At 65.8% G+C, this 57,295-nt stretch carries 50 protein-coding genes (1 of these 50 cut by a window edge); 19 read left to right on the top strand and 31 right to left on the bottom strand.

The features are described 5' to 3' along the window. Together ACFYOW_RS44175 and ACFYOW_RS44170 are read left to right on the top strand one after the other, a co-directional pair. On the top strand, positions 1-1,476 hold the 3' portion of the coding sequence (locus ACFYOW_RS44175) for an FAD-binding protein (protein ID WP_387297192.1). It extends 96 nt beyond the left edge of the window; 1,476 of the gene's 1,572 nt are visible here — the last part of the coding sequence; the start codon falls outside the window, past its left edge; its stop codon occupies positions 1,474-1,476. A 438-nt stretch (positions 1,477-1,914) separates the two neighbouring features. Beyond that, positions 1,915-3,111: an NADP-dependent malic enzyme gene (locus ACFYOW_RS44170; RefSeq protein WP_387297191.1), complete on the top strand. Its 1,197-nt coding sequence runs from the start codon at positions 1,915-1,917 to the stop codon at positions 3,109-3,111. 66 nt (positions 3,112-3,177) lie between these two features. Here the strand turns inward: ACFYOW_RS44170 and ACFYOW_RS44165 are convergent, their stop codons facing one another. Next, complete coding sequence (locus ACFYOW_RS44165) at positions 3,178-3,594, bottom strand: CBS domain-containing protein (protein WP_387297246.1); 417 nt, start codon at positions 3,592-3,594, stop codon at positions 3,178-3,180. Positions 3,595-3,745: 151 nt separating this feature from the next. Next, positions 3,746-4,381: a maleylpyruvate isomerase family mycothiol-dependent enzyme gene (locus tag ACFYOW_RS44160; protein ID WP_387297189.1), complete on the bottom strand. Its 636-nt coding sequence runs from the start codon at positions 4,379-4,381 to the stop codon at positions 3,746-3,748. A 90-nt stretch (positions 4,382-4,471) separates the two neighbouring features. Between ACFYOW_RS44160 and ACFYOW_RS44155 the strand changes: the two genes are divergently transcribed. Next, positions 4,472-4,909, top strand: coding sequence for a MarR family winged helix-turn-helix transcriptional regulator (locus ACFYOW_RS44155; RefSeq protein ID WP_387297187.1), 438 nt, complete (start codon positions 4,472-4,474; stop codon positions 4,907-4,909). A gap of 3 nt (positions 4,910-4,912) precedes the next feature. On the opposite strand, the gene ACFYOW_RS44150 is transcribed toward ACFYOW_RS44155, so the two are convergent. Genes ACFYOW_RS44150 through ACFYOW_RS44135 form a run of 4 tightly spaced genes read right to left on the bottom strand, consistent with a single transcriptional unit; the run spans position 4,913 to position 8,374 of the window. After that, positions 4,913-5,629 carry an ABC transporter permease gene (locus ACFYOW_RS44150; RefSeq protein ID WP_387297185.1) on the bottom strand — a complete coding sequence of 239 codons (717 nt, stop codon included), beginning with the start codon at positions 5,627-5,629 and terminating at the stop codon, positions 4,913-4,915. Next, on the bottom strand, positions 5,626-6,288 hold the full coding sequence (locus ACFYOW_RS44145) for an ABC transporter permease (RefSeq protein WP_387297183.1): 663 nt from the start codon (positions 6,286-6,288) through the stop codon (positions 5,626-5,628). Before ACFYOW_RS44145 ends, ACFYOW_RS44150 begins: the two co-directional genes overlap by 4 nt. Then, positions 6,285-7,433 carry an ABC transporter ATP-binding protein gene (locus ACFYOW_RS44140; RefSeq protein ID WP_387297181.1) on the bottom strand — a complete coding sequence of 383 codons (1,149 nt, stop codon included), beginning with the start codon at positions 7,431-7,433 and terminating at the stop codon, positions 6,285-6,287. Before ACFYOW_RS44140 ends, ACFYOW_RS44145 begins: the two co-directional genes overlap by 4 nt. An 8-nt stretch (positions 7,434-7,441) precedes the next feature. Then, positions 7,442-8,374, bottom strand: a complete 933-nt coding sequence (locus ACFYOW_RS44135) for an ABC transporter substrate-binding protein (RefSeq protein WP_387297244.1) — start codon at positions 8,372-8,374, stop codon at positions 7,442-7,444. A gap of 147 nt (positions 8,375-8,521) precedes the next feature. Between ACFYOW_RS44135 and ACFYOW_RS44130 the strand changes: the two genes are divergently transcribed. The 3 genes from ACFYOW_RS44130 (at position 8,522) to ACFYOW_RS44120 (ending at position 11,933) form a co-directional block, all read left to right on the top strand. Continuing rightward, on the top strand, positions 8,522-9,484 hold the full coding sequence (locus ACFYOW_RS44130; RefSeq protein WP_387297179.1) for a glycine betaine ABC transporter substrate-binding protein: 963 nt from the start codon (positions 8,522-8,524) through the stop codon (positions 9,482-9,484). Positions 9,485-9,701: 217 nt separating this feature from the next. Next, positions 9,702-10,394 (top strand): PadR family transcriptional regulator, encoded by a 693-nt coding sequence (locus ACFYOW_RS44125; RefSeq protein WP_387297177.1) that lies wholly within the window; start codon positions 9,702-9,704, stop codon positions 10,392-10,394. A gap of 57 nt (positions 10,395-10,451) precedes the next feature. Next, positions 10,452-11,933, top strand: coding sequence for a DHA2 family efflux MFS transporter permease subunit (locus ACFYOW_RS44120; RefSeq protein WP_387297175.1), 1,482 nt, complete (start codon positions 10,452-10,454; stop codon positions 11,931-11,933). 43 nt (positions 11,934-11,976) lie between these two features. Here the strand turns inward: ACFYOW_RS44120 and ACFYOW_RS44115 are convergent, their stop codons facing one another. The 3 genes from ACFYOW_RS44115 to ACFYOW_RS44105 form a co-directional block, all read right to left on the bottom strand. After that, positions 11,977-12,603, bottom strand: coding sequence for a Uma2 family endonuclease (locus tag ACFYOW_RS44115; protein WP_387297173.1), 627 nt, complete (start codon positions 12,601-12,603; stop codon positions 11,977-11,979). Between the two features lie 108 nt (positions 12,604-12,711). Further along, positions 12,712-14,493 (bottom strand): molybdopterin-dependent oxidoreductase, encoded by a 1,782-nt coding sequence (locus ACFYOW_RS44110; RefSeq protein WP_387297171.1) that lies wholly within the window; start codon positions 14,491-14,493, stop codon positions 12,712-12,714. Between the two features lie 57 nt (positions 14,494-14,550). Then, on the bottom strand, positions 14,551-15,108 hold the full coding sequence (locus ACFYOW_RS44105; RefSeq protein WP_387297169.1) for a CGNR zinc finger domain-containing protein: 558 nt from the start codon (positions 15,106-15,108) through the stop codon (positions 14,551-14,553). An 88-nt stretch (positions 15,109-15,196) separates the two neighbouring features. On the opposite strand from ACFYOW_RS44105, the gene ACFYOW_RS44100 reads away from it, so the two are divergent. Continuing rightward, positions 15,197-16,066 carry an alpha/beta fold hydrolase gene (locus tag ACFYOW_RS44100; protein WP_387297167.1) on the top strand — a complete coding sequence of 290 codons (870 nt, stop codon included), beginning with the start codon at positions 15,197-15,199 and terminating at the stop codon, positions 16,064-16,066. A gap of 55 nt (positions 16,067-16,121) precedes the next feature. On the opposite strand, the gene ACFYOW_RS44095 is transcribed toward ACFYOW_RS44100, so the two are convergent. The 4 genes from ACFYOW_RS44095 to ACFYOW_RS44080 form a co-directional block, all read right to left on the bottom strand. Further along, positions 16,122-17,912: an AMP-dependent synthetase/ligase gene (locus ACFYOW_RS44095; RefSeq protein WP_387297165.1), complete on the bottom strand. Its 1,791-nt coding sequence runs from the start codon at positions 17,910-17,912 to the stop codon at positions 16,122-16,124. An 80-nt stretch (positions 17,913-17,992) separates the two neighbouring features. After that, the gene (locus tag ACFYOW_RS44090; RefSeq protein WP_387297163.1) at positions 17,993-18,919 is read right to left on the bottom strand and encodes an alpha/beta hydrolase; all 927 of its coding nucleotides are present in this window, start codon (positions 18,917-18,919) and stop codon (positions 17,993-17,995) included. 27 nt (positions 18,920-18,946) lie between these two features. Then, positions 18,947-19,804 carry an SDR family NAD(P)-dependent oxidoreductase gene (locus ACFYOW_RS44085; RefSeq protein WP_387297242.1) on the bottom strand — a complete coding sequence of 286 codons (858 nt, stop codon included), beginning with the start codon at positions 19,802-19,804 and terminating at the stop codon, positions 18,947-18,949. A 23-nt stretch (positions 19,805-19,827) separates the two neighbouring features. Continuing rightward, complete coding sequence (locus ACFYOW_RS44080) at positions 19,828-21,357, bottom strand: flavin-containing monooxygenase (protein ID WP_387297161.1); 1,530 nt, start codon at positions 21,355-21,357, stop codon at positions 19,828-19,830. Positions 21,358-21,425: 68 nt separating this feature from the next. Between ACFYOW_RS44080 and ACFYOW_RS44075 the strand changes: the two genes are divergently transcribed. Both ACFYOW_RS44075 and ACFYOW_RS44070 read left to right on the top strand, forming a co-directional pair. Beyond that, positions 21,426-22,061 (top strand): TetR/AcrR family transcriptional regulator, encoded by a 636-nt coding sequence (locus ACFYOW_RS44075; RefSeq protein WP_387297159.1) that lies wholly within the window; start codon positions 21,426-21,428, stop codon positions 22,059-22,061. Between the two features lie 30 nt (positions 22,062-22,091). Further along, entirely contained in the window at positions 22,092-23,729 is a 1,638-nt protein-coding gene (locus ACFYOW_RS44070) for an alkaline phosphatase D family protein (protein WP_387297157.1), read from the top strand. Between the two features lie 80 nt (positions 23,730-23,809). Here the strand turns inward: ACFYOW_RS44070 and ACFYOW_RS44065 are convergent, their stop codons facing one another. The 6 genes from ACFYOW_RS44065 to ACFYOW_RS44040 all read right to left on the bottom strand — a co-directional run bounded on the left by ACFYOW_RS44065 (position 23,810) and on the right by ACFYOW_RS44040 (position 35,449). Continuing rightward, on the bottom strand, positions 23,810-27,583 hold the full coding sequence (locus ACFYOW_RS44065; protein ID WP_387297155.1) for a multifunctional oxoglutarate decarboxylase/oxoglutarate dehydrogenase thiamine pyrophosphate-binding subunit/dihydrolipoyllysine-residue succinyltransferase subunit: 3,774 nt from the start codon (positions 27,581-27,583) through the stop codon (positions 23,810-23,812). A 97-nt stretch (positions 27,584-27,680) separates the two neighbouring features. Continuing rightward, complete coding sequence (locus tag ACFYOW_RS44060) at positions 27,681-31,436, bottom strand: ABC transporter ATP-binding protein (protein WP_387297240.1); 3,756 nt, start codon at positions 31,434-31,436, stop codon at positions 27,681-27,683. Between the two features lie 350 nt (positions 31,437-31,786). After that, complete coding sequence (locus ACFYOW_RS44055; protein ID WP_387297153.1) at positions 31,787-32,569, bottom strand: ABC transporter permease; 783 nt, start codon at positions 32,567-32,569, stop codon at positions 31,787-31,789. Continuing rightward, on the bottom strand, positions 32,566-33,540 hold the full coding sequence (locus ACFYOW_RS44050) for an ABC transporter ATP-binding protein (protein WP_387297151.1): 975 nt from the start codon (positions 33,538-33,540) through the stop codon (positions 32,566-32,568). Before ACFYOW_RS44050 ends, ACFYOW_RS44055 begins: the two co-directional genes overlap by 4 nt. Beyond that, positions 33,537-34,268, bottom strand: a complete 732-nt coding sequence (locus ACFYOW_RS44045) for a hypothetical protein (RefSeq protein WP_387297149.1) — start codon at positions 34,266-34,268, stop codon at positions 33,537-33,539. Before ACFYOW_RS44045 ends, ACFYOW_RS44050 begins: the two co-directional genes overlap by 4 nt. Before the next feature lie 155 nt (positions 34,269-34,423). Further along, positions 34,424-35,449: a glutathione S-transferase family protein gene (locus tag ACFYOW_RS44040; RefSeq protein ID WP_387297147.1), complete on the bottom strand. Its 1,026-nt coding sequence runs from the start codon at positions 35,447-35,449 to the stop codon at positions 34,424-34,426. Between the two features lie 38 nt (positions 35,450-35,487). Between ACFYOW_RS44040 and ACFYOW_RS44035 the strand changes: the two genes are divergently transcribed. Continuing rightward, positions 35,488-36,315 (top strand): enoyl-CoA hydratase/isomerase family protein, encoded by an 828-nt coding sequence (locus tag ACFYOW_RS44035; RefSeq protein WP_387297145.1) that lies wholly within the window; start codon positions 35,488-35,490, stop codon positions 36,313-36,315. A gap of 95 nt (positions 36,316-36,410) precedes the next feature. Further along, a complete protein-coding gene (locus ACFYOW_RS44030; RefSeq protein ID WP_387297143.1) occupies positions 36,411-37,679 on the top strand; it encodes a class I adenylate-forming enzyme family protein in 1,269 nt (422 codons plus the stop codon). 1 nt (position 37,680) lies between these two features. Here ACFYOW_RS44030 and ACFYOW_RS44025 read toward each other — a convergent pair whose 3' ends face one another. Next, positions 37,681-38,427: a tyrosine-protein phosphatase gene (locus tag ACFYOW_RS44025; RefSeq protein ID WP_387297141.1), complete on the bottom strand. Its 747-nt coding sequence runs from the start codon at positions 38,425-38,427 to the stop codon at positions 37,681-37,683. A gap of 419 nt (positions 38,428-38,846) precedes the next feature. On the opposite strand from ACFYOW_RS44025, the gene ACFYOW_RS44020 reads away from it, so the two are divergent. Together ACFYOW_RS44020 and ACFYOW_RS44015 are read left to right on the top strand one after the other, a co-directional pair. Continuing rightward, positions 38,847-39,326 (top strand): TetR family transcriptional regulator, encoded by a 480-nt coding sequence (locus ACFYOW_RS44020; protein WP_387297139.1) that lies wholly within the window; start codon positions 38,847-38,849, stop codon positions 39,324-39,326. 39 nt (positions 39,327-39,365) lie between these two features. Continuing rightward, positions 39,366-40,553: an amino acid deaminase/aldolase gene (locus ACFYOW_RS44015; protein ID WP_387297137.1), complete on the top strand. Its 1,188-nt coding sequence runs from the start codon at positions 39,366-39,368 to the stop codon at positions 40,551-40,553. Positions 40,554-40,673: 120 nt separating this feature from the next. Here the strand turns inward: ACFYOW_RS44015 and ACFYOW_RS44010 are convergent, their stop codons facing one another. Both ACFYOW_RS44010 and ACFYOW_RS44005 read right to left on the bottom strand, forming a co-directional pair. Next, entirely contained in the window at positions 40,674-44,066 is a 3,393-nt protein-coding gene (locus ACFYOW_RS44010) for an AAA domain-containing protein (RefSeq protein WP_387297238.1), read from the bottom strand. 87 nt (positions 44,067-44,153) lie between these two features. Beyond that, positions 44,154-45,947, bottom strand: coding sequence for a DEAD/DEAH box helicase (locus tag ACFYOW_RS44005; RefSeq protein WP_387297135.1), 1,794 nt, complete (start codon positions 45,945-45,947; stop codon positions 44,154-44,156). Positions 45,948-46,009: 62 nt separating this feature from the next. On the opposite strand from ACFYOW_RS44005, the gene ACFYOW_RS44000 reads away from it, so the two are divergent. Together ACFYOW_RS44000 and ACFYOW_RS43995 are read left to right on the top strand one after the other, a co-directional pair. Further along, a complete protein-coding gene (locus tag ACFYOW_RS44000) occupies positions 46,010-46,861 on the top strand; it encodes a carbon-nitrogen hydrolase family protein (RefSeq protein ID WP_387297133.1) in 852 nt (283 codons plus the stop codon). 11 nt (positions 46,862-46,872) lie between these two features. Then, positions 46,873-47,496: a phosphoribosyltransferase gene (locus ACFYOW_RS43995; RefSeq protein WP_387297131.1), complete on the top strand. Its 624-nt coding sequence runs from the start codon at positions 46,873-46,875 to the stop codon at positions 47,494-47,496. A 15-nt stretch (positions 47,497-47,511) separates the two neighbouring features. Here ACFYOW_RS43995 and ACFYOW_RS43990 read toward each other — a convergent pair whose 3' ends face one another. From ACFYOW_RS43990 to ACFYOW_RS43970, 5 genes are all read right to left on the bottom strand, one after another. Then, positions 47,512-48,153, bottom strand: coding sequence for a gamma carbonic anhydrase family protein (locus ACFYOW_RS43990; protein ID WP_387297129.1), 642 nt, complete (start codon positions 48,151-48,153; stop codon positions 47,512-47,514). A gap of 467 nt (positions 48,154-48,620) precedes the next feature. After that, entirely contained in the window at positions 48,621-49,475 is an 855-nt protein-coding gene (locus tag ACFYOW_RS43985) for a DUF1206 domain-containing protein (RefSeq protein ID WP_387297236.1), read from the bottom strand. Positions 49,476-49,494: 19 nt separating this feature from the next. Continuing rightward, a complete protein-coding gene (locus tag ACFYOW_RS43980; RefSeq protein ID WP_387297127.1) occupies positions 49,495-49,911 on the bottom strand; it encodes a DUF899 family protein in 417 nt (138 codons plus the stop codon). A gap of 151 nt (positions 49,912-50,062) precedes the next feature. Beyond that, positions 50,063-50,296, bottom strand: a complete 234-nt coding sequence (locus ACFYOW_RS43975) for a hypothetical protein (RefSeq protein WP_387297234.1) — start codon at positions 50,294-50,296, stop codon at positions 50,063-50,065. 182 nt (positions 50,297-50,478) lie between these two features. Then, the gene (locus tag ACFYOW_RS43970) at positions 50,479-50,709 is read right to left on the bottom strand and encodes a hypothetical protein (protein WP_387297125.1); all 231 of its coding nucleotides are present in this window, start codon (positions 50,707-50,709) and stop codon (positions 50,479-50,481) included. Between the two features lie 663 nt (positions 50,710-51,372). Between ACFYOW_RS43970 and ACFYOW_RS43965 the strand changes: the two genes are divergently transcribed. Together ACFYOW_RS43965 and ACFYOW_RS43960 are read left to right on the top strand one after the other, a co-directional pair. Continuing rightward, positions 51,373-51,546, top strand: a complete 174-nt coding sequence (locus tag ACFYOW_RS43965) for a CsbD family protein (RefSeq protein WP_387297123.1) — start codon at positions 51,373-51,375, stop codon at positions 51,544-51,546. A gap of 85 nt (positions 51,547-51,631) precedes the next feature. After that, positions 51,632-51,787, top strand: a complete 156-nt coding sequence (locus ACFYOW_RS43960; RefSeq protein WP_387297121.1) for a DUF6131 family protein — start codon at positions 51,632-51,634, stop codon at positions 51,785-51,787. A gap of 672 nt (positions 51,788-52,459) precedes the next feature. Here ACFYOW_RS43960 and ACFYOW_RS43955 read toward each other — a convergent pair. The 3 genes from ACFYOW_RS43955 to ACFYOW_RS43945 all read right to left on the bottom strand — a co-directional run bounded on the left by ACFYOW_RS43955 (position 52,460) and on the right by ACFYOW_RS43945 (position 54,077). Further along, positions 52,460-53,278 carry an RNA polymerase sigma factor SigF gene (locus ACFYOW_RS43955; protein WP_387297119.1) on the bottom strand — a complete coding sequence of 273 codons (819 nt, stop codon included), beginning with the start codon at positions 53,276-53,278 and terminating at the stop codon, positions 52,460-52,462. 199 nt (positions 53,279-53,477) lie between these two features. Continuing rightward, positions 53,478-53,681, bottom strand: a complete 204-nt coding sequence (locus ACFYOW_RS43950) for a hypothetical protein (RefSeq protein WP_387297117.1) — start codon at positions 53,679-53,681, stop codon at positions 53,478-53,480. 15 nt (positions 53,682-53,696) lie between these two features. Next, positions 53,697-54,077 carry a hypothetical protein gene (locus tag ACFYOW_RS43945; protein WP_387297115.1) on the bottom strand — a complete coding sequence of 127 codons (381 nt, stop codon included), beginning with the start codon at positions 54,075-54,077 and terminating at the stop codon, positions 53,697-53,699. A 167-nt stretch (positions 54,078-54,244) separates the two neighbouring features. Between ACFYOW_RS43945 and ACFYOW_RS43940 the strand changes: the two genes are divergently transcribed. Continuing rightward, complete coding sequence (locus tag ACFYOW_RS43940) at positions 54,245-54,559, top strand: hypothetical protein (RefSeq protein ID WP_387297113.1); 315 nt, start codon at positions 54,245-54,247, stop codon at positions 54,557-54,559. Between the two features lie 498 nt (positions 54,560-55,057). Beyond that, positions 55,058-55,324 carry a lipopolysaccharide assembly LapA domain-containing protein gene (locus ACFYOW_RS43935; protein ID WP_387297111.1) on the top strand — a complete coding sequence of 89 codons (267 nt, stop codon included), beginning with the start codon at positions 55,058-55,060 and terminating at the stop codon, positions 55,322-55,324. A 585-nt stretch (positions 55,325-55,909) separates the two neighbouring features. Here the strand turns inward: ACFYOW_RS43935 and ampC are convergent. Beyond that, positions 55,910-57,043, bottom strand: a complete 1,134-nt coding sequence (gene ampC / locus ACFYOW_RS43930) for a class C beta-lactamase (protein ID WP_387297232.1) — start codon at positions 57,041-57,043, stop codon at positions 55,910-55,912. Between the last annotated feature and the right edge of the window lie 252 nt (positions 57,044-57,295).

Raw genomic sequence — 57,295 nt, 5'->3', positions numbered from 1 at the left:
CTCGTCGACAAGAGCCGCTGCGGCGCGAGCGGGCCGACCGCCGCAGGGACGACCTCGCTGTGGAATATCCCGCCGGGGACCGCGCGAGACGAGGCGGTGCGGCGCGCATACGCGCACGGCGGCGGACTCGCCGAACCGGAATGGATGCTGCGCGTACTCGATGAAACGCACCGGCGGGTCGAACAGCTCGTGGCGTGGGGTTATCGGTTTCCTGGTGAGGGCAACGGCGCAACGCCATTGCGCGTATGCCTCGACGGCGCACGCTATCTGCGTCGGATGCGCCGCAGCCTGCTCGAAGCCGGAGTACGAATTCTCGATCACCATCCCGCCCTGCAACTGCTCGTCGATCGCGACGGTGCGGTCGCCGGTGCGGTTGGTGTGCAGCGGCACAACGGCTTTCGGACCTGGACCATCCGAGCCGGGGCGGTCGTCGTCGCCACCGGCGGCTGCGCCTTCCTCTCCGGCGGCGCAGGCACCGATGTGGATACCGGCGATGGACTGCTGCTGGCCGCCGAGGTGGGCGCGCAACTGTCGGGCATGGAATTCTCCAGCGCCTACGGTCTGGTACCGGATGCGCCCGCGCCCCGCGACACCGCCTTCGCTCCCGGGCTGGCACTGCATTTCGCGACGCTCTACGACGAATCCGGTGCGGAGATCACCGGACATCGCTCGGCGGCATTCACCGCGATCGCGGATGGCCGCCGGATCTACGCGGCCCTGGATGATGTGCCCTACCCGGTCCGGCGCTGGCTCTCCAGACAGGGGCTGGTCGACCACACCCGCCGGGTACCGCTGCGCGCGGTGCTGGAGGGGACGGTCCGCGGGACCGGCGGGTTGTGCATAGGCGGGACCGACTGCGCGACCACGGTGGCCGGCCTCTACGGTGCGGGCGATGTGATGACGCGCGAGCCGATCACCGGCGCGGTCAGCGGCTTCGGCGGTCAGGGCGGAGCATGGGCCATCGCCTCGGGTGTGTGGGCCGGAAAGGGGGCCGCGCGCTTCGCACGTGGGCGCGGCGTGACGGGTCCGGTACGTGAGGTGGCCGGTGCGGGACTGAATCCGGTGGCCCGCATCGATCCGCGCGCGGTGGTCGGGTTGGTGCAGGAGCACACGCTGCCACTGCGGCGCAGCTACTGGCGCAGCGCCGGAAGTCTGCGCGACAGTATCGGCGAACTCGACGCGATGTGGCCGGGCGCCGACTTCGATCTCGGCGGGTTCGGCGTGGACCGGTTGCGGGCCAGGCAGGCGGCGGCGCTGCTGGCGGTGGCACGCTGGACCAAATACAGTGCGCTCGCGCGCACGGAGAGTCGCGGGATGCACCGGCGCACCGATCATCCAGGCGCAGCGGCGGATTGGCGGGTGCGGCTGACCTCCGGCGGACTCGAGGCGGTGTGGGTGCGCCCCGGGGTTGCCGATATGATGCCCGAGCCCCCGGCGCGGCCGGAGCTCACCGCGGCCGATCCGCTCCGGTTGTGACAGCTCACCGGATACCGCTGCCGAACTGCGAGTTTCTGCTTACCCCCTGGTAATTCCCGCGACCTACCCTCGAAAGATGACGCTCGACCGGGACACGACACGCCGGTTTGGCAATGCGTCGTCCCGGCTGGCAGAATGTTGCGGATTCCCGCCTACGCCACCGCCGGGTTCGGGAACAACGGCGATCATCGCCTCGCGACGCACCGTCGCGACCCGAGGATCTCCCCGCACGTTTCGTACGGACACACCCGTCCGACCTTCGCTCTGCGGATCAGTGCCGCGCCACGTTTCGGTTGTAGATCGTCGCATTTCCGACGCTCTCGTCTCGACCCGAAATGTCCCGGTCAGCGCACTCGATGAGCGTGTGAAACAGCTAATACCCATGTACCCGGCGGTAACCGTCCCCCCGGCTTGTCCGACCCGATCAGGAGTGAAATCGTGTCATCTGTGACTGACGCAGCGAATGCCACCGCAAGCCTTTCCGAAATCACCGAGGAAGAAATTTTCGCGGGCCACCTAGGTGGCAAGCTGTCGGTCGAACTCGCCGCACCTTTGGACACCCAGCGCGACCTTTCCATCGCCTACACCCCGGGTGTGGCGAAGGTCAGCCTGGCCATCGCGGAAGACGAGGCGCTGTGCAAGCGCTACACCTGGACCGACCGGCTCGTCGTTGTGGTCAGTGACGGCACCGCGGTGCTCGGTCTCGGTGACATCGGCCCGCGCGGCTCGCTGCCCGTGATGGAGGGCAAGGCGGCGCTGTTCAAGAAGTTCGCCGGACTGAATTCGATCCCGATCGTCCTGGACACCAAGGACGTCGACGAGATCGTGGAGACCATCATCCGGCTGCGACCGAGCTTCGGCGCGGTGAACCTGGAGGACATCTCGGCGCCGCGTTGCTTCGAGATCGAGCAGCGGCTCATCGAGGCCCTTGACTGCCCCGTCATGCACGACGACCAGCACGGCACCGCCATCGTGGTGCTCGCCGCCCTCAATGGCGCGGCCAAGGTGCAGGGTCGTGCCATCGAGGGCATGAAGGTCGTGGTGTCCGGTGCGGGCGCCGCCGGTGTCGCATGCACGAACATCCTGCTCGCCGCGGGTGTCAAGGACGTGACCGTGCTCGATTCCAGGGGCATCGTGAACCGCGAGCGCGGCGACCTCAACGAGGTGAAGGCCGAGCTGGCGCAGCGCACCAACCCGCGCGGTCTCGCCGGTGGTGCGGCCGAGGCGCTGGACGGCGCCGATGTGTTCCTCGGACTCTCCGCGGGCACCATCGCCGAGGAACTGATCGCCTCGATGGCGCCGGAGTCGATCGTGTTCGCCATGTCGAACCCGAATCCGGAGATCCACCCCGATGTCGCGCACAAGTACGCCGCGATCGTGGCCACCGGGCGCAGCGACTTCCCGAACCAGATCAACAATGTCCTCGCGTTCCCCGGCGTCTTCAAGGGCGCGCTGGACGCGGGCGCGCGCCGCATCACCGAGGGCATGAAGATCGCGGCCGCCGATGCCATCCTCAGCGTGGTCGCCGATGAGATCGCCCCGGACAAGATCGTGCCGAGCCCGCTCGACCCGCGCGTCGCTCCGGCCGTTGCCGAGGCCGTGGCCGCCGCCGCCCGCGCGGAGGGCGTCGCGTAATTGCGACCCGGAAATACGGGGCTGCTCACTCGGATGAGCAGCCCCGTATTGCGTTGTGCAGGTTGATCAGTGCGGAACGAATACGGCCGAGACGAATTCTGCGATTTCGGCGTCGCTGAGGTTCTTGGCGATATCGGATTCGCAGATCATGCCGACGAGTCGCTTCTTGTTGTCGATCACCGGCAGCCGTTTGATCCGATCATGCTCCATCATGTCCAGCACCTCGCGGACGTCGGCATCGGCGGATATCCAGCGCGGGGTGCCCTCGGCCAGATCCCCGGCCCGCACCTTGCTCGGATCATGGCCCATCGCAATGCATTTCACGACGATGTCGCGATCGGTGAGCATGCCGACGAGCCGGTCGTCGTTGCCGATCGGCAGCGCGCCGATATCCAGCCTGCGCATCATCTGCGCGGCCCGATCCAGCGTTTCGTCGGCGGGGATCCACTCCGCGTTTTCGTGCATGATGTCGCGCGCCTTCATAGAGCGACTGTTCACGGTACGCCTCCTGGTCTCGGATGAGTGATCCCGCAGAATTCGGCTCCGCGATCGTGCATCGAGCATCCGCGAAGCAAACTCCTGCGGCCACGTCACATCGTGACCCATGTCACATCATTGGTCAATGCCGGAGCGGTCAGCGCAGGCGAGCGGTCATCGACGCGACGCCGTCGCCCGCCAGCAGGTCCATTGCCGCTGTGCGGCCGGTGACCAGGAGTAACAGTGCGGTGATCGGGCCGCGGATCTCCGGTCCGCTGCCGTGGGTCCAGTCGACGTCGGATGCGACCAGTCGGATGCCGTCGAGGCGGTGTTTATCCCATACCGGCCATCCGACGGTTACCGCATGTGCGGCCGCGGCCGCCGCGGCGGCTGGCTCGATCTCGATCGTGCGACCGAGCGGAATTGCGATGTCCTGACCGTGCACCATCGTGTCGAACAGGATGTTGTGATAGTTGGTGAGCTTGGGTAGCGTCCGGGAACCGGCGTTGGCGTGAATCGCCGAAACAATTTCTGCGGCTGGATGTTTCGCGTAGCGCCTGGTGAGCTCATCGATGAACCGGTTGTAGTTGCCGCGTGCGCGGATGCCGGTACCGAGCATGACGCCGATCGGGGGTGGCTGCGGTGTCAATGCGATGTGTGCGGCGACCTCCCGGATTCGCCAGCCCGCGCACAATGACGGTGTTTCCCACTCGTCGGCCGAAAGGTCGGCCAGCAGGTCGGCAATCGCGCGCCGCTGCTGTTCGATGGTCTGCCAACAGGTTTCGCGGTCCATGGTGCGCTCCCGGGTTTCGGACCTCTTGTAAGATTGGTCAGATAGGCTTACCAATATAGTAAGCTTATCTGATCAACGTCAAGGAGTGGGATGGCCGACGAGGATATGAATGTGGGCCTGCTGATGTTCATTGCGCACCGATCGATGGAGGACCGGATCTTCGCCGATCTCGCCGAGTCCGGATACGACGACATCACCGTCGCCCAGGGGCGGCTCGCGGCGCGCATCGGTCCCGATGGCAGCCGCCTGACCGAATTGGCCGAGCAGGCCCAGGTCACCAAGCAAACCGCCGGATTCCTGGTCGATCAGCTCGAGCGCGCCGGCTATGTGCGGCGCGTGCCGGACCCGAGCGACGGTCGGGCACGGTTGGTCGTGCTGTCCGAACGGGGGGCGACGATGGCGGCGTACGCGAACTCCGTCGCCGATCGGATCGAGGCCGAGTGGGCGACGCACCTCGGTGTGCAGCGCATGCGGCAGCTGCGCGAGACGATGGCCCGGCTGCGCGAGATCACCGATCCCTATGCCTGAGCTCTATTCCGCGGTCTGCAGGATTCCGGCAGGGGTCATGGGTAGCTGAGAGGTACGACGCAGGCGACCCGTGCCGGGTGCGCTGACCCAGACCGCGAAAGCCAGCAGCCCGTCCATCACCATGGCGAGGACCGCGACCAGCAGGGCTCCCACGAGGACCCGGTCGTAGCGGTAGACGGCGATGCCGTCGAAGATGTAGCGGCCCAGACCGCCCAGGTTGACGAAGGCGGCGATGGTGGCGGTGGCGATGACCTGCAGGGTGGCCCCGCGCAGGCCGGTGAGCAGGATCGGTAGCGCATTGGGGACCTCGACGCGGAACAGGATCTGGCGCTCGGTCATGCCCATGGCGCGTGAGGCGTCCACGACATCGGCCGCGACATTGGCGATTCCGGCGTAGGCGCCGGCCAGCAGCGGCGGAATGCCCACCGTGACGAGTGCGAGCAGCGGCGGAATCAGGCCGAGTCCGAGGCCGAGCACCAGGAAGGTCAGCAGGCCGAGGGTGGGCAGCGCGCGCATGGCATTGGCGAATCCGACCAGCAGCGCGGAACCACGACGGGTGTGCCCGATCACCAGCCCGAGCGGGAGCGCGACGGCCGCGGAGACGACGACGGTCAGGAAGCTGTACCAGAGGTGCTCGGCGATGCGGTGTTGGATCCCCGCCGGGCCGCTCCAGTTCGCGCCGTCGGTGAAGTAGTGCCAGGCATCGATGAAAAGGTTCATGACGCAGTGCCTTTCGCCGTCCTGGTGTCCGCGCGAGTCCACGGGGTCGCCCAGCGTCCGATGGCGTACACCAGGCGGTCGAAGATCAAGGCCAGCGCCAGTGTCACGATGATTCCCGCGATGATCTCGTCCGGGTAGTCGCGCTGATAGCCCTGGGTGAAGAGTTTGCCGAGCCCGCCGACACCGATCAGCGCGCCGACCGAAACCATGGCGATATTGGTGACCACCACAACGCGCAGGCTGGAGACGAAAACCGGGATGGCCAAAGGCATATCGACGGTCACGGTGCGCCGCAGCGAACTGAAGCCGACGGCGTCGGCGGCGTCGATGACGGTGGGCGACACCGAATCCAGTGCCGTCGGCACCGCGATCACCAGCAGTGCCGTCGAATACACGGTGAGCGCGATGATCACATTCAGCGGATCGATGGTCGAAATCCCGGCCAGCGGCGGAATGATCACGAACAGGGCCAGCGACGGAATGGTGTACGACAGGCTGGCCGCCGTCACCGTGACGCGCCGCAGCCAGGAGATCCGGCGCACCAACGCGCCCACCGGAATCGCGATGATCAGCCCGAGCAGTAGCGGCACCAACGCGAGATAAAGATGGGTCTTGGTGAAACCCATGATCTCGGAGAAGTTGTCGATCAGATACTTCATGCGTTTTCGGTTTCGAAGAAATGCCGATTGCGCTCGTCGTCCTCCAGCGTGCGCTGCCCGGCGAGTTGCTCGAGTACCTCCGGAGCCCGGATACCGCCGCGAGCCGCACCGGAATCGTCAACGGCGACACCGATTCCCGACGGTGAGGAGATCGCCGCGTCCAGCGCCTGCCGGAGGTCGCCGTCCGGCGGGAAGAGCGAGCCGCCCGCGGCGATGCTGTCGTGCAAGGCCCGCCCGGCCCGAAGGCTCTCTACGCCGGTGACATCGATCCACCCGCGCGGAACGCCGGAATCGGTGACCACCAATACCCATTCGCCGCGGTCCAGCCGCAATCCGGCGAGTTCGGGTTCGGTCGCGGTGTGAATCGCGTGCAGTGTCAGGCTATCCGCACTGCGGAACGACAGTGCGCGATAACCGCGATCACGTCCGACGAATCCCGCCACGAAATCTGTTGCGGGCGCGGCCAGTACGCGCTGCGGTTCGTCGTACTGCTGGAGGACGCCGCCCGGTCCGAACACCGCGATCCGGTCGCCGAGTTTCACCGCCTCATCGATGTCGTGGGTGACGAAGACGATGGTTTTGCGTAATTCCGCTTGCAGCCGCAGCATTTCGGCCTGCAACTCCTCGCGCACCACCGGATCGACCGCGCTGAACGGTTCGTCCATCAAAAGCACCGGCGGATCGGCGGCCAGCGCCCTGGCCACCCCGACCCGCTGCTGCTGCCCGCCGGAGAGCTGGGCCGGATACCGGTTGGCCAGCGATCGGTCCAACCCGACCCGGTCCAGCACCTCGAGTGCCGCCGCGCGGGCCGCGCGACGCCGAACTCCTTGCAGCACAGGCACAGTCGCGACATTGTCGACGACGGTGCGATGCGGCAGGAGTCCGGCGCTCTGGATCACATATCCGATACCGAGCCGCAGCTCGACCGGATTCACCGTCGAAATATCCGCGCCGCCAACGGTGATGGCGCCCGAACTGGGTGTGATCATCCGGTTGATCATGCGCATCGAGGTGGTCTTGCCGCAGCCCGACGGTCCGACGAATACGGTGAACGAACCGGATTCGATGCGTAGATCGAGTTCGGAGACGGCGTGCGTGCCGTCCGGATAGGTCTTGCTGATACGGCTGAAATCGATATCGGACACGCTGGCTCCTACCCGGTGGGCTTGTTCAGCCCTTGGGCGGCGACCCATTGTTGTGCTGCGGCCTTGGGTTCGGTCTTGCTGCTACCGGAGACCGCCTCGTTGAGCTTCAGCAGTTCGTCGGTGCTGAGTTTCGCGGAGACCGCGTTGAGCGCGGCGAGCGCCTTATCGGTCTTCTTGGCGGAGTTGAACAGCGGCACGACATTCTGGGCGGGGAAGTTGTGCTTCGGATCCTCCAGGACCACCAGATTGTTCTGCGCGATCGCCGGGGAGGTGGTGAAGATATTGGCCGCGGTCACCGTGCCCTCGACCAACGCGCGCACCGTCGCGGGTCCGCCGCCGTCGGCGATCGGCACGAAATTGTTCGCCGCGATATCCAGATTGTAGTTCTTCTTCAGACCGGGCAGACCGCCTGCGCGCTCCTGGAATTCGGCGGGCGCACCGAATTTCACCTCGGCCGAATGTGCGGCCAGATCAGCGATGCTGTGCAGGTTCCAGCGCTCCGCGGTGGCCTTGGTGACCACCACCGCGTCCGAGTCCTGGCCCGGGGCCGGGGTGCCGACGGCGAGATCGGAACCGAGTGCCTTGGTGAGGGCGGCGTCGATATCGGCTGAGCTTGCCGCGGTGGCGTTCTTGTCCAGGTACTGCAGCAGGTTGCCGTTGTACTCCGGAATCACCGAGATCGCGCACTGGCGCAGTGCCGGGATATACGCTTCGCGGCTACCGATATTGAGTTTGGTGTCGACATTGAATCCGTTGGCGCGCAACACTTCCGCGTAGATATTCGCGACCGTTTCCGATTCCGGGAAGTTCGCCGAGCCGACGGTCAGCCCGTCGCCCTCGCAATTGCCCTTGGCCGCAAGCGGATCGGAGTTGCCACAGGCGGACAGGATCATGGCGGCGGCCAATGCCGCGGCGGCGACGAGAATGCGGGCGGCGCGCAGCGTCAGCCGCAGCGCGAACCGCCCGTGCCGCGCGGCATCGGGGTTGATCGTGGTTTTCACTGGAGTCCTTCCGGCATGACGGGCGGTGCGAGAAGCCGTGCTCGCACGGCCACCCGGTACATTCTGGTTGTTCATATTGCCCGCTGCATGCAGTTCCTGTTCACTACCGAAGGTTGGTGTCGCCGGATGGGGTTGGCCGCGTCGAGGCGGATGCTGGCACGGATCGTGGTCGTCACGGCCGTCGGGCTGGCTGTTTCCTGCGGAAGCGACGATTCGGGCCCGACGATAGCGGTCGGCGCGGGCGATTCGATGGAATCAAATCTGCTTGCGCAAATTTATGCGGGCGCGTTGGCGCGGACCGGTGCGCGCAGCTCGGTCACCGCCGATCTCGGTAATCGGGCGGACTATCTGGCCGCACTGGATGCGGGCACGGTGACGGTGGTCGGCGAACACAGCGGCGAACTGCTCACCTTCCTGAATGCCGATGCGCGGGCGCGCAAGCCCGAGGTGACGACCGAGGTGACGGACAAATCAGCACCAGTTCGGCTGTCGGTGACCGAGGAGTTGAACCGGTCGCTGCCGGAAGGGATGGCGGTCTCCGATCCGGCCGACGGCACGGATATGCGAGCCCGGGTGCTGCTGACCGAAGCGGCGGGCAAGGACGTGCGGTCGCTCAGCGCGCTCGCACCGCGCTGTGGCGAAATCCAGGCCGGGGTGGCACCGGTGCCCGGGGTGCTGCAAACCGCGGCGCCCGTGCGGATTGCCGGTTGCGACTTCGCCGCTACCAGGCCCTATCCCGACGCGACTGCGCTGCGAAAGGCCTTGCTGGACGGCGAAATCCAGGCCGGAATCCTGACCGGCCCGCCCGCGCTGACCCCCGGTGCGACCGATGGGCTGACGGTCCTCGCCGATAACGACTACGCGGTGCGAGCCGAGAATGTGCTCGCGGTCTACCGCAAGGGTCTGCTGGATGATCGGCAGATCAAGAAGCTGAACTATGTCGCGGGTGAGCTCACGACCGGCGAGTTGGCGGAGATGATCCGCAAGGTCGGCGAAGGTGCCGCTGCCGCAGAGGTAGCGCGCACCTGGTTGGACAACCACGCACTCTAGAAAATCCCTGGTCACGACGGCCCGAGCGGTTCACGCTCGGGCCGTTTGCTATGTCGCCGATCACATTTCCGCTCGATAGTGCGGTCTTGTGGACGGACTGTTCCGCGCCGTATATTCCACGTGGAGTATTTGATGCGGAGTATGTCGGTGGCCATGGCTATCGTGCTCCAGGAATTCGATCTCGCATCCGCGAGTGTTGTGCAGGAGGTGACCGAACATGGGGCAGCACGCGCGCCCGTCGGTGACGCCATTGGCGATCGCCGTGCTCGCGCTGCTCGACGAGCGGCCCATGCATCCCTACGAGGCGTATCAACTGCTGATCGCCCGTCGGGAGGACATCTTGGTGAAGGTGCGTCCGGGCTCGCTCTATCACACGGTGACGCGGTTGGCCGACCAAGGAATGGTGCAGGCCGAGGGCGTCGATCGGGATGGGAATCGGCCGGAGCGCACCACCTACCGGATCACCGAAAGCGGCCGGGAGGCATTGCGTTCCCGGATCGCCGAGATCCTGCGCAATCCCGGGCGGGAATACCCGGTATTCCCGGTCGCCCTCGCGGAGGCGCACAACCTGCCCGCGCCGGAAGTGCTCGCGCTACTGCGGGAGCGGGTCGAGCGATTGGCGCAGGACCTTGCCGACGTCGACATGATGAGCCAGTGGGCGGGGTTGCACGCGGTACCGCGGCGCTACTGGATCGTGCTCTCGTATCTGCGTGCCACCATCGCCGCCGAGATCGCGTGGGTCGACAACCTGATCTCCGAACTGGACAGCGGCGAGATGGAGTGGGACGAATTCGATCCGGCCACCGGCGTCCGCATAACCGAACATCAGCACCCCTGGTCCGACCAGGAACATTCCGAATCACCCCCGGTGCCGCGCCGCTGGAACGAGACCAGCGCGTCCTCGCCCTGATGCGTACCGGTGTGCACACGCCCTCCGGAACAGACATCCGAGATAGGAACCAAATCCATGACCACACAACGTAATCCGTGGCTGGCGCTGTTCGCGCTGGTCGTCGGCTTCTTTATGATCCTGCTGGATATGACCATCGTCGCGGTCGCGAACCCGGCGATCATGACGGATCTGCAGGCCGACATCTCCCAGGTCATCTGGGTGACCAGCGCGTACTTGCTGACCTATGCGGTGCCGCTGCTGGTCACCGGTCGGCTGGGTGATCGCTACGGGCCCAAGAACCTGTACCTGATCGGTCTGGCCGTATTCACCGCCGCCTCGCTGTGGTGCGGTCTGTCCGGATCGATCACCATGCTGATCGCCGCGCGGGCCGTGCAGGGTCTCGGCGCCGCGATGATGACGCCGCAGACCATGGCGGTGATCACCAGGACCTTCCCGCCGGACAAGCGCGGTGCGGCCATGGGTCTGTGGGGCGGTGTCGCCGGTCTGGCCACGCTGGTCGGCCCGATCCTCGGCGGTGTGCTGGTCGACGGGCTCGGCTGGGAGTGGATCTTCATCGTCAATGTTCCGGTCGGCGTCGTCGCGTTCGCGCTCGCGGTCTGGCTGGTTCCTGCGCTGCCGACGCATGAGCACAAGTTCGACATCCCGGGTGTGGTGCTCAGCGGAATCGGTCTGTTCCTGCTGGTCTTCGGTATCCAGGAGGGCAATACCTACGACTGGTCGCTGCGCATCTGGCTGATGATCGGCGCGGGTGTTGTTGTGCTCGCGGTGTTCCTGGTGAATCAGTCGCGCAATACCGGTGAGCCGCTGCTGCCGTTGGGGCTGTTCCGTGATCGCAACTTCGCGATGTCGAATGTGGCCATCGCGACCATGGGCGCGGCGGTCACCTCGTTTATGGTGCCGACGTACTTCTACCTGCAGGCGGTGCGGGAAATGTCACCGACCAAGTCCGCCTTGGTATTCGCGCCGATGGCGATCGTCACGGGCGTCTTCGCACCGATCATCGGCAAGGTCTCCGACAAGCTGCACCCGCGTCTGGTGCCCACCATCGGATTCATCGGATTCTCGGCGTCGATCTTCTGGTTCTCGGCAGTGATGACTCCGCATTCGTCACTGGTGTGGTTGCTGGTCTCGGCCGCGCTGGCCGGTTTCGCCAACGCCTGCATTTGGGCGCCACTGGCTTCCACCGCCACGCACAACCTGCCGATCCAGTTGGCCGGGGCGGGCGCGGGTGTCTACAACACCACCCGGCAGGTGGGTTCGGTACTCGGTAGCGCCGCGATCAGCGCCTTGGTCGCGGCCCGGATGAGCGCAAACGGCCTCGGCGGCGGCAAGGTCTCCGAAGGCGGTGCGGGCCAAGGGCCCATCCCCGAATTCGTCAAGGACGCCTTCAGCACCGCCCTCAGCCAAGCCATCCTGCTCCCCGCGGGCATCCTCCTGATCGGTGTAATCGCCTCGGCCCTCTTCATCCGCCACGGCAAGTCCGCCGCATCCGGCCCGAAGACCGACCTGGCCAAGGCCGACACCGTCGGCGTCTGAGTTCTGTGTGCCCCGTGCGTGATTCGCGCACGGGGCACACCCGTCAGCGGGCCAGACCCGTCAGCTGAGTCCAATCGATGGTTATCCGAATCGGTAGGTCGACGGTGGTCTGCGGCTCGTTCGGCGTCAACTTCGCATGAGGTCGGTATTGGCCGAGGACATGGTCAAGAACGAAGATCTCGATCATTGAGACGCTGTTATCGCCAATCCGGACAATCCAGTACCACGGGATACCGGCAATGGCGTACTCCGCTTTCTTCTCGACCAGGTCGATCCTCGTGGTGCCCGGCGACACGATCTCGATGACCAGCTTTACCAGGTGAGCGGGCAGCGGTCGGAGATCGGCGGGTGCGCAGTCGTAAATGCCGAGATCGGGTCGCCTGATGGTTGTTCGCGGCGCTTCCCACAGCAACATGTCGAAGTCAATACTTGTGTCCAGGCATTCGTCCCGATACTGGTCGACGTGCTCGGCGATTGCTCGGTCAACCATGTGTGCAAGTCTGAACGTCGCTGTGTGATGCGGTCGACTCGGTTCTTCCGCCCGGACCGCTTCGCCGTTCTCCACCTCAACCAGGCGGCAGAAGTCTTCGGGAAGTTCCTTCCAAATCTCCACCGTGATCGGCTCCGGCTGCAGGTTCTCTTCCCGCGCCCAATCGAATACGGCGGACATGCTGCTCCTCGGGACCGGCAACGAGTATCGGGCCGATCCTATCGTGGCAAGCGCAACCGGCTGGTAAGCGCGCACCGGGCCGAAATGTTGTCTGATGCGCCGTAATCGTCAGCCGACCTGGATGGTGGTGGAGGGGTAGCCGGTGGCGCCGTCGGGGACTACAGGGGCGCGGGCTTCGGTCTGGGTTTCGCCGGTGCCGTCGGTGGCGCGGGCGCGGATGGTGTGGGGGCCGGGGGTGGCGTTCCAGTCGTAGACCCATTGGCGCCAGGTGTCGATGGACTGTTCGGTGGACAGGCGGGCGGGTTGCCAAGGGCCGTTGTCGATTTGGACTTCGACGGCTCGGATGCCGCGGTGTTGGGCCCAGGCGACGCCGGCGATGGCGGTGTTGCCCGGTTGCAGTTTGGCGCGGGCGCGCGGGGTGTCGATGCGGGTGCCGGTTTTGATGGGGCCGTAGGCGGACCAGCCGCGACGGGTCCAGTAGGCGGTGGCGCGGTCGAAGCGGGTGATCTCCAGTTCGGTCACCCATTTGGTGGCGGAGACGTAGCCGTACAGGCCGGGGACGACCAGTCGGGCCGGATAGCCGTGTGCGACCGGGAGGGGTTCGCCGTTCATGCCGACGGCGAGCAGCGCATCGCGGCCGTCTGTGAGTACGGCCAGCGGGCTGCCCGCGGTGAAGCCGTCGATGCTGTGCGACAGGACCATATCGGCATCCGGATGCGGTCCGGCCTCTGCGAGCAGTTCGTCCAGGCGGTAGCCGCGCCAGCTCGCATTGCCGATCAGATCGCCGCCGACCGGATTCGAGACACAGGCCAGCGTCACCAGCGTCTCGACCGGTGTGCGTTTGGCGAGATCGTCCCAGCTGAGCTGGATTTCGTGATCCACCATCCCGTGGATCCGCAACGACCAATCGTCGACGGATACCTGCGGCACGATCAGCGCGGTATCGATCCGATAGAAGTCGCTATTGGACGTCAGATACGGCGTCAGTCCCGGCAATTTCAAATCCGCGTCGGGTGCGAGCGAAACGGTCGGCCCACTCGGCTCCGGCAACTGAATCGCCGCCCGCTCACCGGAAACATCCCGCCGCTGTGCCCCGATCAGCCGCCCACCCACCCCACTGAGCAACCCCAGCCCACCCGTGATCGCAATGCCCCGCAACACCTGTCGCCGCTGCGGTCCCGAAGCCGCAGGTTCCTTCTCGGCCGCCGCCGCGGTCGAGCGGGCCGGTGTCCCGCCGCTGCTCGACGCTAGTTCTTCCGCCGTGACCGGACCGGCCTCGGGGACCCCTGCCGCGCCCTGGTCGGCCGAGTCATGGTGGGTGGCAGCCGGTTCCGGTGTCGCCGATGACGATGCTGCCGCGCTCTCGCCAACCCCCTCACCGGGCGCGGCCGACATGTCGGTGCTGGATGAGTCGGCTTCGGTGGCAGTAGTTTTCGGCGAGGCGGGCCGGGACATGTGTGCGGCTGCTGCGTCGTCGATTCGGGAGGTCAGGGCGCGGAGGGCGTAAATGCCTGCGGCGACACCGATTACGGTGGGCCAGACGGTGGACAGTCCGGTGCGGCCGAAGGCGATGGCGGCGGTGAGCAGGCCGAGGGCGGCCAGGAGCCAGGACCCGCGCGGGTGATCTGTTCGTTCGATGGCTCCGATGAATCCGGCGACCAGTACGGCCACGAGTGCCATGCAGACGAACAACAGGGTCTTGTCATTGGTGCCGAAGGTTTGGATGACCCATTCGCGCAGGCCGTCCGGGGTGTGGTCGATGGCGGTGGAGCCGAGAGCGTTCGGCGGTGCGCTGTCGGGGCCGATGAAGGCGGCCACGAGCTCGGACACGCCGAGCGCCAGACCGGCGGCGACAATGCCCGCCGCCACCCGAAAGCGCAGTTCAGCCATGGTCCGAGCCTACTGCCGGGTGCGGTTGGGGAGTATGACCATTCGGTGACGTGAACCTCAGTCCGCGGACTTGTGCCGCTGGTAGTAGCGGGCTACGCGGACCCGGTTGCCGCAGCGTTCGGGTGAGCACCAGCGACGGCGCGGGTGGGCGGGCAGGAACAGCAGAACGCAGTCGTCGGCTTCGCAGCACTTCAGCTTGCCGATCGATGGATCGGCGAGCAGGTCGGCGGCGGCTTCGGCCAGGACCGCGGCCAGCTTCTCGGCCGCCGTGCCGGTGCGGCGCACGGTCGTGATTACCGCATCGCCGCCCCACCCGAGCTGTCGGACCGGGGGCGCGGCGGCCTGCGCGGCATTGAGTCCGCGCAATGCATCGGTGGGCGGGCGACGATCGTGGAGCAGAGCGTCGAGGACGGCGCTGATGTGGTCGCGCACTGCATGGACGGCGGCGAGTTCGGTGGAAGTGGGGTGTGCAATCGCTGGCTCCGGGAACCGTTCGGCCTGCAGCGCAAGCCAAATCGCGAGGTCATCCGGGGTCGCCAGCAGATCGACACCGCTCGGCCGGGTATTGACCAGGTCCAATGCCAACGGCTCGCCGACCAGCGGAGCTTCACTCATGCATCTAATGCTACATCGTGCAGTTGACACATTAGAAGTTGATCCGCTAGAACTAATGCAACATCACGGAAAGAAGGCATGTGAAGCCATGATCGAGCTGCCAGTCATCCACCACCGCCACATCGATGTCGACGGCGTCGAGGTCCACTACCGCGAATCGGTCCCCAACCGCGCGGATGCTCCGGTGCTATTGCTGCTGCACGGCTTTCCGTCGGCCTCGCACCAGTTCCGCAGGCTCTTCGATGTGCTCGGCGCACGGTACCGGCTGCTCGCCCCGGACTACCCGGGCTTCGGAAACACCACCGCACCAGCCGATTTCGACTACTCGTTCGAGCGATTGGCCGATGTCGCCGAGGGATTCGTCGAGCGGCTGGAACTGCGCGAGTTCGTCATGTACGTCTTCGATTTCGGCGCTCCGGTCGGCTTCCGCATCGCGCTGCGCCACCCCGAATGGATCAACGGCCTCATCGTCCAGAACGGCAATGCCTACGAGGCGGGACTGTCGGATCTCGCTCGCGACTTCACCGCATTGCGGCCCGAGGACGAAGGAGCCGAAGACACGATTCGCGGTCTGCTCACAATGGAGGGAACCCGCGGCCAATACGAACAGGGCGTCCCCGACCCGACCGTGCTCAGCCCCGAATCGTGGATTCTCGATCAGTACTTCCTCGACCTGCCCGGCCGCAAGGAGGCCCAGGTAGCCCTCGCCTTCGACTACAAGTCGAATGTCGCTGCCTACCCCGAATGGCAGCAGTGGCTGCGCAAGTACACCCCGCCGACCCTCATCGTCTGGGGCTCGAACGATCCCTTCTTCCCTGAGCCCGGCGCGCACGCCTACCTCGCCGATCTCCCGGACGCCGAGCTGCACGTCTTCGATACGGGCCACTTCGCGTTGGAGACACACCTGGCCGAGATCGCGCCGCTGATCGCCGACCTCCTGGACCGCCTCCCCAGCTGAACGAAAAGCAAAGGCGCCGCCCGCAACTCGCGGACGGCACCTCGCAAAACCAGCGTCAGCAGTAGATCTTCTCCACCTCGGACGCGTACTGCTTCATCACCACGGCCCGCTTCAGCGACATCTTCGGCGTCAGCTCACCGGTCTCCTGGGTCCAGTCGACGGGCAGGATGCGGATCTTCTTGATCGCCTCGGCATGCGAGACCTTCTTATTGGTCTCCGCGACCGCCGCATTGATCTCCGCGACCAGCGCCGGATTCTCGATGATCTGCTCGATCGGGGTCTCGACGGGCAGGTTGTTGCGTTCCTTCCAGCCCGGCAGCGCCTCCGGATCGAGGGTGATCAGCGCGCCGACGAAGGGCTGTCCGTCGCCGACCACCATGACCTGGCTGATCAGCGGGTGGGCCCGCAGCGAGTCCTCCATCAGACCGGGGGAGACGTTCTTACCGCCCGCGGTGACGATGATTTCCTTCTTGCGGCCGGTAATGGTGACGTACCCGTCACCGTCGACGGCGCCCAGGTCACCGGTCTTGAACCAGCCGTCGGTGAACGCCTCCTCGGTGGCCTCGGCATTGCCCCAATAACCGTTGAAGACAACCGATCCGCGCAGCAGCAGTTCGCCGTCTTCGGCGATCTTGACCGCATGGCCCTCGATCGGCTTGCCGACGGTGCCGACGCGAATATTGCCGGGAGTGTTCACGGTGATGGCCGCGGTGGTCTCGGTGAGGCCGTAGCCCTCGTAGATGGTGACGCCGACGCCGCGGAAGAAGTGGCCGAGGCGTGCACCGAGCGGTCCGCCGCCGGAGACCGCGGCCTCACACTGACCGCCGAGCGCGACCCGCAGCTTGCTGTAGACGAGCTTGTCGAAAACCGTGTGCTTGAGCTTGAGCACCAGGCCGGGCCCACCGTTGTCGAGGGACTGGCTGTAGGCGATGGCGGTCTCGGCGGCCGCGTCGAAGATCTTGCCCTTGCCGCCGTCGTGTGCCTTCTGCTTGGCGCTGTTGAACACCTTCTCGAAGACGCGCGGCACCGCGAGGATGAAGTGCGGGCGGTAGCTGCCGAACTGTTCGACCAGGGTGGACCAGTCGGCGGTGAACGCGACGATCACCTTGGCGTCGAACGCCGCCAGCGTGACGGCACGCGCGAAGACGTGCGCCAGCGGCAGGAACATCAGCGTCTTCTTGCCCTCGGTGACGTACTTGCTCAGCGCGATCCGGTCGGACTTCGACTCCGCGTACAGATTCGAATGCGAGAGCATGACGCCCTTGGGGCGGCCGGTGGTGCCCGAGGTGTAGATCAGGGTGGCCGGGGACTTGGCATTGACCTCGGCGCGGCGCGCGTGCACGGTCGCGTCGTCGAGGTCGGCGCCGCGCGCGATCAGATCGTCGACCGCGCCCTTGTCGATCTGCAGGGTCTCCTTCAGATCCGGCAGCACGCCCGCCTCGATCTCATCGATCACCTTGCGGTGCTTATCGCTGTCGACCACCAGCAGCTTGGTGGCGGAGTCCTGCAGGATCCACTTGGCCTGTTCGGCGGCCGAGCTGTCGTAGATGGCGACGGTGCAACCGCCGGCAGCCCAGATGGCGAAGTCGAGCAGCACCCACTCGTAGCGGGTCGGGGCCATGATGGCGACGCGATCGCCGAGCTCGAGACCGGAGGCGATGAGGCCCTTGGCGACATCGGTGACCGTCTTGGCGAATTCCGCGGCCTTGATTTCCCGCGAGCCGCCACCGTCGGTGACGTTGAACAGCACCGCACCGGGCGACTGCTCGGCATGCCGGAAGACATTATCGGAATTGTTCGCATCTTCTGGGACGGTGTAGGAAGCCGGGACTTCGAACTCTCGCATCAGTGCCCTTCCACGTGGGTTTACTCGCCAGTAATCTACGACACCTGTGACCGGGACGTCAGCTCGGCCTGCTCACAGATCTATCCTAAGTCTCGGATCGAGACCGGTTGGACGGCTTCTCCCAGGAAATCCGCCAGTTCGGTCAGTGCCGCGGCCGCGGGACCGACGAGCGCGGCCTGCAGCTGCGCGACGTGCCATAGCCCCTTGCTCTCAGTAAACCGGACATGGACGCCTGCTGCCCGTAGTGCCGTCACGAATTCGACACATTGCGCATGCAGCAGTTCGCTGACATCGACCTGTACATACGTCGGCGGCAAACCGCGCAGTTCACCGTGCAGCGGTGCGTAGCCGGTGTCCTTGCCGTCCCCGTCGCCGAGATACGCCGCGGCGCATGCGCGCGACCACGGCCGATTGATCACCAGATCGCGGAACTTGTCCGGGACCTGATTCGGATCCACCCACGGCGCGATCAGGCCCAGCGCCGCCGGGGTGTAGCCGTGTTCGGCGATGAGCCGCTGCGCGGTGGCCAGCGACAGCCCGCCGCCCGCCGAATCACCTGACAGCGCAATCTGTTCGGGGCGGTAGCCGATATTGCCGACCAGTTCCAGGAAGGCCGATTCGGCGTCCTCGAGTCCGGCCGGGAACGGGTGCTCCGGCGCCAATCGGTAGTTGAGAACATAGACGGTGCAACCGGTTTCGTGCGCCAACCGGGCGGCCAGTGAACGGTGCGTCGTCGGCGATCCGATCGCATAGCCGCCGCCGTGCAGGTACAGCACCGCGCCGGCGTTCAGGTTCGGCCTGGCCGAACCCGCGGTGATTCGTTCCGCGGGTCGCCCGCCGAGCCGGAGCCGGTGCACGGTCGTGCCCGATGGCAAAAACTGTGCGCGCGAACCGATATCGAGCAGCAATCGCTGCATCTGCCAGGGCAGTCGCGCGTTGAGTGAGACCCGGAAAATCGGACTCAGCAGCGCTCGCGCGACGGGTAGCGGAATGTTGATGTCACGCATAGGTTTTCCTCGATTCCCCGCGCTGGTTCAGGGTAGGAACGGACGGTTCACCGCCGCTGCGATGCGCTGGTAGCCAGAGGCGGTGACCCGGACGAACAGGTCGAGCACCTTGGCCTCCCAGCCGATCAGCACGCGACCGTGTCCCTTGCGAACGCCCTCGGTAATGGTCTGCGCGGCCATTTCCGGGGTGTGAATGGCCAGCTTCTTGTCGAACAGCGATGCGGCGCCCTGGCTGTCGATGCCCTCGGCATAGGTGGCATTGCGGGCGACGGCGGTCTTGATGCCGCCGGGATGCACACAGGTCACCTTGACCGGATGCTTGCCGACAAACATCTCCTGGCGCAGCGATTCGGTGAACCCGCGCACCGCGAATTTGGCTGCGTTATAAGCACTCTGGCCCGGGACCGCGATGAGGCCGAACAGGCTGGAGACATTGACGACGTGGCCGTCGCCGGATTCGATCAGCAGTGGCAGGAAGGCCTTGGTGCCGTTGACGACGCCCCAGAAGTCGACGTCCATGATGCGCTCGATGTCCTTGAACTCCGAGCGGATCACCTCGCCGTGGTAGGCGATGCCCGCGTTGTTGTAGATCTGGTGCACCTTGCCGAAGTGCGCCTGCACGGCGTCGGCGTACAGCAGTACCGCTTCGCGCTCGGTCACATTCAGCCGATCGGATTTGATTTCGGCTCCGTACACCTCGCAGCGGCGCACCGTCTCGGCCAGGCCATCGGTATCGATATCGGAGAGCGCGAGTTTGGCGCCGCGCCTGGCCAGGTTCTCCGCGAGGGCGCGGCCGATGCCGGAACCCGCCCCCGTGATCACACAGACCTTGCCCTTGAAGTAAGCATCATTGCGCCCACCCGTCGCCCGACCACCACCCCCCACGGAATCGCTTCGCGATGCTGCATTCACTGTGCCACCACTTTCAGATCGTCTCGGGAGGTTTCGACGCTAGTCGTCTCATAGGCGGAGACGTCGAAATTCTTTGTAATCCTGCGGAATTCGAAGGTGAAATCCGGCCAGAGCGTGGTGTTGTTGCCGTGCTTGTCCAGGTACCAGCTGGCGCAGCCGCCGGTACTCCACACGCTTTTCACCAGTTTGCCCTGCAGGTTCTTGTTGTAGGTGTCCTGCACCGCGCGCTTCACCTCGACGGTGCGCAGGCCGAGGCGATCGACGGTGGCGAGAGCATCGGCGATGTAGTTGATCTGGGATTCGATCATGTACACCATCGAGGTGTGGCCGAGGCCGACGTTCGGGCCGAGCAGGAAGAACATATTGGGGAAGTTGGCGACGGCCGAACCCTTGTAACCCTGCTGGCCGATTTCGTCGAATACCTCGGCCAGGGTGCGACCGTCCTTGCCCGAGATGGCGTTGTAGGTCGGCGAATCCGTGACGTGGAAGCCGGTCGCGACTATGAGTGCGTCGATTTCGCGCTCGGTGCCGTCCTTGGTGACGATGGAATTCGCGCGCACCTCGGCGATGCCGTCGGTGACCACGTCGACGTTCGGGCGGCTCAGCGCCGGGTAGTAGTCGTTGGAGATCAGCATGCGCTTGCAGCCGATCCGGAAGTTCGGAGTGACCTTCTTGCGCAGCTCCGGATCGCGGATCTCCAGCTGCAGCTTGGCCTTGGCGATCAGCTCGAAGGCCTGCATCAGTGCCGGAACCTTGGCGAGGCCGACGACCTGGGTTTCACGCGCGGCGTAGATGGCGGCGCGGGATAGTCGCTGGAAGCCCGGGATGTGCCGGAAGGCGAGACGCTCCGGCAGCGTGTACGGGCGGTCCATGCGGGGCAGCAGCCACGGCGCGGTGCGCTGGTAGACGTCCAGGTGCGCGACTTTCGGGGCGATGGACGGCACGATCTGGATGGCCGAGGCGCCGGTGCCGATGATGGCGACGCGCTTGCCGGTCAGATCGGCGTCGTGGTTCCAGCGGGCGGAGTGGAAGATCGCGCCCTCGAAACCGTTGATGCCCTTGATATCCGGGAGCGCGGGCTCGCACAGCGCGCCGACGGCGGACACCACGGTCTCGGCGGTGAAGCTGCCCTTGGTCGATTCGATATGCCACAGGTTGGTGGCGTTGTTCCAACGGGCCGCGGTCACATCGCAGTTGAACAGGTGCTTGTCGAGCACGTTGTACTCGCGCGCGACGCCCTGGATGTACTGCTGGATCTCGCCCTGCTTGGAGAACGAGCGCGACCAGTTCGGGTTCAGCGCGAACGAGTACGAGTACAGGTGCGACGGCACATCGCAGGCCGCGCCCGGGTAGGTGTTGTCGCGCCAGGTGCCGCCGACATCGCTGCCGCGTTCCAGTACGAGGTAATCGTTGCGGCCCTGCTTGCTCAACTGGATTGCCAGGCCCAGACCAGCGAAACCGCTGCCGATGATGATGGTCTTGACGTGGCGGTTGCCGACAGCTTTGTCTGTAACCTTGCGACTCATATAATGCAGACTACGGCGCTATTGAGCATGAGTCAACAGTATTGAGCAGCGTTCAGTAAGATGGGCCCGTGAGTAGTCGAGGCACCGGAGAAACTGTCAAGCGCACCCGGCTCAGCCCGGACGAGCGCCGTCTACAACTGATCACCCTGGGCGCGAAGATGCTCGGGGACCGCGCCATCGAAGACATCTCGATCACCGAAATCGCTGGGGAAGCCGGGATCTCCCGCGGCCTGCTGTTCCACTACTTTCCGACCAAACAGGACTTCCAACTGGCGATAGTTCGCCATGCCAATGCCGAGCTGCTGGAGCACGTCGAACCCGACCGCACCCTCGGGGTATTCGAGATGCTGCGCGATTCGATCGAGCGCTACATCGAGTACGTCGGCGAGAACCGCAATTCGTACGTATCGCTGCTGCGCGGCCCGGCGAGTGTGAGCGCCGAGGTGCTCCCGCTCGTCGACCAGACCCGCAACGTCATCATCGACATCATCCTGACCGAAGTGCCCGTCGACATTCCCGACACCGACCGCCCCCGCCTCACCCTCGCCATGCGCGGCTGGATCGCCTTCGTAGAGGAAACCACCCTCACCTGGCTGCGCCACGAAACCATCACCCGCGAACAACTGGTCGACCTCCTGGTCGAATCCCTACTGGCCCTGGCCCTTTCGCTGAACCCGGCACTGGCCGCTGCGCTTCGCGGCTGACAGCACTTCGAGCGGCGGATATCCTGACGTATGGGTCTGTCTCGTCGGCAGCTGTTCAGGGTGGGGACGGCTGGATCGGTCGCGGTGTTGGTGGGGGCGTCGGCGGCGAGCAGTGGGCGGTTTCGGGCGCCGCGGTGGTTGGGGGATCCGTTCACGTTGGGGGTGGCCTCGGGGGACCCGCTGCCGGATGGGGTGGTGTTGTGGACGCGGTTGGCGCCGGATCCATTGGCGCCGGACGGGCTCGGGGGGATGGCGCAGCATCCGGTGACCGTCGATTACGAGGTGGCGCACGACGAGCAGTTCCAGGACATGGTGGCGCGGGGGAGTGCGGTCGCCACGCGAGAGCTCGCCCATACCGTGCATCCGGAGGTCGGGGGACTCGAGCCGAATCGCTGGTACTTCTATCGATTCCGCGCGGGCTCGGCGATTTCGCCGATCGGTCGCACCCGAACGGCTCCACCGACCGGACAGCCCACTGCGCGAATGCGATTCGCGTTCGCGTCCTGTCAATCGTGGACCTCCGGCTATTACACCGCCTATACGCATATGAGCGCCGAAGACCTCGATCTCGTGGTGCACCTCGGGGATTACATCTACGAACGCGGCTGGAACCGTGGCCGTGCGGGGATGTCGGTGGAGCCCTATCTGGCCGCCGAAGCCGTCGATCTCCCCGGCTATCGGCTGCGCTACGCCCAAGCCAAGGCCGAACAACCGCTGCGCGCCGCGCACGCGGCCTTCCCGTGGCTGGTCACCATGGACGACCACGAGATCGACAACAACTGGTTCGCCGACCATCCCGGCCTCGGCCTCGACATCTACCGCATCCCCGCACTGTTCCGCCGCCGCAAAGCCGCCGCCTTCCAAGCGATGTACGAACATCAGCCACTGCGCATCGCGGCCCTCCCGTCCGGCCCGACCATGCGCATTCATCGCCGCTACACCTTCGGCGACCTAGCCGATATCACCATGCTCGACACCCGCCAATACCGCACCGGCGGAGCATGCGGCAACGGCAATATCGGCGACGACTGCCCCGGCCGACTGTCGACCGATCGCTCGATTCTGGGTGCACCACAACGCGATTGGCTGCTCGACGGCCTCACCCGCTCCACCGCACGCTGGCAGATCCTCGGCAATCAGGTGGCCATGGCCAAATCCGACTACGACCCCGGCCCCGGGACCAATTTCGGCACCGATGCCTGGGACGCCTACGTTGCCGACCGCAACACCGTCCTCGCCACCGCCGCCGCCCGCGATATCCACAACCTCGTCGTCATCACCGGCGACCGCCACCACAACTACGCCGCCGACCTCCGCCCCGACTACACCACGCCTGAATCCCCGGTCGTAGCAGCCGAATTCACCGGCACCTCGATAACAACCGGTGGCGACGGCACCGACATGAACCCCACCGGCCGCAACCTGCTGGCCGCCAATCCCGACATGAAATTCTTCAACTCCCAACGCGGATACGTCCGAGTCCACCTCGATCACACTCTGTGGCACACCGACTTCCGCACCGTTCCCTACATTCGCCGCCCCGGCGCCCCCATCCGAACCCGAGCGAGCTTCGTGGTACAAGACCGAATCCCAGGCGTCACCCCAGCTTCGCGCCCCGACCCCGACCCGGCCGCCGGCAGCGCTGGGGCGCCACCTGCCCCACGGTAATAACTGGCCACCACGAGCAACGCCGGACCGAATCACTCTGGGGGAGAGTGGATTCGGCCCGGCGTCGGGTCAGCGGGAAACTACGCGGTCGGCTCGAAGGCCTCGGCGACGATTTCGGCTTGCTCCACGGCATGCACCTTGGACGAACCCGAGGAGGGGGCCGACATGGCGCGGCGGGAGATGCGGCGGAGTTTGGTGAAGCGCTCCGGGAGGAGTTCCGGGAGGTTCAGGCCGAAGAAGGGCCAGGCGCCCTGGTTGGCCGGTTCCTCCTGGACCCAGGCGATATCCGTCGCATTCGGGTAACCAGCCAGCGCCTCGTTGAGGCGGAACTTGGGCAGCGGGTAGAGCTGTTCGATGCGGACGATCGCCACGTCTTCGCGCTTCTGCTTGACCTTTTCGGCGACCAGCTCGTAGTAGAGCTTGCCGCTGGTGAGCAGGACGCGCTTGACCTTGCTGCGGTCGCCGACGCCCTGCTCATAGGTGGGCTCGTCGAACACCGAGCGGAACTTCGATTCGGTGAAGTCCTTCAGGTCCGAGACCACAGCCTTGTTGCGCAGCATCGACTTCGGGGTGAAGACGATCAGCGGACGGCGGATGCCGTCGAGTGCGTGGCGGCGCAGCAGGTGGAAGTAGTTCGCCGGGGTGGATGGCACGGCGACCGTCATCGAGCCCTCGGCGCACAACTGCAGGAAGCGCTCGATACGACCGGAGGTGTGGTCCGGGCCCTGACCCTCGTGACCGTGCGGCAGCAGCAGCACGACCTCCGACAGCTGACCCCACTTGGCCTCACCGGAGGAGATGAACTCGTCGATGATGGACTGCGCGCCGTTGACGAAGTCACCGAACTGCGCTTCCCACAACACCAGTGCGTCCGGGTTGCCCAGCGAGTAGCCGTATTCGAAGCCGACGGCGGCGTATTCGCTCAGCGCCGAGTCGTGCACCGCGAACCAACCCGGGTTGGAACTGCCGATGTTGTGCAGCGGGGTGTATTCCTCGGCCGTCTTGCGGTCGATGATCACCGAATGGCGTTGGGTGAAGGTACCGCGGCGCGAGTCCTGACCGGTCAGGCGCACCGCGCGACCCTCGTCGATCAGCGTGCCGAAGGCCAGCAACTCGGCAAAGGCCCAGTCGACCTTGCCCTCGTACGCCATTTCGCGCCGCTTCTCCAGCACCGGCTTGACGCGCGGGTGCACGTTGAAGCCCTCGGGGACACCGAGGAAGGCGTCGCCGATGCGCTGCAGCACGGTCTTGTCCACGGCGGTCACGACGGTCGCAGGCACCTGCTGGTCGTCCTCGACCGATTCGCTCGGCTCCGGGACGTACTTCTCCAGCTCGCGAACCTCGTTGAAGACCCGCTCCAGCTGACCCTGGTAGTCACGCAGCGCGTCCTCGGCCTCTTTCAGCGAGATGTCGCCACGGCCGATCAGGCTCTCGGTGTAGGCCTTGCGCACCGAGCGCTTGGTGTCGATGACGTCGTACATGTACGGCTGGGTCATCGACGGGTCGTCGCCCTCGTTATGGCCGCGACGCCGGTAGCAGATCATGTCGATCACGACGTCCTTGCGGAACTTCTGGCGGAAGTCGACCGCCAGACGCGCCACCCAGTCGCAGGCCTCCGGGTCGTCACCGTTCACGTGGAAGATCGGCGCGCCGATGAACTTCGCGATATCGGTGGAGTATTCGGTGGAGCGGCTGTTCTCCGGTGCGGTGGTGAAGCCGATCTGGTTGTTCACCACGATGTGGATGGTGCCGCCGACGCGGTAACCGCGCAGCCCCGACAGGTTCAGCGTCTCCGCGACCACACCCTGACCCGCGAATGCGGCATCGCCGTGCAGCATCAGCGGCATGACGGAGAAGCCCTCCGGCCCGTCGCCCTTGTCCAAAAGGTCTTGCTTCGCGCGTACCAGACCCTCGAGCACCGGGTCGACCGCCTCGAGGTGCGAGGGGTTGGCGGTCAGCGAGACCTCGATCTCGTTGTCGCCGAACATCTGCAGGTAGGTGCCGCGCGCGCCGAGGTGGTACTTCACGTCGCCGGAGCCGTGGGTGGCGGCCGGGTTCATGTTGCCTTCGAACTCGGTGAAGATCTTCGAGTACGGCTTGCCGACGATATTGGCGAGCACGTTGAGGCGACCGCGGTGCGGCATACCGATGACGACCTCGTCGAGCGAATGCTCGGCGCACTGGTCGATGGTGGCGTCCATCATCGGGATGACGGCTTCGGCGCCCTCGAGCGAGAAGCGCTTCTGCCCGACGTATTTGGTCTGCAGGAAGGTTTCGAAGGCCTCGGCCGCGTTCAACCGGTTCAGGATGTACTTCTGCTGTGCGACAGTCGGCTTGACGTGCTTCTGCTCGACCCGCTCCTGAATCCACTGCAGCTGCTCGGTTTCCAGGATGTGGGTGTACTCCACACCGACGTGGCGGCAGTAGGCATCGCGCAGCACCGAGAGCACATCGCGCAGCTTCATCCGCTCCTGGCCGTGGAAGCCCGCGACATCGAAGGTGCGGTCCAGGTCCCACAGGGTGAGGCCGTGCTGGGTGACATCGAGGTCAGGGTGGCTGCGGAACTTGTCCTTGACCAGCCGCAGCGGGTCGGTGTCGGCCATCAGGTGGCCGCGGTTGCGGTAGGCCGCGATCATCTCGAGCACGCGGGTGCTCTTGTCGACGCCGCGTTCCTTGACGTCCTTGCGCCAGCGCACCGGCTCGTAGGGCACGCCGAGGCCGTGGAAGATCTCGTCGTAGAACTCGTCGCTGATCAGCAGGTTGTGGATGGTCCGCAGGAAGTCGCCGGACTCCGCGCCCTGAATGATGCGGTGGTCGTAGGTCGAGGTCAGGGTCATCAGTTTGCCGACGCCGAGCTCGTTGATGCGCTCGTCGCTCATGCCCTGGAATTCGGCGGGGTACTCCATCGCGCCCGCGCCGATGATCGCACCCTGGCCCGGCATCAGCCGCGGCACCGAGTGCACGGTGCCGATGGTGCCCGGGTTGGTCAGCGAGATGGTGACGCCGGTGAAGTCGTCGATGCCGAGTTTGCCGTCGCGGGCGCGGCGCACGATGTCCTCATAGGCGGTGTGGAACTGCCCGAAGGTCATGGCCTCGCAGCCCTTGATGGCCGCGACGACCAGCGAGCGGCTGCCGTCCTTGCCCGCCAAGTCGATGGCGAGACCGAGGTTGGTGTGTGCCGGAGTGACCGCGTTCGGCTTGCCGTCGATTTCGGCGAAGTGCCGGTTCAGGTTCGGGAACGACTTGACCGCCTGCACGATCGCATAGCCGAGCAGGTGGGTGAAGGAGATCTTGCCGCCGCGGGTGCGGGCCAGGTGGTTGTTGATGACCAGGCGGTTGTCGATCATCAGCTTCGCCGGAATGGCGCGCACGCTGGTCGCGGTCGGGATGGCCAGCGACGCGGACATGTTCTTGACCACGGCGGCGGCCGGGCCGCGCAGGACCTTCGCCTCGTCGGTCGCGGTGTCGGCAGCCTTCGGCGCGCCGGAAGTGGGCGCGGCGTTCGAGGTCGGCGCGGGAGTCGTCTGCGGCGCGCGGGTGGTGGGCTTCGCGGGCGCGGGAGGCTTGGGTGCGGGCGCGGGCGCTGCCGGAGCGGGGGCCGCAGCGGCGGGGGCCGCGTTCACCGGCGCGGGGGCTGGTGCCGGGGTGGCCACCTGCGCGGGCGCGGCCGCGGGCGCGGCGCTGCTGTTACCGGAATCACCCGGGACTTCGGGCGTGTAATCGGCGAGGAACTCGTGCCAACTCTCATCGACGGAAGATGGATCCTGTTTGTACTTTTGATACATCTCATCGACTAGCCACTGGTTCTGTCCGAACTGGGAAGTTGAGCTGCTCACAGCAGGTGTTCGCCTCATTTCGTTCTTCGCGCTGCGACGTTTGTGACGTGCCCGGCACGGGGATCAGCGGATGCGCGCCGATGCGCCCTCTGTCGAGGATAGGCCCAGCAGCAAATCAGTGAATCGACTGACCACCGGACAACCCCGATCCCAAAGATGACGACCCGTCCTCACCCGAGAATATTCCCCCCGTTTCGCTGGCCGCCGCCCAGAGCTGGGCATAGCGGCCGCCCGCCGCAACCAATGTGTCGTGCGGCCCGATTTCGGCGATTCGTCCGCGTTCCACGACGGCGATCCGATCGGCTCGCGCGGCGGTGCCCAGTCGGTGCGCCACGACGACGGTGGTCCGGCCGCGCGTCAGCGATCGGCTCGCTACCAGCACCGATGCCTCGGTCTCCGGATCGAGGGTGGCGGTGGCCTCGTCGAGCAGCAGCAGATCCGGACGGACCAGTTCGGCCCTGGCGAGTGCGATCAGTTGGCGTTGGCCCGCCGAGAGGCCCCGACCGCGCTCGCCGATCGGATGACGCATGCCCCGCGGTAGCGCGGCGATCATGTCGGCCGCACCGACCGCCGTGGCGGCCGCCGCGATCTCCGCTTCGGTCGCGGAAGGTTTCCCGAATGCAATGTTGCTGGCGACGTCGCCGGTGAAGAGGTGAGCTTCCTGGGGGACGATGCCGAGCCGGGCGCGGTAGTCGGTGAGGCGGTAGTCGCGAATGTCGATGTTGTCGACGGCGATCACCCCCGGGGCGTCGCTGGGCAGATCGTAGAGGCGGGCCAGCAACTTGACGATGGTCGATTTGCCCGCGCCGGTCGGTCCGACCAAAGCCAGCGTGGATCCGGCCGGAATCCGCAGTGACACTCCGTCGAGGGCCGGCTTCTCGGTGCTCGGATAGTGGAATCGGATGTCGTCGAGGACGACCTCGCCGCGCAGTCCGTGGTCGATCGCGATCGCGTCCGGTGGATCGGCGGCGATCGAGGACGGGGTGCGCAACAGGTCGCCGATGCGGCGCAGGCCGACGCGCGCCTGCTGGTAGCCGTCGAAAACCTGGGACAACTGCAGGATCGGGCCGAAGAGCAGCTGCAGGTAGAGCACGAAGGCGATGAGTGTGCCCGCGGTCGTGGTGTTCTCGGCGACTTCGCGCGCGCCGAAGTACACGACCGCGGCCAGCGCCAGATCCGCCCAGGCGATGACGAAGGCGAAGTACATGGCGATCGCGCGCTGGGCGCGCATTCGGCTGGCGCGGTAGCGATCGGAATATTCGGCGAAGCGGCGGGCAGCGACCGGCTCGTGCCGGTTGGCCTGGACGGCGCGTAGACCGGCGACGTTTTCCTGGAAATCGGCGTTGACGGTCGAGACGTTTTCGCGCGAGACGGTGTAGGCAGTGGAGGAGACGCGGCGGAACAGCGCCGTGGCCACCAGCAGCGGCGGCAGCGCGATCAGCACCACCGCGGCCAGCGAGGCATCGATGACCAATAGCGCCACCGCGATACCGACCAGGGTGAGTGCGCCGATCAGGGTGGTCGCGACGCCGGTTTGCAGGAACGTCGAGAGTGCGTCCACATCGGTGGTCATCCGGGTCATGATGCGACCGGACAGCTCGCGCTCGTAGTAGTCCAATCCCAGCCGTTGCAGATGGGCGTAGCTGCGCACGCGGAGCCCGTAGAGGACGCGTTCGCCGCTGCGGGCGGTGAGGACGGTGGTCGCCGCGCCGACCGCGAGACCGAGCACCACCAACACCGCGCCGAGCACTCCGGCCCGGGCTAGTGCGCCTGAATCATGGCCGCTCACACCGGAATCGATGGCATAGCGGACGATCGGCGGGAAGGCGACGCCGATGAGGGTGTCCAGTGCGAGCAGGGTGATTACGGTCAGAACCAGCCAGCGCACCGGACGCAACAGGCGAGCGAGTCGGAATCCGGGATCGGGCCGGCGCAACTGTTCGTCGTCCAGGTCGGGTTGTTCGGTGGCCGGTGGCAGGCGCTCGATGGTGCGGCGCAGTTCCGGGGTTTCGCTGAGATCGGCGGCTGCGCCGGAGAATCCGCCCGGGCCGCTTGTCGGTGTGGTGGTGCGGGCGAAACTGGTAGTAGCGCGTCCGGGGCCGCCAGCGGTGGCCCGTCCGGGATTGGTAGCTGTGGTGCCCCTGGAATCGGTGGCCGTGGTGCGCCCGGAACCGGCTGCCGCCGGAATGTCGGCGATTGTGGCTTCATCGGTGGCATATGAGACCGGCCCGGGGAGCCGGATCACTCGATCCGCGTGGGCCAGTGTGGATTCTCTATGCGCCAGGATCAGTGTGGTGCGTCCGCCCGCATCGGGCAGTTTCTCGAAGATGGCCGCCTCGGTCACGGCGTCGACCGCGGAGGTCGCGTCATCGAGCACCAGTATCCGTGGCCGCGCCAGTAGTGTTCTGGCCAACGCGATTCGCTGCCGCTGTCCGCCGGAGAGCGTCAATCCGCGTTCGCCGACCACGGTGTCGTAGCCGTCGGTGAGTTCGGTGATGAACTCGTCGGCCGCGGCAAGCTTTGCCGCATAGCGGATTTCGGCATCGGTGGCCGCCGGTCGACCGAGCGCGATATTCGCGGCGATGGTGTCGCTGAACAGGAACGGGTCGTCGAACACCACCCCGACCGCGCTGCGTAAATCGGACGCGCGCAGGTCGGCGATATCCACCTGCTCAGTGGTTTCCGCGGATCCGAACAGGCGGATCGTGCCGGATTCCGGAGCGTAGAAGCGGGGAAGAAGCAGTGACAGCGTTGACTTTCCAGAGCCTGCGGGCCCGATGATGGCAACAGTTTCGCCGGGCCGCACGGTCAGATCGAGGTCACGCAGGATGGGCTGCGCGGGCTCGAATCCGAACGTCAGCGAATCGATTTCGATACCCAGGGGCCCATCGGGGAGCTCGGCGGGTGCGGGCGGGTCGGCGATTTCGGGGGCGGCGTCGATGACCTGGTAGACGCGCTCAGCGGCGGCCCTGGTCAGCTGGGCCATGATCACCACCGACGACATGGTGCGGGTGGTGACGGTCATGGTGGTGACGTATGCGGAGAAGGCGAGAAAGGTGCCGATACCGATGACGCCGTGCAGGGCGAGCAGCCCACCGACAACGATCACCGCGACCAGTCCGGCTTGCGGAATCGTGGTCACCACGGGGGCGAAGCGCGCATTGATCTTGGCGGCGCGCATGCGCTCGGCGTAGAGAACGCGCCCGTGCTCCTCCAGCACCCGCACCATCCTGGCTTCCTGCCCGAAGCCCTTGACCACCCGCACACCGGTGACGGTCTCTTCGACATGTTGGGCGACCTCGGCGGCTCGCTGCTGCGCCGACCATGTCGCCGCGTACAGGCGGGGCCGCATCCGATACACCAGCACCGCGATTGCCGGAACCACCAGCAATGCGACGGCGGCCAGCGGCGGCGACAGCCACACCATCACCGCGGCGGCCAGCAGGAACTCCAGCAATGCCAACCCGGACAGCGGCGTCATCGCCAAAAGGCCCTGCACCAACTGCAGATCCGTGATCGAACGCGACACCACCTGTCCGGTGCGCAGCGCGTCCTGCCCGGCGCCGTCCAGCCGCTGCAGCGAGGCGAGCAGGTTGACACGCAGCGAGTGCTGCACGTCGAGGGAAAGCCGTCCGGCCAACATGCGGCGTCCGAAGGCTGCGGAGAAGCGGCCGAATGCGACAAGGGCGAGCAGGGCCGCGATGGTGCCGATGACGGAGGTGTCACCGACTCCGGCCGCATCGACGGCGCGCTTGGTCAGCAGTGGCGCGGAGATCTCGACCAGTGCTCCGGCCGCCAATGCGATCGCGATGCCCGTGACCGTTCCCCGGTGGCCCCAACACTCGGCCCACAATCTGCGCATCCAACCCATATCGCGCTCGGTCACTCCGCTGCTCACCCCGTCTTGTCGTGCTGGTACCGACGGTAATGACACGTCTCGCCCTTGTGTTGTTCCCTGCCGGTGGCGCATGTTGTCCCGCACCGACTTCTCGGGGTCTGCTGGTCCGGGGAGGGCTTGGCGGTCTGTGGTTTGCCTTTGGCAGTGCTGGGCACGTCGAGTGTCGTACCCGGCTTACCTCCCGCACTTGTGTACGCAGGCCCGCAGTCCCAGCGCAGTCGACGGGCTGTGGTTGCGTTCTCGAGAGCTTGTCCAGCGTAGTTAGTTGGTGGTTGGTGGTGGGGTTTTGGGCCGCCATTTGACTGCGCTCGGCGGTCGGGGAATCAGATGTCGCGGGTGCGGAGTAGCCACCAGGCACCGCCCGCAGTGGCGATGGTCCAGAGAATGAGGACCACCAGGGCAGCGGGGGTGGGGGCCAAGAAGTCGCTGTCTTTGAAGGAACCGACGGCGACGGTGCTGACGGTGGCGGAGCCGGGCAGGACGGTGACCACTCCGGCGAAACCGATCGCCTTGGCCACGACCCAGATCAGCGGTTCGATGATCACCAGCCAGCCGAGCATCGCCACGACCGCCGTGGTGGAGGTGCGCAGCAGCAGGCCAAGGCCGGCGCCGATCAGGGACCAGCAGACCGCGGCGAGCAGCCCGCCGCCGAGGACGGCTAGTAAGCGCACCCCGAAGTCGAATTTGCCGCGGCCGAAACCGAGCAGGCAGGCGAAGGCGATGAGTTCGACGACGAAGGTCGCTGCCAGGGCGAAGCCCGCGGTGACGAGGAACTTCGCGGCGACGAGCCGGTCCCGGTCGGAGGTGAACAGGGCGGTGGTCGGCATTGTGGCGTAACGGTATTCGGCTCCCGCACCGGCCGCGCCGAAGGCGCCCGCCAGCGCGATCGCGACCGCGAGACCGATATAGAGCCCGATGGTCGCCGCGCCCGTGGCCGGATTGGATTTCGGATCGGCGGGTCCGGCGAGCAGTACGGTCACCGTGCTCGCGACGAGGGCGACCGCCGGAATCAGCGCGGCCAGGATTCTGCTGGCGCGCAGCGTGCTGACCTTGCGGACCTCGGAGTTGACGGCCGGAACGAGATCCGGTGGCAGAACGGCGATCATCGTGTAATCCCGTAGGGGGCCGGTTGCTGCGGTGCGATCCCGGCATAGGGGGCGGGCTGGGGTGGGCGGGCCGGTTTGACCAACGAGGCGAGCACTCGGTCGGGATGGATCTGGTCGGCGGCGATATTGTCCACGCGCACACCGGCCGCCGTCGCCGCCGCGCGGATCTGCGCTTCGGTCGCTTCGGCGACGGCGAGGCGTCCGTCGGGGCGGATCACCGCATCGGTGAAGCCCTGTGCGGCCAACATGGTCGCGAGTGCGATCGGGGTCGATGCGGCGACGACCAGTCGATCGGGGTGTCCGCGCCGCAGCCGGGCGGGGGTGCCCTGATAGACCACCGAGCCCTCGCTCACGACAATGATGTTGTCCGCCATCGGAATCACGTTCGCGAGGCTTTCGCTGGACAACAGGGCCGAGCCACCGCGACGGGTGTGCCGCCGCAGGACGTCGGCCAGCCAGGCGCGTTCCGCCGCGTCGAGACCGGCCAAGGGCTCGTCGAGAATCAGCAGCTGCGGGTCGCCCAGCAGCGCGGTCGCCAAGGCCAGCCGGGTCTGCGATCCGTCCGACAGCTCGCCCGCCCGTGTTTTCGCCAACTCACCGAGGCCGACCAGCTGGATCACCTCGTCGACCCGCGCGGCCTCCACTCCCGCGGCCGCCGCATACACCAGCAGATGATCACGTGCGGTTCGAGCCGGATGCAGCCCACGTGGCTGCAACATGGCGCCGACGACAACCGCGGATCCGTCGCGCCGCCGCGAGCCCGGCCCGCCGACCGCGGCGGTTCCCGAGGTCGGCTGGTGTAGACCGAGCAGGATCCGCAGGATCGTCGACTTACCCGCGCCCGCCGGACCCACCAGGGCGGCGGTGGTACCGGACGGCACGGTGAAGCTCACGTTTTCGACCGCGGTGACCAGGTCGTAGCGCTTGGTCAGGCCGCGGACGGAGAAGGCGAGCGGTCGGCCCGCGCTCATCGTGGCGTGGTCGGCGGTTGCGGCTTGACCGGATCCAACGCCGGCAGCGGGTCGGCGTCGATGACGAGCTGCCGATCGGCGGGCCAGGTCACCGGCGCGGGTCCGAATGCCTTGCGCGCGTTGCCGATCGTGGTCTTACCGAGCGCCCGATTGCCGACGCTGCCGATCACCGCCCCGATACCGGCGGGCACCACCTTGCCCGCCATCAACGCGGCCCGCTTGGTGATGAAGCGGATGATGAATCGCTTGAGCAGCGAATCGTTCATGCTCGACAGGCCGGGAATCCTATTGGCGAACAGCGTGCCCCAGTTCTTCGCCGAATGACCAACCGTCTTCTCGACGATCTCCATCCCGCTCTCACCGAGCACGACCGCGAGCACCAGCGCCCGCCGCGTCTCTTTGTCCTCGGGGGAGATGCCGTGCACGGCCGCGACGGCCAGCGTGAACACCGCGGACGCCTCCATGAAGAAGGTCGTCTCGGCACTGACCGCCGCGAGCGCCGCGATGGTGCCGACTCCCGGCACCGCGGCGGTCGCGCCGACCGCACCGCCACTGCCGGTGACCGCGAGCAGGTACTGGTGCTCCAGCCGCTCGATGATCTGCGCGGGGTTCTCCGAGGGATGCGAACGCCGCAGCCGGTCCACGTACTTGGCGACCGCGGGCGCCTGCAGGCGGGACCCGGTATCGAGTAGCTGGACCACCGTCTTCTCGAACGTGCCTTTGAACACGGCGATATCCTCCTCTTCCGCCCGTACGCCAACGACCTTATTGCACCGGCCGCCATCAACTCGTCATGACAACGATGTACCCGGTCGGCCGGGTTCCCGATGGGGGATGGCAGCCGGCGGAGCCGGCGGGGTGGGTGTGCCCTGTGTCGGTTCGATCACGCCGGTTCGCGCAGGGCGGGGACCCTTTCCGTGAGCGGTGGCGGTGGCGGCGGGGTGCCGTCGCCGAATGGCCTGCCGCCCAGCGCTTCTCGGCCATGCGGGGTCAGCCAGTTGGTCAGCTCCGGCCCCTTGGGCACGATCTGGGTCGGGTTGATATCGCCGTGCACCGCGTAGTAGTGCGTCTTGATCTGCCCGAAATCGATGGTGTCTCCGAACCCGGGTGTCTGGTAGAGATCGCGCACATAGGCCCAGAGCACCGGCATTTCGCTCAGCTTGCTGCGGTTGGTCTTGAAATGGCCGTGATAGACCGGATCGAAGCGGACCAACGTGGTGAACAGCCGTACATCGGCCTCCGTGATGGTGTCGCCCACCAGGTAGCGCTGGGTGGCGAGCCGTTCGGACAGCCAGTCCAACCGGCCGAACAGCCGATCGTAGGCCGCCTCGTACGCGTCCTGCGTTCCGGCGAATCCGCACCGGTAGACGCCGTTGTTGACATCACGGAAGACGGCCAGGTTCACCTCGTCGATCTCGGCGCGCAACTCCTGCGGATACAGCGCCGGGGCGCCGGGGCGATGGAATTCGGTCCACTCGCCGGAGAAGTCGAGGGTGATCTGCGCGTAGTCATTGGTCACCACCTGCCCGGTGGGGACGTCCACGATCGCGGGCACGGTGATGCCGCGCGGATACTCCGGGAACCGCGCGAGGTAGGCGTCCCGCAACCGGGGGATGCCGAGTACCGGATCTACCCCACCGGGATCCAGATCGAAGGTCCAGCTGAGCTTGTCGTGCGTCGGCCCGCACAGCCCGAGCGAGATGACGTCTTCCAACCCGAGCAACCTGCGCACGATCAGCGTGCGGTTGGCCCATGGACAGGCCCGCGCCGCGATCAGCCGATAGCGGCCCGACTCGACCGGATACCCGTCGCGTCCGTCGGCAGTAATGCGTGTGGTGATGTAATTCGTGTCCCGGTTGAACTCACCGGGCTCGACGTAGGAGCCGTTTTCCGATACCGACTTGGTCACCCGCCTAGTCTGGCAGATCGACGCCTTACTCTTGCCGGATGAGTGATACGAAGGCCACCAGGCTGACCCGGGAAATCACCGACGCCGGCGCCGAGGTCGCGACCCTCACCCTGGCCAATCCGCCGCTGAACCTATTCGACCAGTCGATGCTCGACGCGCTCGTCGAGGATCTCGCCGAGCTGTCGGCCGATCCGCCGCGCGCGGTGCTGCTGCGGGCCGAGGGCAAGGTGGTCTCCGGTGGTGTCGACGTGCACATCTTCGACGGGCTCCTCTCACCCACTCCGTCGGCTGCCATCCCCCCAGCGGTCGACCAGGGCGCCGCGCTGTGGCGCACCCTGTTCGCGCAGATCATCCATCCGCTGGAGGCGCTGCCGTGTCCGGTGGTCTTCGCCGCGCACGGCCTGACTCTGACCGCCGCCTTCGAAATGGCCCTGGCTTGCGACATCATCCTGGCCGCGCCGAAGGCGAAATTCGGGCTGGTGGAGACGGTCGTCGGCCTTACGCCGTCGATGGGCGGGCCACAGCGACTGGCCGAGCGCGCCGGTTCGGGCCGCGCCCGCGAGTTCGTGATGACCGGTGACCTCTACGACGCCGCGACCATGGTCGAATGGGGCGTGGTCAACGCCATCCACGACGATGTCGATGCCGCCGCGAAGGACTTGACGAATCGCCTGGCCCAGGGTCCGACCCGGGCGCATGCCGCGACCAAGCAGATCATCGAGGCGTGGCGATCCGGCGGTGTGGCGCACGCGGATTCGGTGACGCCGGAGGTGTCCGGTGCGCTGTTCGACACGGCGGATCTGCGCGGCGCGGTGCGCAGCTTCCTGGAGGTCGGCCCCGGGAAGGCGACCTACACCGGTCGGTGACAGCCGGGACACGTTCACCGTCTATGCCAGCGAAAATGTGACTCGCGTCATATAGTCGCAAGAGCCTGCAGGCTCGAGGCGTGTGCGGAGGACCCATGTCGCAGTTCCTGGTCGAATATCCACTCAACCGTCCGCATGCTTGCGACGCCCCGCTGGCTCGCGGCGCCGACGGGGTGCTGCGCTACGGCAATCTCACCCCTGCGCTGACCGAACTATTGGATCTGCAGGTGCACGCCTTCTCGACCAGGGAGGCGGTCGTGGAGATCGGCGGCCCCCGGCTGAGTTATCGGGAACTGTGGCACTCCGCATCCCGTATCGCGGGCGGTCTGCAGGAACACGGCATCGGCTACGGCGACCGGGTCGCCATCCACATGCCGACGGGCGCGCGCTGGGTACAGGCCTTCTTCGGGGCGCTGCTCAGCGGCGCGGTCCCAGTGCTGGTGCACGACGGACTGCCCGATGCGGTGGCCGAGCGGGTGATGGCCGACAGTAGTACCGATTTCGTACTCGGCAGCGGCAGCGACGAACTGCCCGACGGCGCCGCCTTCATCGATGACGGTGCGGCCCTGAATGATCTGGCACTGCTCTGCTATACCAGCGGCACCGGGCCGTGTCCGGTCAACGCCACGGTCGCGCCCAAGGGCGTCGAGCTGACCAACGAAAATCTGCTTTCGGCGATCCGCTCCGTAGTCGCGGCACTTGATCTGCCGACCGATGGACTGCGCAATCTGGTGCTGTTGCCGCTGGCGCATGCGAGCGGCTGTGTGGACCAGCTGCTGCCGACTTTCGCGGTCGGCGGCACCGTCGTACTCGCGCCGGAGAGTCGCAGCCTCGCGGAAACCATTGTCTCCGAACGGATCGATATGGTTTCCGCGACACCGCGCATCTTCGCCCGCCTGCTGCCCGAACTCGCGGTGCTGCGCACCGAGGGATTGTGTACCGAGGGCATCGTCCGGGTCAGCAATGCGGGGCATCGCGGCGAACGTGCCGCCGCTCCCACCGATCCCGCGGACCTGGCCGCCCCCTTGCGGGATATGTTCCCGGCCGCGCGGCGGTGGTCGGTCTGGGGCGCGACCGAAACCAGCGGCATCGGCCTGGTCGTCGACGACGACACCGATACCGCGCCCGGCGCGGATCCGGTGCTCGGATTCCCCTTCGGCGGTACCGAATTGGCGCTCTGGGGGCCGCAGGCGCAGACCGGACACGGCGAATTGCTGTGTCGCGGACCGAATGTCACCCACCGCTACTGGAACGATCCGGAGACCACCGCGGACCGCTTCACCGGAAGTTGGTTCCACACCGGCGATCAGGTCAGCATCGACGCCGACGGTCTGGTCCGACGCGAGCGGGCGCAGGCGGGGTGACTCACTCGAGCATGCGCTCGCGCAATCGCGCGCGCAGGTCGGCGGTGAATCCGATGGCGGTCAGGTAGGTCTCGAAATCACCGTGGCTTTCGTGCACCGTATCCGTCGCGATGCGCAGATAGTCCTCGCGTACGCCGAGGATATCGATGGAAAGTTCGGCTCCCGCAGTGAGTTTCGGTGCCATCATGGCGCGCAGCGCGGGGACGGCGTCATTGCTGGCCATGAAGTCGGCGAGCACATCGGCCTCGCCGACCGTGACCGCGCGCAGCAGAGTCGCGATCGCCCACCCGGTGCGGTCCTTGCCCGCAGCGCAATGCACCAGCACCGCGCCGTCGCCGTTGGCGATCGTCTCGGCGATGGCGATGATCGCGGCATTGGCCTCGGGCCTGGACGGGAAGTCGCGGTAGACCTCGAGCATGTGTGGGAAGGCGGCGTCGGTCTGCGCATCGTGCGGCGGCGCCTCGGCCATCCGGGAGTCGAACGGTGTGACATTCAGTCGCACGCCCTCGGGCAGATTGTCGTGGCCGATGTGCTCGATCTCGCGCGGCCCGCGCAGGTCGAAGACATCGGTGACGCCGAGTTCGCGCAGGATCGCGTGTCCGGGCAGGTCGAGGCCGCTCAGCTGGGCCGAGCGCAACAGCACGCCGGGGCGGATCCGCGCACCGTCGAGGGTGCGCAGACTGCCGACGTCGCGGAAGTTGAACGTGCCGGTCAGATAGAACTGGTCGGCCGATGGCGAGAGAGTCACCGGTCCAGGCTAGCTACCTCGTGGTGTCGGCACGGTGTCGATCGCGGAACCGTCGGCCGTCCAGTTTGCGAGGTATTGGTGTGGGATCCGCCACAGGATGCCGGAGCGGTACCGTTACGTACCGTAGTCTGGCCGATGGTCTATCTTGCGTGGGGCAGACGCGAGAGTGACGCCCTGGGAGGCGATTCCGGTGAACTCCGCTCGATCGCGGCCGGATTCCGTTTAGGTAACAAAACATTCTTCCAGTCTGGAAATACCCAACGAACCCGTTCTTAAACCCTGGAAACGCTCTACCATTGATGAATGTTGGACTGGGCATCCAGGAAATTCCCTGACGGGGGATTCGTGAGAGCCGCCTGTCATGTTCAGCGAGTCGCGCCGACGAGGGTGCGCGAGTTCTTTCCTCGAGGGAGTCGTCGTTGAGCGTACGTGGAGAAATAGCGGCGGTCAGGCTACGGCCGACCATCTGCGAGGCCGTCGAGAAGGCGGCCGCCTCGCTCGATTTCACCGGAGTGCGAGCGCTTCGGGTGCTGCTGCATGCCGGTGTGAGCGCGTACTGGCCGTTGGTCAAGGCGGCTCCGGCCAAGCAGGCCCGCAGGTACGAGGCGACCGCGCATCAGTTGGCCGAACGGTGGGAGGCGCAGACCGACTGTGTCGCCGACCCGCAGGTCGCGGCTCTGTTCCAAGAGATGGACTCCGAGGTCGCGAGCTTCTTGGATCTCTGCGCCGACCGTTCGGGCGCGCAGTGGTTGGAGCCGACGGATGCCATCGCGGCCTACGTGGTCTCGATGCTGCAGGGCACGGTGCTGCGCTGGCTCGCGGACTGCAATGACGAAACGATGCTGGTCGTGCTGGACGACCTGGTCAGCAGCCTGGCCTCCCGGGCCGCCGAAGTCTGATTCCCGCAATACTGGACGTTTGACCAGTTTGGTGGTTGAGTGGGTCCGGTGACCGACACGTCGCCGATTGTCGCACTGCATGCGGCCACGGCCGAGCTGGACCCGCCGCTGGCTGCCCTCGACCTGACCGCGCTGCGCGCCAACGCCGCTGACCTGGTCCGTCGTGCGGGCGGGGTGCCCATCCGAGTCGCGAGTAAATCGGTGCGCTGTCGCGCGGTGCTCGAAGAGGTGCTCGGCGCCGAGCTCACCGCGTCCGGCGGCTTCGCGGGCATCATGTCCTACTCATTGGCGGAGGCCATCTGGCTGGTCCGCCTCGGCGCACGCGACGTGCTGCTCGGCTATCCGACCGTCGACCGCGCGGCGCTCGCCGAACTCGGCATCGATGACACGCTGCGCCAATCCATTACGTTGATGGTCGATGATGTCGCGCAGTTGGACCTGATCCGTGCCGCGGTCGGCACCGATCTGGTGCGGCCCCGGATCTGCCTCGATGTGGACGCCTCACTGCGAATCGGACCGCTGCACCTGGGTGTTCGGCGCTCGCCGGTGCGTACTCCCGAACAGGCCGCCGCGCTCGCGCGCGCGGCCGCGAACCGTGGATTCGACGTAGTCGGCGTGATGACCTATGAGGCGCAGATCGCCGGACTGCCCGACTCCAATATCGCTGTGCGCCTGGTGAAGCGGGCCTCGGCGGCCGAAATCGGCAAGCGGCGCAGACAAGTTCTGGACGCGGTGCGCTCGGTGGTCGGCAAGCTGGAGATCGTCAACAGCGGTGGCTCCGGATCTGTCGAGGTCAGCGTCACCGATCCGGATGTCACCGAGGTGACCGCGGGCTCCGGGCTGTACGTGCCGACGCTGTTCGATCACTACCGCGCCTTCACCCCGCGCCCAGCGCTGTTCTTCGCCACATCGGTGCTGCGCAAGCCGACCCCGTCCATCGCAACGGTTTTCGCGGGCGGGTACATCGCCTCCGGACCGGCCGGGGCGGCGCGGGTGCCGAAGCCGACGTGGCCCACCGGCTTGAAGCTGCTCGGCACCGAGGGCGCGGGCGAAGTGCAGACGCCGCTCTCGGGAGCCGCCGAACTGCGGATCGGCGATCGAGTGTGGTTCCGGCATGCCAAGGCCGGGGAGTTGTGCGAGCGGTTCAACCACGTCCACTTGGTCGATGCGGCCGGCATGCGGACAACGGTGCCCACTTATCGCGGTGAGGGCAACTGCTTCGGCTGAGCCGGCTGCTAATTGCGAATTGCGCGTGACCGCAATTTCAAGATCGAATTCCACTAAAAGAACCAACCGGTTCGGACTGAATATTTCGGTCACAATCCGAGCAAATGCTGAAAGAAATATTCAGCTGAGTCGCAGGAATGTCGCCAGATCCGATAGATCGTCCGGCGTACTCGGCAGATATTCGGTGAGCAATGGTGACCGAATGATGACGGCCTTCCACATGGCCCGACACAGCGTCGCCTGAACCAGACTGCGCGACAGCAGGAATCGCATACCGTAGGGCGCGTCGGCGGGGCTGGACGTGGTCATCGACATGAGCACCACCGCCGCCTCCCGACCGCGGAATCGCTCAGCGGTGCCGACCAGCACATCCTCGATCTTGGCCCGGGCCAGCAGCGTTCGGATCAGTCCGACCTGGGCGCTGTAGGGCGCGACCACGAGGATGTCGTGCGGATGCAGCCGTCGCGTCATCGCACCGGTCATCCACGAGACCCCGAGCAGCGCGCGCACCCGGCGGACCACCTCACGGGCCTCGGCCACCGATTCGGTCGAATCGCCGCTGTGTGCCACCAGCACCGTCTCCACGCCGGGTTCGATGCCCTCCAACTGCCGCGCGAGCGTGACGGTTTCGTTGGAGCGCAGCCGGTTGTCGTAGTACAGCCGGGAGATCGGATCGCAGACACGCGGGTGCATCCGCCAGGTGCGGTCCAGGAAATAGCCGCGGTCGGCAGGCAGGGTGTCGCGGCCCTCGGTGAGCCATCCGAGCACGGATTCGTCGACCGGTTCCGGATGCGCGCTGCGCGCCGCCGAGGGCGCCGGATCGCCGACCAGCAGCAGCTTGCGCGCACTCACCGCGACGGCGACGGTATCGGCGAGTGGGAAGCGGCCCGCGTCGGCGATCACCAGCAGGTCGAGACTGTCGCCGGGCACCACCTCGTCATCGGCGAAATCGGCCGGTACACCGCCGACTACGCAGCCGTTGACCGCATTGTCCAGGAACCGCGGATAGCGCGTGCCGTCGATCACCGACCACTCCGGCGCCACCGCCTCGACATCCTTCTTGGCCAGCAGTTCCGGTAGCACGCCCATCGCGACGATCATGTCGAGCAGGCTCTCCACCGTCGAATGCGTCTGCGCGACAATGCCGACGCGCCACTTGTGCCGCGTGACCAGACGTTCGATCGCCCTGGCGACGGTGGAGGTCTTGCCGGTGCCCGACGGTCCCTGCACCGCGAGGTAGGAATCGTCGAGATCGCGCAGCGCGGCCGTGATGGCCGCCGCATGGTCACCGTGCACATCCGGTAGCCGCTCGGCACGCCGCAGGCGCGGGGGTCGGCGGGCGAGGATGTCGAAGACCGCGCCCGCCGGGATCTCCGGTAGCGCCATCAGCAGTTGCTGGGCGGCGTATTCGACCGCGGTCTCGATATTCTCGTCCCAGGCGGGCAGGCCGGGTGCGATCGCGGTCGGCAGCTCGTCGTAGGGTTCGCAGCCGTGCGGCAGCAGTTCCTCCAGCCGCACGGTGTCGTCGAAGTTCGCGTCCACCGAGCAGCCGAGCACGGTAGCGCTGGCGGTCGCGCGTCGGCCGACGGCGGTGATCATCCCGGCGGCGACCGGCTGATCGTAGAAGGTGTAAACGGTGGCGCCCGGCGTCAGCACCGAGCCGGTCGCGGCCCCGCCCGCGGTATCGCGGCCGCCCCAGCCGATGCCGATCCGTCCGGTCAGCGTGAGGTATCTGCGCATGGTCGGCTGGTGTGGGCTGCGATGCCATTTGGTGTCGACCGTGCCCCAATCGGCCACCAATACCCCTGGCGCATCGGCCCATTCGTCGACCGGATGACTGAGCCGGTCGGCATGCGCCCACCACAGCGGCTGCCGTTCGCGCCGGTGATAGCCGAGCGCCGCCGCCATCAATGCCGCGGGATGGCGTGGCTCGTCCTGTGCCGCCGCGAATTCCGCGAGTGCGGCCTCGATCGACGACGGCCGCGACGGTGGCAGCGGATCGGGCTCCTCCGGACTCGGCACCAGGCACCACGAACTCGCCTGATCCAGGAGCACCGCATCCGAGTCCACGCGCCGTTCGGCGACCCGATCCAGCAGCCAGTCGCGCAGCCGCAGCACGGTGACGCAATCGCGTTCCTGGCCTGCGGCATTCGGCAGTAGCCGCCGCAGTCGACTCAGCCGATAGGAGCGTTCCCCGATGAGCAGGGCATTGCGCACGATCGGATACAGATCGACGAGCACACCGGCATGCAGCAGATCCTCGACGATCTCCTCACCGACCCCGTACCGACCGGTCCACCGCAGCAGCGCCGAGCGCACGCCGGAGGTGTAGTGGTACACACGCATATCCGGATACATCCGCAACCTTTGCGCGACGAAGTCGAGCACCTCGTCCAAAGCGCGCCGCTGCCCGGCCTCCTCGTCGGCGATATCGGTCATCGCCCGATACGGTGCGCGCGCCGCGCCGAAAGGGGCACGGAAGGCCAGATGGACCGTGCCGTTGCCGCCCACCTCGATACCGAGCAGCCGACCCGATGAGTCCTCCTCGATGGTCAGTGCGAGATCCTCCGGCGAGGGTGGCGGCAACGCGCCCAGCGCGATCGCGTCGACCAGCGTGTGGGTCGGCCGACCGGAATCTTCTCGAGCCAGCTGGATTTCGGCTTGGCGATGCAATGCATTGAAGGTGCGCGGCGGGAGGCCGGGCACGGTCGCGGTGCTGCTCGCCAGCCGGTCGATGGTGCTCACCCCGGCCTCGCGCAATCTGGCCCGCGCAGTGCGCGACATACCGGCGACCAGCAGCAGGTCTCGTGCGGCCGAGATCGCGCTGGTGCAGGTCGGGCAGTGGCCGCAGGCGAGATAGCGCGGATCGCCCCACTGCACCGGCAGCAACTCGCTCAGTTTGTCTTCCAGGATCCGTTCCACCCGAGCGCGCCGAGCCAGATACACCGGCAGCAGATCGGTGAGCGCGAGGGTCTCGCTGTTCTCGACCAGGTACAACCGGACCAGGGGAGCGGTGAGCGCGCCGCTGCGGTCCAAAGCGTCGGCGCAGGCGGCGAGTTCGAGTGCCGCGGCGATCCGATCCGGTGGTCCCGCCGCGGTGCCGTGCACGGTATAGCGCACCCGATGACCGGCCCGAATCAGAAAATCGCTGGTACAGACGAATTTTCCGTCGAAGAAGGTGGCGCCGTGGATCACGTGCGCACCGGCCCGCAGTGCCGCGACCGTCTCGGCATTGGCGGCCCGCAGCGCGGCGATATAACTTTCGGGATCGGCCGCCGGATCGTGCGCGGCGCAATGGATCTCCACCATCCGACGGCCGAATCGATCACGGAAGTCCGCGAGCCTGCGTGCGCGCGCATCGTCGAATGCGCTGCGCTGCGTATGATCCGGCGCCACATCCGCCGTGTCCGCGATGGTGCCCAGTTCGGTATCGAGGGCACGCAGCAACTCGAATTCACACTGCGCCGCGCGCACCAGGTCGACGGCGGAACAGACGACACGATCACCGAACACGATCAAACGCGGCCTCCTGTGTCTTCGCCGGACACGGACGGCAACACTGTAGCTAGCCGCGTTGACCTTGGTTTACCCCTCCCCGGTTCAGGAGCGTGGCTTGCGCCGTTCCGGTCGCTTGCCGCCGTCGCGATCGCGACGCGGTCCGGCGCGGAACGGACGTCCGCCGGGCGGACCGGAATCCAGCTGCAACTGGATCAGCTGGCCGCTGATCCTGGTGCGCCGCAACGCATCCAGCGTCTCCGAGGATAGGTCCGCGGGCAATTCGACCAGGCTGTGGTCCGGACGGATGCTGATATGGCCGAAATCGCTGCGGCGCAGTCCGCCCTCATTGGCGATCGCGCCGACGATCGCGCCGGGTACCACCCGGTGCCGCTTGCCGACACTGATTCGGTAGGTCGCCAATTCGGCTCCGGTCCCGCGGTGATGCGAAGGGCCGCGATCCTCACCCTCGAACCGGCGGGCGGGCCGATCCCCGCGCGGCATGCGTTCGCGCTGCGGACGTTCGACCGGCTCCGGCTCGGGCTCCATGAAGAAGTTGTCACCGTCGTAGCCGCTGACCGCCAACGCTGCCGCGATATCCACCAGCGGAATGTTGTGCTCGCGCTCGTAGTCCTCGATGAGCTTGCGGAACAGCGCCAGGTTCGTCGAGCTGAGGTTCTCGGTGATCGAATCGCCGAATTTGGCGACGCGCTGGGTGTTCACATCATCGACGCTGGGCAGCTGCATTTCGGTCAGCGGATGCCGGGTGGCGCGCTCGATCGACTTGAGCAGATGACGTTCCCGCGGCGCGACGAACAGCAGTGCCTGACCGCTGCGCCCGGCCCGGCCGGTGCGGCCGATGCGGTGCACATAGGACTCGGTGTCGTGCGGAATGTCGTAGTTGACCACATGCGAGATCCGGTCCACATCGAGGCCGCGCGCGGCGACATCGGTGGCGACCAGGATGTCGAGTGCACCGGACTTCAGCTGGCCGATGGTGCGTTCACGCTGGTTCTGCGCGATATCGCCGTTGATCGCCGCGGCGGAGAAGCCGCGCGAGCGCAGCTTTTCGGCCAGTTCCTCGGTGGCCTGCTTGGTGCGCACGAACAGGATCATCGCCTCGAACGACTCGACCTCGAGGATCCGGGTGAGTGCGTCGAGCTTGCGCTGATGGGAGACCTGCACCCAGCGCTGGGTGATGTTGGTATTGGTCGAGGTCTTCGACTTGACGGTGATCTCGACCGGATCGCGCAGATACTTCTTGGAGATGCTGCGGATCGCCGAGGGCATGGTCGCCGAGAACAGTGCGACCTGCTTCTCGCGGGGGGTATCGGCGAGGATGCGCTCGACGTCCTCCTGGAACCCCATCTTCAGCATCTCGTCGGCCTCGTCGAGCACCAGATACTGCAGCTGGGACAGGTCGAGCGTGCCCTTCTCCAGATGATCGATCACCCGGCCCGGTGTGCCGACCACGACGTGCGCGCCGCGGCGCAGGCCGGAGAGCTGGACACCGTAGGCCTGGCCGCCGTAGATCGGCAGCACATGCAGTCCGGGGATGTGGGTGGCGTAGCGGCCGAATGCCTCGGCGACCTGGATCGCGAGTTCGCGAGTCGGGGCCAGCACGAGGGCGCGCGGAAGTTTGCCGGTCACCTCGATACCCATGAGGATCGGGATGGCGAATGCCGCGGTTTTGCCGGTGCCGGTCTGGGCCAGCCCGACCACGTCGGCGCCTTCGAGCAGCGGTGGAATGGTTGCCGCCTGGATGGGAGACGGCGACTCATAGCCCACATCGGCGATGGCCGCGAGGACGCGGTCATCGATGCCGAGATCGGCGAAGGTCGGGCCGTCGTTGTCCCTGTCGTTGTCGCCAGGAACGCTGTCGACCTGATTGGTACTCATTGACCAGCAGTTTACTGCCTCGCGGTGGTCGTCCCGGCCACCGGGCCAATACGGTGAGACGTATGCAACCCAAAAACGTGTCCGTGCATCACGATCCGGAGTCGTCGGCGGTCGCTGTGGCGGTGGTCCAATTCGCGCCGGGAACCGATCCGTCCGGCAATCTCGAAACCCTGCGCGCGCACGTTCGCGTGGCCTCGGAACGGGGTGCGAAGGTGGTGGTCGCGCCCGAATACTCGATGTTTGCCGTGTCCCGGCTCGACGAGCGGGTCGTGGCCGTCGCTGAACCGCTGAGCGGGCCGTTCGTCACCGGTCTCGGTGAAATCGCGCGCGAATTCGGGGTGTATCTGGTCGCCGGAACGGTCGAGCAGGTGGCGGCGGCTGGGCGGATCCGCAATACCCTCGTCGTCGTCGGACCCGACGCGACCCTGGTGACGAAATACCGCAAGGTGCATCTCTACGACGCGTTCGGATATCTCGAATCCGATGTTGTCGAGCCGGGTGCGATCGAGGCCCCGGCGACCTTCACGGTCGGTGCTGTGACATTCGGCATGCAGACCTGTTTCGATCTTCGCTTCCCGGAAGGCTGCCGTCGCGTCGCGGCCGCCGGAGCCCAAGTGCTGGTACTGCCGGCGCAGTGGATTCCCGGTCCGGCGAAGGTGGATCAGTGGACGACGCTGCTGCGCGCGCGTGCCATCGAGAACACCGTCTATGTGGCCGCCGCCGATCAATGCGCACCGCGCGGTGCGGGCGCATCGATGATCGTCGATCCGACCGGTGTCGTTCTCGCCGAACTCGGCGACGAACCCGGTGTACTCACCGCGGATATCGACCTCGAACAGCTGGCTACGGTCCGCCGGACCAACCCCAGCCTGGCATTGCGGCGATTCGCGATCACCGAGCGCGTACGGGAGTAGCGTTAATTCGGATGATCTACTCCGATCGGACAGCGGCCGGTCGCGCGCTGGGTTTGGAACTCGGCCACCTGCGTGCGATGCAACCGCTGGTGCTCGGACTGCCTCGCGGCGGGGTTCCGGTGGCGGCCGCGGTGTGCGAGGTCATCGGGGGCGATCTCGACATCATGCTGGTCCGCAAGCTCGGTGTGCCGTGGCAGCCGGAGCTGGCGATGGGCGCGATCGGTGAGGAAGGGATCCGGGTGCTCAATCAGGATGTGTTGTCGCACACCGGGATAACGACGCGGCAGCTCGCCGAGATCGAGGATGTGGAACGCGCCGAACTGGAGCGTCGACGCGAGATGTGGCGCGGTGATGCCAAGCCGATCCCGATCTCCGGCCGCACGACGGTGATCGTGGACGACGGCATGGCGACCGGGGCGACGGTGGCCGTCGCCTGCCGGGTCGCCCAACTGCACCAGCCGACGCGGATCGTGGTTGCGGTGCCGGTTTCGTCCACCGAGGCGTTGCGCCGGGTGGCCGCCGAGGCGGATGAGGTGGTCTGCCCTTGGGTGCCGCGCTCGCTCGGCGGTGTCGGAATGGCGTACCGCGACTTCCATCAACTGGACGACGACGAGGTCACCGCGCTCCTCGTATGAGATGCCTCGTCTAGGTCAGGACTGGACTTCGGTGATGCCCTTGCGGTGGCGCTGGCCGAGTTCGGTGTAGAAGCCCGGATTGAGTTTGACCCAGCCTTCGGCCTGGGTGCCTTCGATGGACTTCTTGACCTCGGCTGGGGAACCGGCGGTGAGTACGCCCGCGGGGATCTTGGCGTGCGGCGGGACCAGGGAGTGCGCGGCGATCATTGTGCCCGCGCCGATTTCGGCCAGGTCAAGGACCGTACTGCCATTGCCGACAATGGCCTCCGCGCCGACCGAAGCACCGTGGAAGACCACGCTGTGGGCGATGGTCGCGCCGGGGCCGATTTCCATCGGCACATCCGGCGGCACGTGCAGAACCGCATTGTCCTGGACATTGGCACGTTCCCGAATGGTGATCGGCGCCAGGTCCGCGCGCAGCACCGCGCCGTACCAGATGGACGCACCCGCCTCGACGCGCACATCGCCGATCAGGGTCGCGGTCGGCGCGATGAACGCGGTCGGATCGACCGTGGGCTCCCCCGCCTCCCCGGGCCTTTTGCCGGTCGTCGTGTGGGAAGACGGTTTCGTCGCGGGCCGGCGGTCTAGTTGTCGCAGGGTTTTGGGCGTACCCGACGAGTTACCAATGTGCTCTCTAAACGCACCGCCGCTGGTCATGGTGCCGACAGTACCGAGTGTTCTGTGGCCAATTGCCATCTAGTCGTCAAGAATTCGGCCGACACTTGCTCGCTGGAGGCGATGCACACCGCTGGGTCGCCAGCATGGTCGCCTTGCCCTTGAGCAGGCCGAGGCAGCGCTGGAGGTATTCACCGACACGAGTCCACCGGAATTCATCGCAGCAGCCGAACTCGATCCAGGTAGTGGTCCAACAAATGACTCAGCGTGCCATGGCGGCGAGCAAAGCGGCGCGGCAGCGTTTCAATAAGCTGCCGTCGCGCTCTCGGACGTCGCTGATCGGTTCGGCTTCAGCCGTGCACCGGTCTCGGTATGGGGTGCGGCGCCACCGGATCGAGGAGACACTGCTGATCCAGGGTGATGTCAAGGTTCACTGATGACTTTGCGTAATGGCTCAGACGGCCCCGTTTCGAGTGTCCCAGTAGGTCGTACTGGGGACTGCACGGGCCCTACATCTTGGCGTATCGGGCCATGGCGAAGCTGTAGAGGCCGTAGGTGATGATGCCCAGGCCTGCCACGACAAGCAGGGCTGCGCCATATGGTTGGGCCCTGAGGGTTTTGAAGGCGCCGTCGAGTCCGGCGGCCTTGTTCGGCTCGGATTGGCTCACGGCGAGGATCACCAGCAACCCGATTGCGGCGATGGCCAGTCCCTTTGCGATGTATCCGATGGTGCCCAGCCGTCGCACGAGGTCGCTGGTGGTGCCCTCGAGGTCGTCGAGGAAGTTCTGTCTGGCTCCTTTGTAGATGTGGTAGCCGCCGATCGCGATGATGATCAGCCCGCCCGCGACGAGGGCGATCGTGCCTGCGGTGGTGTGCATCAAGCGTCCGGTGAGCCCGGCACTCTGGCCGCTGCTGGACTTGCCGCGGCCGCGGGCGAATCCGAACGCGGAGAAGGCGAATGCGAAATAGACCACCGCCAGGGAGAACGCCTTGATGCGATCGATGGCTTCGGATTTCTTGCTGTCGGCGTCAGGTTTGGACGAACTTCCCAGTGCCGCTTCGGCGAGCCGCCACAGCGCCATCAGCCCGAACGCGACGACACCTACCCACAGGGCAAGGACGCCGCCCGGCTTGGCGGCCAGTTCGGTCATGGCGCCGGATTGGTCGGCGGTGCCGGCTGCGCCGCCGAGGGCGATTCGGATGGCGATGTAGCCGATGATCAGGTGGACAATGCCGCTTACGAGGAAGCCTGCGCGGGCGAATCGTTCGAAAACGCTGTTCTGCGCAACCCGGCCGGCGATGGAAGACGAGTTGTCATAAGACGCCGACGTCGAATCGGCGGGGGACGGCTCGGAACGGTTGATGTCAGCCATGGTGGCGTCCCTAAGTTTGTAGGTGTCTGGGATTGGTGCCCTGGATGCGCGCCTTGTACTCCTCGATCTCGGCCAGCGGTGCCCGCGAGACCGCGATGAACGCGGTGTCACGGGCCCGCAGCCGGGCGAGTAGATCGATCGGAACCTCTTCGGCCGCGGCGCTGCAATTCGCACACCCCTGGTCCCGGCCCGGATCCAGCATGAAGTGGCAGACCATGAGCCGACGCAGGCCGTCAAACAGATCCAGCAACGTGGACTTGCCACCAGGGCCCTCGAAGTCGTATCCCTTGTCCAGCCGCACCATCGGCAACCGACGCCGCTGAGCTTCGACCGCATCACGCAAACGAGCGGTCACACTCGCCTGCGCCAGCACCTCCTGGCGCCCGATCAGCCAGTCGCCACGGGAAACAACCTGCGGCAGGCTCATCACTTCGTCCGGCAGAGATCTTTCAGGTACTGATGGGGTGGTCACATCGAGTCTTTGCGGTGTGCACTCATAATGGTGGTCCATTGCGCACTTACTGCGAAGGGTGAGCAGTTTTACACGGCCAGCAACTGATACGCCGAACATATGGCGATTACGGACTAGGTTGCGGCATATCGACGTGGCAGTTATCGACTTTCGGATTCATGCCGAGGTAGTTGAGCGGCCCGGCGACGATAGTTGCCGCGATTGTTCCGGTGCTCGCACAGTTCTCCGGTTTGCTCCCGAAGTAGTGTCGTTGCCCAGCAGCGATCGCGCCGATGATCAGCCACACGAACACCAGCACTATGAGCACGCTGGTTATTCTCGAACGGCGACCTCCGCGCATTCTCCTGGTGTCGTTTGCGTAGGTATCTCTCATTCCTTATCTCCATTTAGTCTAATGTCTTACTGCGGGTGCAGATTTCGGGATCCGCAGCGCCATTCGACACATATTCCGGATGCTGCGATATCGCGATGTGGACAGTGGGCGGGCGTCGGGGCTCGAAGGCGAAGCCGAGGGTCGTCCGGTTACTCGAGTCGGTCGCGCCAACTCGGGTTGGTGCGGATATGCCGCGAGCCTCCGGCGTGTTCGTTGATGTCGCGGCTGAGCGCGGTGTCTTCAGGACGCGATCGGCCGCGAAGGCGTCGCGCGGCGCTGCCGAGGGCGGGGCGCTGGACATTTGGCGATAGATGGCTGAGCACAGCCATTCCGGTGGCGCCGATGACTATGCCGGCGATCAGGGCGATGATGACGATCATGTCGAGCCTCGGATCTGTTGGTTCTTCAAGTACACAGCTCCGGTCACGTGGTGTCAACAATGTAGGTCTACATCATTGAGCTACAGCGTATAGCCCGGTGGACCATAGGCTTCGATGGCGACGATCCCTCGTCTCGGCAATCGCTGGGCCTGTCAGCGGATTTCAAGGGTTGATCACCTCGTGGCCGTTGCTGTGGCCGATTTCGATCTTGTGCTACCGCCGAGGTCGGCGATGCGTTGGCACGGTTTCTGACGGATCTGATGTAATTCCCACCTGCATCGCCGAATTTTCGTCGCCGGCCTCGTGAATGTCCGACGGCGGGTGGGGCGACGGTGTGCGTCTGGTCGGTTCAGCACCCGACCTCCGCGGATTCATTCATGTGACATCCCCAGTCGAGAGGCGTCTACTGGTGGTCTAGAACGTGAGTTCCGGGTTGATCGTCATGGTTATTGTTATCGGATTGAATGTTGTTCTCGCTGCGGTAGGCGGACTGAGCAACGCGGTCATCGCCCACTCCTTGACCAACGACGTCATGATGTTCGGGTCCTGTCGCGAAATGGCGTTTCCGAGCCGGAAGCGACCTCACCGACCGACATCAGCATCTCGAATAGCGGCCTGGATTCTGCATGTTCGCCCCTCGATCACTCACGCAAGGACCACACGATGAGCATTGGTAAGAAGATCGCGCACAAGGCCGAAGCCGCCAAGGGCACGGCCAAGAAACTGTTCGGCCGAGTCACCGGAAACACTCGCCTGCGGACCGAGGGCCGCGTCGATCAGGCCACCGGCAACACCAAGCAGGCCGGAGCAAAGATGAAGGACGCCTTCAAACACTGACTCCGCACACCCGTCGAGAGGACCCCTTGCGGGCTTGCGTCACACCCTCGTTACCCAGTTCCAGCACCGAAACCACGTAGCTCCCATGATCATCCTCGGAATCGTCCTCCTGATCGCCGGATTCCTACTCAAAATCCAAATCCTCTGGGCCATCGGGATCGTGGTCCTCATCATCGGCCTGGTGCTGCTGGCATTGGGGTCGATGGGCCGCGCCGTCGGCGGGCGACGCCACTACTACTGACGCCGCGCCGTGCGGGGTTGTCGCGCGACGCGAGCAGAACTGCCCAGACAATCGCGCCGACGCCGACGCCGGGAATTGTTGCGGTGAGCGTGACAGCGGGGCAATCCATGAACCATTCGAGGTGAGGAGCCGAAATGGCTACCAGCACTATCATCGTGATCCGCCAGAACCAGGCCACCCGCACCGACTTCAACGCCGCTGGCCGCAGGCCCGGCATGCCGCAGCCACGTGATGAACAACCCCAGCGCCGCGACCCGTCATGCCAATGCCGGCCGGTCCGCCCGCACCAACGCAGGAACAACGCGATCGAGCCCGCGTATGCCCTGGTCGTCAGCTCCGACCCGTCATGGCCGAACCGCAGGTGCCGAAGAAACGCATCGGCTTCGGCGACCACCGCCAAGTCCTCATCCAAAACCGTCCAATACCGAACCCCGGACCGCAACCTCACAGGAAACGCCCGCACCCTGATCTCCTCTCTCGTGGCAGGCAGTGATACGACTACCAGCCACGAGCGCAACACCCCGGGAGATGTGTCGCGAATCAGTCCGTGTCGCCGGACCTACGCAACATCGTGCAACCCCGGTCGCCGCGGGCCTGCACGCCCCAGTCCGTCTTCCTGAGTCGTCAGCCAATTGCACCTCGGCCCTGAACGCCACCGCTGCGGCTGGTTGTTCAGTCACGTAATGCCTGTTCTCGCAACGAGCTCAGCAGTCTGGCCAGGATCCGAGAGATCTGCATCTGCGAGACGCCGAGGGATTCGGCGATCTGGATCTGGGACTGAGATTCAAAGAACCGCATGACCAGCACTTGCTGATCGCACTCGGGTAGCGCGGCGATCAACGGTTTCACGACGAGGCAGTCCTCGACGGTGCAGAACTCCGATTGCTCGGCCCCCAGGGTGTCCAACAGCGACGTCGGCGCATACTCACTGTCGCCGCCGGTCAACGCGTCGATCGAGGAGGTCCGATAGCCATTGCGGGCGATCAGCGCCTGGGTCACCTCGACCAGGTCGACGCCGAGTTCCTCGGCGATCTCCGCGGCTCTTGGGGTGCGCCCCAACCGCTGCGACAGCCTGTCCATCGCCGGGACGATGGACTGCTGGATTTCCTTGAGCCGCCGCGGTACTCGCACCGACCAGGTGTGGTCGCGGAAATGTCGGCGCACCTCGCCTATGATTGTCGGCACCGCGAAAGCCAGGAACGACGCGCCATAGTCGGGGTCGAAACGGTCGACCGCGGCCACCATCCCCACTCGGGCGGTCTGCAGCAGATCGTCGAAGTTCTCACCGCGGCCGGCGAACTTGCGGGCGATGTGCTCAGCCAGTGGTAGACAACCCCGGATCAGCTTCTCTCGCAATGCATCTCGACGAGGATCGTCTGGGTCCAGTTCCGCGAGCTGAACGAGCAACGGTTCGATGTTGTCGTAGGTGTCGGTGCCGTGGCGTGTGGGTCGTGTCTTCTCGGGGGATGTCAGTATCGACGGATAGCTCATCGGTGTTTGCCTCGGATCAGATCCAGATGACATCGACAACAGCCCCCAAACCCCGACACCGCAGTGCCGTACAAGGTTCGGGGCCGCGTCGATCGAGTCGAGCGCGAGTCGCCACGATGCACCGGTCCGAATCGGACTCGGCCCGGCACGACATCAGATGCCGCAACACGCAGATCTCGATATCTAACGTTGCGTCTTGTCAGGGGCTGGGTTGGGGCAGTTCGCAGTTGTTCACCTTGGGGTTGACACCTGCGTAGTTCAGCGGACCCGCGATCACGGTCACCGCGATCGTTCCCAGGCTTGCGCAGTTCTGTTCACGGTCGGTGAAATAACCTCGTTGACCGGCGGCGACCACACCGATGATCAGCCACACGAGCACCAGCAACGACACTAAACGCACCATCACCCACCTCATTTCTTATGGATCGAGATCGTCTCGATCCGGTAGTCGAATATCGGACAGACACATCGCGGTTTGCCTCCGGGGTGTGTCGACCGGCCCGGGACCGGCCGACCTATCTCCGAACAGCTGGCCATGGCTCGCATCCATGGGGCGTAGGCCGACTTTCGGATCCCTGCCCGGCGGCATTGCCGGATGCATCGGCCGCGGCGGCAATGCCGGTATGGCCGGTGTGAACAGGGGTGTCTGGTGCGCCGAAGGGCCGCGGCCGCATCGCCCGACGCGGACGGGGCTGGGTTCAGTGGGGTTCTCGTGGGCGGCGCCGAGATCGCCGCGGGCGGCGCGACTCGAGCCACCCGAAAGCATGCTCAGTTCGGCCAACCCGATGGTGATGATCATGGCGATCCTCACGCCTTCGCTCGGATCTATTGCTCATTCAAGTAGACGCTGCCCAGAGCATAATGTCAACAATGTAGGTCTACACTGGCTATCTACAGCGGTTCATCCGACGAAAGGTCGACCAGCCGCCCACCGGATACACCATCGACACGATCGGACGTGACCCCATGGCGACCTACCTCGACTCCCCCAGCCTGCCCTTCACCTTGCACTTCGCCGCGACCGAATCCCCCGCGGTGGCTGCCGCCGCCCGCGACTGGATCGCGCGCGGGCAGATCTTCACCGTCGCCCTCACCGATAATTCCGATGCGGTCGAAAACCGGTATCTGCTGGTGAATTTCGGTGCGGTGCCCTGCCTGACGGTGCACAACAGCGACACGCGGGGCGACCCGAACCAGCACCGTGTCACCTACGGTGCGTCCCTCACCGAGGACGGAGACCTCGCCGTCGAAACCCGGGCACTGTCAACCCATATCGGCTGATAGTTCACGGGAGTCCGGGGCGGATCCGGGCGCGGCTGGCGCCACTACACCAGCGGACCCCGACCCCGCCGCCGTCGGCGTCGGGCGCGGCAAAGCTGGTAAACCAAAAGCCCTGACCACAGCCACCCAAGCCGGCAAATTCGTCTCCGGATCGAACTCGCCGAATGGACCTGCAATGACCGCGCGGGACCGAATCGCGCTATAACCGGTGCCAAAACGATGGACGATTCGTCGGCGCACGAAGGGGTTCAACGTCGACGACGGGGTAACTCCCATAACGGAACCCGAACGCGACCCGCGGACTCGGACGACGCACAACATCTCGACACCTACCGCATCAGGAAACCCGAGGAGGTCATCGTGAAGCCTGCAGGCCATGACGAACCGTCTGCGCCGAATCGGCCTGACGGAATTCCGGTCGAGCCGTCAGCTCCGGTGCAACCAGCGCCACCGCCAGCCCGGATCGACCGGACCAGAGCTGGCAGCATCTGGGTGAGCATGAGCGTCGGCGGCGTGTTCTTGGTGGTGCTGTTGACATTCGTGGTCCAGAACACGACCAGTCTCCGGCTGGGATTCCTGGGATGGCACTTCACTCTGCCGGTCGGGGTCGCGATCCTCGTCGCCGCGGTCGCGGGACTCCTGGTCATGGCCGTAGCCGGGGGCGTCCGGATCATCCAACTTCGCCAAGCCTTCACCCGCCTTGCACGCGCCCGCAAACCCGACACACCTCACCCCATCCACAACACAAAAACACCCCGGCCGTGAAGACCGGCACCGAGGACGGCGAGTGCTGCGAGACCGGTGCGGAAGGCCGCCCTGCGTTTGACGTTCGTCGTGGGCTCGAGCGTTGCTGCGGCAGAATCGTTCTCGCCCAGGTGGCCGATGATCCGTACGAGCAGGGCCGACGCCTCGAAGTGTAGTTCGAGGTGAGTCGCGGTCTCGTCAGTTGCGAGCGCGTTCGATCCTATGCCGTATCTCCCGAGACGAGGACTGTTGCCGCCTGGGTTACTCGATCCCGACCGTGCAGCGGACTGGAGACGCGCACCACAGACCGATATCAACGGGCACGGAAGAATTCGCGGTCGTAGTATTCGCCCGAGTTTCGGGAGACGGCGGCGAAAGTGGTTGTCGAGCGGTGGCCGAGGTCGCTCGTGAGTTGGGTGTGGTCGAGCAGACGCTGTGGAAGTGGGTCAGAAATATCGTGAGACTCGTCCGGCGGGTGAGCCGGAGTTGACGGTGGCGGAGCTGGCGCGGTACCCAGTATCTATCCACTGAATTCGCCGCTGCAGGGAGAACCCGAGTGCCCGTCCTCCGCCGCTGACACGTCGCCTCTTGGGACTCGTCTCAGGGTTATGGTGCCGGCGTTGAAAGCTGTTGCAGGACGGCGTGGGCTGCGGTGACACGGGCGTCGATGGGAAAGTTCTTGTTCGCAAGCATGACGATGCCGATCCGTTCGTCGGGCACGAAAGCAGCGTACGCGCCGAACCCGGCAGTGGAGCCGGTCTTGTTGAACAAGGTCGGACGCGGGGGAGATTGCGGGGTGATGGACGTGGCCGGGTTGGGCTTCATAGCCGCGATGGAGTTGCCGACCAGTAGCCGATCAAGGTCGGTCGGGTAGGGGTATTGCTCCCAGCCGAGCCCTTGGGTCATCTCGCCGACGTCGAAATATCCGACATGCGTTCCCTCGACAGCATCACGCAGGGGCGGTTCGAGGGTATCGGGCGCAATGTTGGCCTCGATGAAACGGAGCATATCGGTGGCAGAGGACTTGACGCCATAGGCTTCGGCATCCAAAACGCCTACGTTCACACGGACCGGCGTGTTGCTGTCGTCATATCCCCATGCGTAATCGTCCATCTTGGCTTGCGGAACGTCGATGTAGCTATGGGACAGCTCCAGATTCGGGAAGAGCTGACCTTGAATCAGGTCGGTGAAATCGCCGTTCATCGCCAGGGCGCTGAGATAGCCGAACAGTCCGATGCTGGGGTTCGAGTACCGCCGCTGCCGACCGGGAGCGGCATCGGGCGTCCACTGCTGGAAGTAGGTCGGCATCTGGGCTTTGTCGGTGACCTCCGGCGGAAATTGCAGGGGTAGCCCACCTGCTGTGTAGGTGGCCAAGTTCAGCAGCGTGGCCTTGTCGGTGGCACTCCCGGCCAATTGCGGCAGGTAGGTACTGGGGTGATCGTCGAGCGAGATCCGGCCGAGTACTCGTGCGTAGGACCCTAGTGTTGCGGTGAACGTCTTACTGATCGACCCGATCTCGAAAATGGTGTCGGGTGTAACGGGAGCGCCGCTTTGCCGGGAGGCAACGCCATAACCGAAGTAGTGCTGTTCGCCGTCGACCGTCACTGCTACGGCCATACCGGGTACGTTGTACTTGGCCATGAGCGGTTGAAACGCACGGTCCACGGCGGCGGCGAGAGCATCGGCGCTTCCGGCGCAGGCAGCCGCGCTGACGAGCGTGCAACAGAGGGCGATCACCATGAGCAATGGCGCGACGGCTTTGGTGATGGCCCTCAATCAGTGTCCCTTCCCACCACAAGCAAGCCCGGTGGTTTTGGGTCCGCCCGAGTCGAAACCTTACCTAATCTGCCCGCGTGAACCGCGACGACCCAGTCGCTTCCGTAGTACTCGGGATTCATTCATCCCACTGGGTTGTGATAGCCCCTAGAGCAGGCCGCCGGTCAGAAAGTGGACTGTGTCTCCCACGACGGCGAGAAGTCCTGTGACGAGGTT

Origin of the sequence: Nocardia sp. NPDC006982 (assembly GCF_042869435.1) — a bacterium.
Classification (GTDB): domain Bacteria; phylum Actinomycetota; class Actinomycetes; order Mycobacteriales; family Mycobacteriaceae; genus Nocardia.
This window is presented reverse-complemented; position numbering and strand designations above follow the sequence as displayed.

Coding starts and splice junctions, on each gene's coding strand:
- ACFYOW_RS44165 (WP_387297246.1), bottom strand. CDS start 3,594: ATGAAGGCGCGCGACATCATGCACGAAAACGCGGAGTGGATCCCCGCC.
- ACFYOW_RS44160 (WP_387297189.1), bottom strand. CDS start 4,381: ATGGACCGCGAAACCTGTTGGCAGACCATCGAACAGCAGCGGCGCGCG.
- ACFYOW_RS44155 (WP_387297187.1), top strand. CDS start 4,472: ATGGCCGACGAGGATATGAATGTGGGCCTGCTGATGTTCATTGCGCAC.
- ACFYOW_RS44150 (WP_387297185.1), bottom strand. CDS start 5,629: ATGAACCTTTTCATCGATGCCTGGCACTACTTCACCGACGGCGCGAAC.
- ACFYOW_RS44145 (WP_387297183.1), bottom strand. CDS start 6,288: ATGAAGTATCTGATCGACAACTTCTCCGAGATCATGGGTTTCACCAAG.
- ACFYOW_RS44130 (WP_387297179.1), top strand. CDS start 8,522: ATGCAGTTCCTGTTCACTACCGAAGGTTGGTGTCGCCGGATGGGGTTG.
- ACFYOW_RS44125 (WP_387297177.1), top strand. CDS start 9,702: ATGGGGCAGCACGCGCGCCCGTCGGTGACGCCATTGGCGATCGCCGTG.
- ACFYOW_RS44120 (WP_387297175.1), top strand. CDS start 10,452: ATGACCACACAACGTAATCCGTGGCTGGCGCTGTTCGCGCTGGTCGTC.
- ACFYOW_RS44115 (WP_387297173.1), bottom strand. CDS start 12,603: ATGTCCGCCGTATTCGATTGGGCGCGGGAAGAGAACCTGCAGCCGGAG.
- ACFYOW_RS44110 (WP_387297171.1), bottom strand. CDS start 14,493: ATGGCTGAACTGCGCTTTCGGGTGGCGGCGGGCATTGTCGCCGCCGGT.
- ACFYOW_RS44105 (WP_387297169.1), bottom strand. CDS start 15,108: ATGAGTGAAGCTCCGCTGGTCGGCGAGCCGTTGGCATTGGACCTGGTC.
- ACFYOW_RS44100 (WP_387297167.1), top strand. CDS start 15,197: ATGATCGAGCTGCCAGTCATCCACCACCGCCACATCGATGTCGACGGC.
- ACFYOW_RS44095 (WP_387297165.1), bottom strand. CDS start 17,912: ATGCGAGAGTTCGAAGTCCCGGCTTCCTACACCGTCCCAGAAGATGCG.
- ACFYOW_RS44090 (WP_387297163.1), bottom strand. CDS start 18,919: ATGCGTGACATCAACATTCCGCTACCCGTCGCGCGAGCGCTGCTGAGT.
- ACFYOW_RS44080 (WP_387297161.1), bottom strand. CDS start 21,357: ATGAGTCGCAAGGTTACAGACAAAGCTGTCGGCAACCGCCACGTCAAG.
- ACFYOW_RS44070 (WP_387297157.1), top strand. CDS start 22,092: ATGGGTCTGTCTCGTCGGCAGCTGTTCAGGGTGGGGACGGCTGGATCG.
- ACFYOW_RS44065 (WP_387297155.1), bottom strand. CDS start 27,583: ATGAGGCGAACACCTGCTGTGAGCAGCTCAACTTCCCAGTTCGGACAG.
- ACFYOW_RS44060 (WP_387297240.1), bottom strand. CDS start 31,436: ATGGGTTGGATGCGCAGATTGTGGGCCGAGTGTTGGGGCCACCGGGGA.
- ACFYOW_RS44055 (WP_387297153.1), bottom strand. CDS start 32,569: ATGATCGCCGTTCTGCCACCGGATCTCGTTCCGGCCGTCAACTCCGAG.
- ACFYOW_RS44050 (WP_387297151.1), bottom strand. CDS start 33,540: ATGAGCGCGGGCCGACCGCTCGCCTTCTCCGTCCGCGGCCTGACCAAG.
- ACFYOW_RS44035 (WP_387297145.1), top strand. CDS start 35,488: ATGAGTGATACGAAGGCCACCAGGCTGACCCGGGAAATCACCGACGCC.
- ACFYOW_RS44030 (WP_387297143.1), top strand. CDS start 36,411: ATGTCGCAGTTCCTGGTCGAATATCCACTCAACCGTCCGCATGCTTGC.
- ACFYOW_RS44005 (WP_387297135.1), bottom strand. CDS start 45,947: ATGAGTACCAATCAGGTCGACAGCGTTCCTGGCGACAACGACAGGGAC.
- ACFYOW_RS44000 (WP_387297133.1), top strand. CDS start 46,010: ATGCAACCCAAAAACGTGTCCGTGCATCACGATCCGGAGTCGTCGGCG.
- ACFYOW_RS43995 (WP_387297131.1), top strand. CDS start 46,873: ATGATCTACTCCGATCGGACAGCGGCCGGTCGCGCGCTGGGTTTGGAA.
- ACFYOW_RS43990 (WP_387297129.1), bottom strand. CDS start 48,153: ATGACCAGCGGCGGTGCGTTTAGAGAGCACATTGGTAACTCGTCGGGT.
- ACFYOW_RS43980 (WP_387297127.1), bottom strand. CDS start 49,911: ATGAGCCTGCCGCAGGTTGTTTCCCGTGGCGACTGGCTGATCGGGCGC.
- ACFYOW_RS43975 (WP_387297234.1), bottom strand. CDS start 50,296: ATGCGCGGAGGTCGCCGTTCGAGAATAACCAGCGTGCTCATAGTGCTG.
- ACFYOW_RS43970 (WP_387297125.1), bottom strand. CDS start 50,709: ATGATCGTCATCATCGCCCTGATCGCCGGCATAGTCATCGGCGCCACC.
- ACFYOW_RS43965 (WP_387297123.1), top strand. CDS start 51,373: ATGAGCATTGGTAAGAAGATCGCGCACAAGGCCGAAGCCGCCAAGGGC.
- ACFYOW_RS43960 (WP_387297121.1), top strand. CDS start 51,632: ATGATCATCCTCGGAATCGTCCTCCTGATCGCCGGATTCCTACTCAAA.
- ACFYOW_RS43955 (WP_387297119.1), bottom strand. CDS start 53,278: ATGAGCTATCCGTCGATACTGACATCCCCCGAGAAGACACGACCCACA.
- ACFYOW_RS43950 (WP_387297117.1), bottom strand. CDS start 53,681: ATGGTGCGTTTAGTGTCGTTGCTGGTGCTCGTGTGGCTGATCATCGGT.
- ACFYOW_RS43945 (WP_387297115.1), bottom strand. CDS start 54,077: ATGATCATCACCATCGGGTTGGCCGAACTGAGCATGCTTTCGGGTGGC.
- ACFYOW_RS43940 (WP_387297113.1), top strand. CDS start 54,245: ATGGCGACCTACCTCGACTCCCCCAGCCTGCCCTTCACCTTGCACTTC.
- ACFYOW_RS43935 (WP_387297111.1), top strand. CDS start 55,058: ATGAGCGTCGGCGGCGTGTTCTTGGTGGTGCTGTTGACATTCGTGGTC.
- ampC (WP_387297232.1), bottom strand. CDS start 57,043: ATGGTGATCGCCCTCTGTTGCACGCTCGTCAGCGCGGCTGCCTGCGCC.